Here is a 56,629-nt window from a genome sequence, read left to right on the forward strand (position 1 = left end):
ATCCGCAGCGCCCGCTCACGCATCTCCGGCGAGTACTTCCTGTTCATCGTCTTCCATCCTTGCTTGAAGAACGGAACGAAACCCAGGCCGATTCAGACCGTCGGTCATCCCGCCGCTGTGGCATCGCCACTCCGAACTCGTCTGGGAGCTGTCCGCGCTGCACCTGCATTGGCTGTGCGCCTACGACGAGGAGCAGCACGGCTCCGCTCCCTTCGGCTGGCACCGCGACTTCGCCGAGGCCCGCGAACGTCTGCACCAATGGGTCGCTGCCTGCGGCTCGCGCCTCGACCGCGACAGGGCGACACGTCAGACCGCGTGGCCGGGCGAGGAGCCGGCGCCAGCGGTCGAAGACGCGATGATCGAGGACCGGGCAGCCGACTTCCGCAGATTCGTTGTCGAAGACATCGCACGCCGTCGCGCTGTCGAGGAAGCGTTCATGGCCGAAGCCGCCGCCTCGAATCATCACCCTTGATCGACTCGGGTGAAGTCTGCGAATCCTGCCCGCATGGCCGGGGTTGACCGTGCAAGTCTGCGGGCGGGTCATGCGATCGAAGTTCTCTCGTTGGCCGCTGCCTGTGCGAACCCCGCCTGCCTGGTCCAGTTCAGCGTCAGGCTCGCGCGCCGATGGACCGGTATCCGTACGGAGACCGACCGGCGTCCGCCGTCATCGCCACGGGACGGCACGAGCTTCACACGCCGTACGGCTCGGCATTTGGCGCGTTCTCGATGGGCTAGTCCCGACCCACACGACCTTCGCGACCATCCATACCCAGCCCTCGCAACAGGTCAAGCCCGTTTCAGTTGAGCTCACCAGCGGCGCGGGTTCCGCAAGCTCGCATCATCCTGACGCTCCGACGCGATTCGGGCGGTTGCACGAGTCGCAACGTCGTCGTAGAACCGGCGCACGGCCGAGCCGGGGTCGAACTGAAGGGCAAGCAGTTCGGCACCGGTCTTAAGCTCGACTTCCTCCGGGTCGTCCGTGCCGATGGATCGCGAATGGCTTGCGTATTCCGCAGCGCCATGCAGCCCCAAGATCACGTCACGCTCGAGGGAGCCAGGCAGCGCGGATGCGGCTTCAATGGCTTCAGCGACGAAGGTCGGGGCGCGTAGAACAAAGTCACGTGGAGCGCCGTCCAGAACAGACCGGACCAGCGCGACGCGATCCGGCTGCTGCGTTTGGATCAACGCAAGTAGTACGGCGAGTTGGTCATCCTCGTAACCGACGAACATCCTCTGGAGAACATCAAGGCCGTCGTGCCCTCGCCGGTGGGGAGCATCGAGGAGCCAGTCGACATGGCCTGCTATCAGTGTGGGCAGATCCGGGGTTGCTCGGAAACTGAACTGCATAGATTCGAGATACGGCAGCGCGTCGTAGTCGTCGCTCGCGTCCTTCTGCCGATCTATGCGACGTTGCAGGAAGGCCAGCGCCGCGTGTGGATCGATGGCAATCTGCTGCGTCATCAGTTCACCGAAGTCATACGCGTCGAGACTTGGCGTCTGCGTGAAGCGATCCAAGAAGCGTGCACGCTCTTCCCGCGATAGAGAGGTCCATGGAACCGTGGCGCTTCCGACGAGCACGGTCGCGGCGGCCTCGGCAACCGCGGGGTTCGTCTCGATCGGCGCAGCATCCAGGATTGCCAGGACCAGTTCGGGGTCGAGTTCCTCGCGCCATCGAGCGGCAGAGAGCAGCGTCGAGTAGACCGCGGGGTTCGACGTTGTCAGCAGAGCGCGCACGACGCCGTCCTGTGCGACGGTAAGCGGGCCCTTTGCACGCCCGACGGCTGACGCAACCATCGAAGCGGGCCGCTCGCCCTGGGCGATCTTCTCCGTGGCGATGGACATGAGGTCCGGATAGTCCGAAGCGAAACAAATGCCGATGGCCGCCTCGACGATGCAATCGTCCGCCGGCGTGGCGATAGTGCGCGGCGTGAGCGCGGCGCGGGTCAGCTCCGCGTTCGACAGGAACAAGAGCTCCAGCAGCTGGTGTGGTGGCGTGAAGCGGTCTCGTTCCCTCAGCGCGTCGTCTACCGCTGCGCGAAGTCGTGTCAGGATCTGCTCGGGCGAGAGGGTTGAGCTCCACCGACGGGCAAGATGCTGAATAGCCTCCCCGAGCTGCGCGGCCGAGCGGTGGAACCGGGCCACTGCGGGTGACTCGGCAGCATCGCTGCTTCCTTCGACGCTGACCTGCTCGTCTTCGAAGTCCTCATCCGTATGGAAGCCACCGCGCGTCACGCGTGCAAGCAGAAGCTCGTCATCTTTGGCCAAATCCTCTCGTGCCGCGCGAGCTGCTGAGCGACGCGCACCTTCCCCATACGTCGCGTGCCAGCCAAGCGCGCGGTAGGCCGCAAGCCGAATGCCGGCGGGGCGCGATTGATCCGACAGCACGGCACGCAGTCCGGCAACGATCGTCGTGAATTCCTCAGTCACATCATCGCTGCGGTTGTTCGAGAACAGTCCTTTCTTGAGCACCTCGGTGGCTGCATAGGCTGTGCCGTCGTCGCGCCCGAGTGCATCGATCGCGATCGTGATTGCGGTTGCCCTCACGTCGGAGACGACTTCCAGGTCTATGTCATGGCGGGCCAAGGACAGATTCCATCCGCGAGATTCGGTGACGATGACGTCGTGAACCATGACCTCTCCCAGGAGTGAGATCAGTTGAGGAGCATGCGCCTCAAGGGCTGGATCGGCGAGCAGGTCAGCGACTGTCTCAACGTAGATGCGATTGAATCGAATGGTGCGGCGGGGGTGAAACTGACCCAGCTCGCGGAGCAATCTCATTCCCTGTTCAGGATTCTGGTTTTCCGAACGCGTGTCTGGGCCACCGATTTCGAGAAGCCTCCGCATCGACCGCGGGAGATAGTCGGCGTTGCTTCCCGCATTTGCGATGAGGGGTGCGAGCGCGCGAGCGACTTCGGTCGCGGTGATGGCACGCGGAGGACCCCAAATGCCGCTCAAAGGGTCCTCCTCGTCGGGCCCAGGATTCGTCAGCAGTAGATCAGCCAGATCGAGCGCACGTCCTGGGTAGATGGCCGCGATCGGCGCGACACGCTTCGCCAGGGCGATGCGATCAGAGTTCGCAAGCGTAAGCGCATGCTCAGCCAACGCAGACCAGAGCGTGTCTGCCAGCTCAGATGGCCCCTGTGTGCGTCTCTGCCAATCGATCACGCTGACATTTCTAAGCGCATGCGAAAGCGCGAGACCTCGTGCCTGATTGGCGAGTCGAATTGCGAAGCGCTTGTCGAACCCCGACTTTGAGACAAGCGCCCGTTCCAAGACGGCGTCGCCCAGGAGGTCGGGGACAACCCGAACCGTCTGTCCCCTGCGCAGCACCAGACCCAGGTCATCGAGCTCATCGAGGATGTCGAGAGCCCTGGCGTCGTCGACACCGCTGACACCGGCGACCACGTCTAGGAACTCTGACTCGCCGAGATTCGCCGGCTGGATCGCTGCAACGGCCTCCAGAACGGCGATCCGAGCGTCCGCATCTGAGCCGCGGATCACGATGTCAGCGAATCGGGTGAGGATTTGCTGGCGCAGCTCGGTCTGCGTCACGAGGTCGGTGTCTGTCAGGTCTCCCTCCCGAATCAGATGCGCGCCAAGCACGATCATGAACGGGCAGTCGTACCCCACGTGCGCGAGGCCCTCCACCCGAGAGTCCGTCGCTGACTCTCCGAGTGCCTCGCGGGCGAGCGATTCGGCCGCGTCGATGGAAAGATCATCGAGAGTAACCGAAATCTTCGCGGCTTCGATATCCGAAAGTTCGAGTGCGGCATACAGCGGGCCGAGCGCGCGGGGTCGCGTTGACATCACCAAGCTTGCATCCGGTCGAACGCGTCGGATTCCGAGCTCCAATGCGCGTACGTCAAACTCGGGATCCGTCGCATCGTCAACTACCACGACAGGCGCACCCTCAGGTAGAGCCTCGTAACTCTCGGGCGCGATAGCACCGCGCGATGCAAACACCACGGTTCGGCCGACATCGCTCCGCGCGAAGGCGCGCAGGAGACGTGACTTCCCGATACCACCCCGACCGATCAGGATGACTCGTTTCTCCAGGGCTGCGCTGAGCTCCATCATTCGACTCAGCTCCGTGTCGCGACCGACCAGTTCGAAGTTGCGGTCAACACCCAAACGGCCAGCGAGGGCAGAGTCATACTCGTCAGGCGTCAGCCACGGGCTGGGCTCTCGAACTCCCAGGAACGGCTCGCGCAGCCCTCTGAAGTAGGTGTCGACGAGGGCAAGGGCGTCCGAACGCGAAAGTCCTCGGACGAGCGCGGACAGGTCTTCCCCATCCCACAGTTTCCAGCCCGGGTGCTTGTGGATCTCCTGTCGGGCGGCGGGGGTTGCAGTCTTCCGGCTCAACGCGACGATGCCGGATGTGATCCGCGCCTCACCTGTGACCTCGTCGATTGCCCCGCGGATATCCTCCGGACCGAACGTCTTGTGCCGCTTGCACTGCACACCGATTCGCTCGCCGTCGCCGTCGATGAAGACGTCCACGCCGAACTGCTTATGGCCGGTCGAGCCATTGCGTGTTGCGGTCCGGCCAGGATAGATCCGTGCACCGAGGTCGCGGGTGAATGCTTCGAACGCCTCATCGGAGAGGTTCTCAAAAGGAAGGGCCAGGACGAGGTTCTGAGTGGCGACGGCCGGGTCGTTCTGGTATTGGCCCGCGATCGTCACCTCATCGAGCGAGAGGCGGAGAACCGAACACAACGTGGGGAGCTGAGCCTGTCGAGGCCGCGAACGACCGCGCTCCCAGGCACTTACGGTCTGCTGCCCTACCCCCATGGCGCGGGCAAGCGCTGCTTGGTCTAGCCCCACGGCATCCCTTGCAACACGGATCAATGTGCCAAGAACGGAGGTCACGCGAAAAATGTACACGCAGTAAACACGTATGGAGCATAACCACACGTACTAAACACGTACGCTTCTCGAACGACACGCCTGCCAACACTGGCCAAGGGCGTCGATCCACGCACGATGGGCAGGGCTGCTCGGACTTTCGTAGCGGCAGCGGTGGGGTTATCGAGGCTTGGGGCGTGGCCAGCGAGGTCGTCGGCCTCGTCTCACTCCCGGGCAAGGTCCACCTCGTTCACCCGCGCGCTGAGGGATCGTCGGACTATGTGAACGGGTCGTAGTCCTCCTGGTCCGGCAGCGCGAGGATGTGCTGCAGCTCCGAGGCAGGGTCGAGTGCGTTGCCGGCGAGAACGAGCATCAGCTGCTCCAGCGGCCAGGCTACGAGCGCCGGTACCTCGCGGCGTAGATGCCGACGTCGGTGACCCCTGCGCCGCTCGTCGTCGGCGCTGCTATTCCCCTCGGTCGGTGACACCGCCTGAGAGCGCCGGCTTGGCGAATACCGAAGAGATCCGACGACGGTTGGTGTCAGTCGTTTTCGAGAGTGATCACCATGTCGCTGCCGCGGTCGGGGTGATATGACCATTCAATAGTGATCCCGTCCCACGACTCGCTCTGACGGCCATCCATCGACGTTGTCTGTCCGATATGAGACTCGACGCTCGCCGGCACGTCGAGGGCGTTCAGCACGCACGCCTGCTCGTCGTACGAGGCACCATCGAAGTCGTCTTTGCCCTTCACGTCGATGATGAGGGTGCGGTCCTCATCGCCGAGCTCCATGCCGTTGCTGCCGCATTTCCTGACGGCGGTCGCGAGCCGCTCGTCCGCGGCGGCGGCTTCAGCGGCCGCGTCGACCTCGGCCTGCGACTCCGCAGCGGCCGCCTGAACGGATCCAACAACGTTCGTCACCCCAAGCGCCCCGACGACCCCGACGAGCAGCCCGCCGAGCGCGGCGAGACTGATCCACAGCGGAGTCCTAGACGACGGCCGAGACTCCGACCCGTTGCTAGACAACTCGCCTTGCGGCGGTGTGTAGTTACCCATGTTGGTGAGCATAGGGCCACGCGGCCCGGACCGAGGGTCACGTAACGATGTAGCGGCGGTGGAGCGCCACCCGCCTCCCGCCTCCCGCTTCCCGCTTCCCGCCTCCCGTCTCCCGCCTCCCGCCTCCCGCCTCCCGCCTCCCGCCTCCCGAGGATGTGACGGGTACGCCGTTGCACGCACAACCAGCCGATCGTTGCTTCGAGCTGCAGTGCGCTGGACGACCGATCATCGTGCAGCTCCGTCTGGGAGCAGTGCCACCGTTCGCACCGCCGCGAACATTCGGGAGAGACGGCGTGGTCCGTCCGGCGCACCTGCGCAAGCAAACCGATCATCGGCGTGGGACGATCGGCCTGATGGACAACGAAGCCGACGACGCCGAATACCGGTTCCAGCTTGCTGCGAACGCTGCGAGAAACCTCGCGCGTCAGTGCCGCCTGCATGTCGTCCAGGTGATGGAAAAGATCTCTGACCGCATCGAGAGAGCGCCGGCTACTTCGGCGTGCGGAGAGGACATGGCGCGAGCGCGCGCGGGAGATCACGCAACCTTGTTCGGACAGCGCCTCATCCACCTTGAGGCACAGAACAACGCGCTGATCGATCACCTCTCCGGACTGGAGACATTACTGTCTAGTGATCCGATCCATCCGCTAGCGGCGGTGTCGGTGGTCCGGTCAGTTGCAGAGATCAGTGCGTCAGTCGCGTGGGAAGTTGCCGTCGATGTCAGTTCGGATCAGCGCGCCGCACGCTCGTGCGCGACCGCGTTTCGGTCGCTGCAGACCACCATCGATCAACTGGAGGAACCCGCCTCGTCAGAGGTGAGAAAGAAACGGGAGGACTTCGTCGCGTTTCTGAATAGGCAGGGCTATGGAGTCGTGAGGAGGGAGCGCGGCGGCGTCACATACGAGGAGGTCGCGCAGGTGAAGATCGGCCGCGAGTACGCAAAGACGAGGTTCCAGATCTCAGCGCGGGTATCGGAACAAATCCCGACGATCGGGTCGATGTATGGCGCTCTTTCCAGCCTCGTTCACGGTGACACGTCGTTCCTTTCCGCGACCTACAGCCATCCCGACATGGCTCCGCGTACCACGGGCAACGTGGCACATCGGTCGGTTGAAGCATGGTCCAACGCGATACACCGCTGGACAGGTGCGACGAGTCCGCGCTTCGTCAACGACCGCGACCTCCTCGCTTTGCGGACGTCAATGCGACCGAGCAGCCCACGCGCGGCGACTTGAGAAGGCGCAGGAAACTGAACGTTGACAGACCGGATAACGGGCAGTGATTACTGTTGCGTACGCGAGGTCACGCCCTCTCGACGACAGCGGCGCCTTCACTCCCGACGGGTGGGACGCTGACGGTGGCTATTCGTTCATGCTGAAGGTGTTCAACAAGCACCCCAAGGCGAACCTCACGTCAGTGGGCATCGAGGACCCGTATACCCGCATCGCCCGTATGCGGACCGGCGGATTCAAGCGGTCATCGCAACAGGACCGATTTGATGATCTCATTCGGGGTTTGGAACTCGAGCCGTTTGCGGGGTCGGTCGTTGAGCTCGTGGGCGACGGCGTCGAGCTGGCCTTCGGTGAACCCGTCGAGGTCGGTGCCTTTCGGGAAGTACTGCCGGAGCAGCCCGTTCGTGTTCTCGTTGATGCCGCGTTGCCAGGGTGAGTGCGGGTCGCAGAAGAACACCTCGATGCCGGTATCGATACGAACCTTCTCCCAGTCGCGCATCTCCGGACCCTGATCCCAAGTCAGTGCGCCGCGCAGCTGCACCGGGAGCTGCTGGATCTTGCGGGTCAGTGCGGGAGCGACCTGGTCGGGCTTGTAGCCGTCGGGGAGGTGAACGAGCATCGTGAAGTTCGAATGCCGTTCCACGAGCGTGCCAATCGCCGACAAGTTCCCCGCGCCGATGATCAGGTCGCCTTCCCAACTTCCCGGGACGGCACGATCACTCGCCGTCGGCGGCCGCTCCGAGATGTTGACCATGTTCGGAATCCGGTTTTTGCGCTGCCCGACCTTCCGACTGGGATGGCGCAGCCCTCTCCCGGTGCGCAGATAGCGGGTCAGCTCCTGCTTCAACGCGCCCCGCGACTGCACGTAGAGCGACTGGTAGATCGTCTCCACGCTCACCTGCATCTCCGGATCATCGGGGAACTCTCGCCTCAGCCGGCCAGCGATCTGCTCCGGCGATCGACGCTTAGCCAGGTCCTGCTCCACTCTCGCACGCAGCCGCAGGTTGCTCGCCAGCTTCGCCGGCTTCGGCCGGCACGCCCGCCCCATCGCCGTCATCTGCGCCATCGACGCCCGATATCGGCCACGCACGGCGTTTCGGGACAGTTCCCGAGACACCGTCGACGGCGCGTCCTAGTCGCCTCGCGATCGCCCGCACCGACTCGCCCCTCGCGACGCCGACCGCGATCTCTTCCCGATCGGCGAACGACAGATACCGGCCCTGCAGGTCCCGTCCGCGTCGCGGCCGGACGCCGCCGGCAGCGACCAGCATCCGTTTCGCCGTCGTGCGGTTCACCCCGATCCGGTCGCCGACCTCACTCGCGAACAGCCCGGCCTGGAAACCGTCCCACGCCTGCTGCACGGCATCGAGCCGGAACCTCAACGCCAACTCCGCCACAACACTCTCCATTCAGTAAGTGTTGCGACCACCGCAAGAACCCAAGGATCGGCTTTCGTACACGGCGTCGGGTTGCCAGAACCCTCCGCACTCGTTGCGTTGGAACGTCATCTGCCCAATCAGATCTACTTCGACGTCGCGGTCTCCAAGTCCGCCATCCCCGTGATGGGCTCGCCGCGCACAAGCGCGTCCCACTGGCCAAGTTCGATCGAATCGACCCAATTCGATCCGTTGCGGGGCAGGTTGTCCTCGAATTGTCGTGTTGACAATGTGCCGCGAATCCAGAGCTCAATCGACGTAGCGAGCCACAGCATCGTTCGGTATGTGCGGTGCGGGCTGGACTCGTCATCCATCATGACGACCTCGCAGACGAACTTCGCGACGACAAGCTCACGCTTGCTCAAATGCGCGGCGAATGCATTGAGTTCCTGCTCGTACCGAGAGTGGGCGCCCTCGACACGATCCTCATCGCTTTCGAACGCATGGCGTCCAATGTCGTTGAGCGCGCGAATGAGCCTGATCGCTTGGGTGTTTCGCGCGTCCCTGCGGCCCGCTTTGCGTTCCCTGGACGCCAGCCAGACGGCTATGCCGGCGCTGACGAGGATCGCTGCCACTGGCACGAAGATCGATGACCACCAGTCGGGTGGCTGCTGGACAACGGCCGCGATGTCTTTGGGTTGCATGTTCCGCACTCTATCTGCGAGTGCCGCCCCGCCTTCGGGCATCGGAAGCGCCGAGCCCCCACATGCAGATCACGCAGATCACGGCGAGCTGGCACCTGGCAATCGTGATCAGCCCGCACCCGAAGAAGGGGGATGGGTGATGGCATTCGATGCCTACGCGTTCCCTGTCGCAATCTCGCGGTTCACCTAAAGGAGACCTCGCGTGAATCGCAAAACCATGCGGTCGATGAAGTGGCTAGTCGATCAGCCCGGTCGCTCGGTTGTGGTGGTCACGCCCCACAAGCGGTTCTACGGTGACGGAGCCTGAAGCGGGTGGTGGCGCAGCCCGGAGTGCTGCATCTCAACTGACGGGGGCTCTCGACTGGTTCGCTCTCGGGACGTCGGGTGCTCTGTTCCTGGCCGGATCGCCAGCACCTCAACGATCTCTGGGATGTCGACGCGGATGCGCTCGTGGTTATCGGGTGGAACGAGGGCGAGACTGCTGAGTGGATCGAGGGCGCGAACTCCGTGCAACTCCTGCGGGGCGAGACAGTACCTGCGGCCTGGGTGCCAGCGATGCAGAGGTTCGCGCCCGACGCGGGACGGGAGCCTTTCCGGCGTTGAGAGGCACCCCGCGAGTCCACGCCCTGCCGATGCGCTCGGGGTTGACCGCAACGAGCCCCCGCGGATCGTGTACTGCTTCACCCGATAGCTGTTCGCCGACTGTCGAGCGGCAGTGACGGCTAGTCGTGTCCAGCATCCACATCGTCGAATGGGTCTCGTCCCGAGGGCGGTAGTTCCGCCTCCAGGCGGCCCGACAACGACTCGCGATCGATGTCCTGGTCCGGTTCCCAATCGCTCTCCTCGATCGACCGGTCGATGGATTCTTGCGCGGCCTCCAGCTCAACGCGCCACCGACCATCTTCGGAAAATAGACGCAGGTATGCGTCGACTGTTTGGCGTGCCCGGTAGTAGCGATTATGCGCGGATATGTCATCCTCATACCCTTCGGTCGACCGGTCGATCTCTTCATTTAGGGCAGACAACGACTCTTGCTCGACACGCTCGATCAGAGCCTCGCGCTCCTCATCGCTAAACAGCGAGACGATCGGAGCTTCCAGCCAGTCGGAGTCAAAGTCATCGATGGCCATGGTTGCGATCTTGGATACAGCCTTTGCGCGAATTGCTTCGGGTAGCGCACCCGCCTCCGCAAGGCGACCGAGCACCTTCGGCTGCCAGTACACGCCCATGTAGGAGCCGAACAGAAGCAAGTCTTCGAGATGTGAATCGTTTGCTCGCGACCACACCTTTAGGAAGTCGTCAGAGCACCGGTACTGGAGGAAGAAGGGCAGCCAGCTGCCGGGCGAGGACGTCGGCTCGACACCAGCCAATGGCGATCTCGCAACTACCTCGGAGAACAGGGACGGCGGGATCCTAACCATCGTGCCTTCCTGGCTACCGCCGCAGTCGATCTGGCGGTGCAACTCCTCGTCGGTAAGCCCATGAAGGAGAATCCGTACCAAATTCGGATCGTCGGCGATGTGCGCTGCGAAGGCCTCACGAATGGTTGGGTGTCGGAACGCCCAGTAACTCGAGCCGTCAGGATCGATTGACACAGCCAGAAATGTGCCCTTGTGCGCCTGCATTGCCGGGATGACCTTGTTCTTCTCTGCTCCCAACAAGTCGAGGGCATCCGACTCGCGAGCGGTGAACACGACCGGCGCCTCCAGCTTGTCGCCGGCCATGTATACGCACGCCATTGCGCCGACGGAGTTCGAATCCAACTGGTTCAGGACGTCACGCAGAAAGTCAATGGGATTCTCTACGAAGCGCCTCAGCCGGTTGCCGCCATGGAGCGAGGCAGAATCTGTGAACGCGCGAAGACCTAGACGCCTGGCGACCTCGGGTTGGAAGCGCGAACTGGAGGCCACCTCGGCAAGATAGGGCTTCCACGAACGAAGCACCGACGCGGGTTGGTCGCCAGCCTTGAGGTGGTTGTAGAGAATCTGCTCCTTCTCGTCGGTCGTGAGACGAGCGACATCCACCACGACCGCCTGCTCCCGCAGTAGGGGGTACGCGTACTCCTTGAGGTGTGGCCGCGCGCTCCGATAGATGTAATCTCGGCTGGTCAGAATTACCTTGGCACCATTCGAAATAGCCGTCATTACCTGGTCCATCCGGCGTGCCCACTCGTCGGTAAGCCGCTCGTCGTGTCGGATGGCGCCGAACGCGTCGTCGACCCAGAACAATTGATCGGGCTCTTCTGGATTCCACGCCGCTAGGAGTTCAGCAGCCGAGTCCACACGACGCACGCCCGCTCCCCACTCATCAAGTGCGGCCATTGAGAGGGTTGCCGCAATCGTCGATTTCCCGACGGCGGGTGCGCCGAGCAGAAGCACGAACCCATGGGAGGCGATCGCGTCGGCCGCACGCTTGTAAACAGCCGTAGGGACGAAAGTGGCAAGGTCTTCGCCAAGCCGAGACATTAACGCGGACGCTTGCTGCAACCGCCTGTCGTCCAGTATCTGACCCAGGTCGCCGAGCCCGTATACCCGAGGAACGTAGCGTCGCAGGTCTGCTCGCCGGCTGATCTGCTGCGCGATCCACTCGCCATCGAGCACCAGTCCGTGGTCGACCCCCACCTTCTTCAACGCGGCGAGTAACCAACTCTCAGTCTTGCCGGATACCCGCAGGTTCGTCACGAGAATGTATGAATCACAGAGTCCGGCCACGTTGAGGCGCTTGACCTTCGCCAGTTCGCTCTCCAGCGTCGATGGCGTTAGCGTCCCCTGCGCTTTCACGCTGAACTTGCACTGTGCGACGGTCGCACGTGAGTCAGAGATCGCGGCGGGGATCAAGTTCGAATCCGCCTCTGATATCGACTTCCATGCGCCGAAGAACGCACCGTCGCGCCCGCCGTCGTTACTGTCAGCAAAAGTATGAAACGTCTGACCGAGCACGGTCTGGAGGATTACGGCGGTCAGATCCTGGAATGCTCTCCAGCCGAGCCTGTGCAAGTCGTACGTTATCGGCGAAACCACGCTTCACCATATTGGGCAGCGAGCGTCGGTGGCCATTCCACGCCCGGCTGTCGCGATTCCGAGGACCGCATGATCCTCGCCTTGGCCAGCTCGCCGGAGCGCGTATGCGGACTCAGCGGATCTCCTTGGACCGCTGTGCTATTTGGTGGCAGCCATCCGAACTGATCAGCCGCGAGGGTACGACCATGGCCCAACGCCCGTACAAGGATCGTCAGGTCATTCGCGGTCGGTGGCTGCGCTATGCGCCTTCCCCCTTGAGCTGCCATGATCGACCCGTGGATATCGCGGCTCTCATCATCTCTGGCCTGGCGGCCGTGATTGCCGGCCTCGGAACGCTCATGTCCAACAAGCGCTCCAAGGAAGCGCTGCAACAGTCCCGCAAGGCGGTGACGACTTCGCTTTGGTCTGCTGCCCAGGAAGCTGTACAGCGCCTCATCGGGTTCGACCCGACGATGGAGCCGGTTGGCGAACGCCTCGCGAACCTGCGCATCGCGACTATTGACCTCGCCGACGAGTACACGGACTGGGACGGCCTGGACGTTTGGCTCGAGGCTGAGCGCGTTCTCGGGGCGACCCTGGGGCGGCAGGTCATGGATGCTGCTGAGCCGGGTGTCACGGTTGAGCAGCGGCTTGAGCGTCTCGACCCACTGATGACATGGGCACAAGCCCTCAGCCAGAATCTCCGCCTGTTCCGAGCCAAGGGGTATGACGGACCTGCGCTACTCAAGCTGCGCGCGCACGCCGAAGAGCTCACCAAGGACATCCATGAGCGCCACGGGTGGCAATTGCCGCGGACGTCGAATCCTCGGCTCAAGACTCTCGACTAGAGCGTGGGTGTACCAATTCCCTGCACGAGGATGCTGTCACAAGTCCTTTGGCCGGCGCACGCGAAGTCCCGCTATCGGGCACCGCCCGCATGCAGCGCGGTAGATCACGGCGTGCTTGTCGTAGCGGGTGGCCAGCCCTCGCCACTGCTCTATGTGGCAGTAGCGGCGTTCGATGCCGTTCGGATTCTTGTAGTCGACGGCGTCAATTTGGACAGGCCGGCCCCCGCGTGATCCACTCGGCCATCTGAAGAAGCAGGTCGGACAACGTCGACTCGCCGCTTCCGTGTGCGTGACGTCGAGAGCGGCCACGAGGTCAGAGCGGGATGTCTGGCGATCGCTCTGCGTGATCCGACGTGAGCCACTGGAAGACGGCGAGAGATGACGTCGGCGAGGGAGCACTGTGGCGCAGGTAGCGGGTGCTCGCTACTTCGAGAGCGCGGCGGCGCGGCTCGGTGTACACGTCGAGTGGGAGGAGCCCTGCGCGGAAGCGCGTCCGCGAGATTTCGGCGACGCGCGCCCGGAGTTCGAGTTCGTGATCAGCGAAGTAGGCGTCCGCCATGGCCAGAACCTCGCGGACCGCGCGCCGGTCTTCTGATTGCCGCTGCATGGCGCACACCAGCTCGGGTGGCGTCGGCGCGTCCTCTTCACGGATCCGGGCAATCTCCTCCCGGCTGCGCTTGCGAGCGAAGAACGCGTCCGCCGCGGCGGCGTTGTGTCGCCGCTCCGCAGCGAGCACCCGGTGAAGGCGCCTGTCTGGCAGCCCGGCGCGCGCGCGACGACGCGACAAGCGCCGGGCTTCGTTCTCGCGCTGCCGGTAGGACTGCAGTTGGGAAGGGCTGGGCGACCAGCCGGACACACGGCCGGCGTCGCGTGCCCGGGCGACGGCACGACGCCGAGCCTCGTTCGCCTTCTGCGGGTCCGCGGCCTCTCGCGCGCGCCGACGCTCGGCGATCGCGTCACGATTCCGGTGGTAGTAATCGCGTTGAGCCTGCTTGTACGCCTCCGCGTGCTTCTGCTTGTATCGCTCCCGTGCCTGCTGCCGCTCTTCCGGATGCTCCTTGGCCCATGCCTTCGCCCGCTCAATCGACTTCTGTCGACGTTCCTTCTCCACTCGCTCGCGTTGCGCGTGCCGACGATGCCGCTCGCGGTTCGTCTTCCGGATGTGCTCACGGTTCCGCTCGCGATAGTCGGCGTAGTACGTCGGGTGAGCGTCGTTCCAGGCCTGCCGCTGTGCGGCCTGCCGTGCGGCGCGGTCGTCGTCGTTAAGTGCCTGGTCACTCATCGTGACCCACAGAAAGCTCGCCGTTGAGCTCGGCGAGCGCGGTGAACAGCTCTTCGCGCGTCGCGGTCGGGTCGATGATCGCTCGCGCGATGAGAGCCCGCATCCTCTCCGACTCGGTTTCAGACACGTCTCCGAGTCGGGCGAGACACCACTCGATGTCCTCGGCGAGACGGTACGTGGGGTCATCTCGCTGGATGCCTGGGTAGTAGAGGAACGCGAGCACCGCTACGTGTTGAAGGACGGCGTCGGCGTGGTCTCGATCGGTCATGACATCAAGGTGCGCGGATCGCTCCCTCCGGGCTCTCTGCGACTGCGTCGCCGGCACATGCTCGGTGCCGGGGAATCCGTCAACGCCGCAGCGGTCACGCCTCCTTCGCGAATGCCCGCTCCAGCAGCTCGGCCGTCACCGGCGTTGTCGTCGACGAACGTGCGCAGCAGCGGCTCGTAGTTGCTCACAATCATGCGTTGTCAGCTCTGCCTCTTCGCGGCCTTTCATGCGTCGATGCCCGCGAACACCTCGTCGAGCGCGTCGGCCGCGATTTCGACAATCAGGGCGGGGCGCTTCGCGTAGTGGCCTTCGGTGATCGCCGCGTCACTGTGCCCGAGCAGATCGCGTGCGACTTCGACGCCGGCCGTGTCCGATACCGCCGCGGCGACGGCCTTGCGGAGGCTGCGGAAGGTGAGGTGCTCGGCGTTGACCCCGATAGACAAGAGCTCCGGCTCGAACTCGCGGCGGAACATCCGTAGCAGCCCGCCGACTGCGCTGGGGTCGCGCGGACGGCCGCGCTCGGTGGTGAACAGCACGTCCTCGGGATTCCGTTCGGGATCGGGAACATGGCTGGCCACGAGTTCGCTCAGCACCTTGGCGGCGAACTTCGGAACGCGAAGCCAACGCTTCTGCCGCTCCGCCTTGGGCGAGTCCTGGCGGAACAGGCCGCGGGACTTCGTGCGAACCATCGTCCCCCCGACCCAGACGAGCGCCTCCATCGTGAGGCTTCCATCCAGCTGCTCCACCGCCTCGAACCGAACGTCCTGGAACCGGATCGCAATGGGCTCCGCGGTCCTCTCGGAGGTGCCGAGCGTGATCAGGATGTAGTCGGCGAGCAGCTTGTAGTTGGGCCGTCGGCCCACCGGATACCGCGCCCGGTGTCGCTCAGGCCACTCGTCACGGATGAGGTGGAGGATGTACTTGACCTGTACCGCGTCGAGTTCGAAGTACACCGTGTCCGGCTCATCCGCTCGCCGGGTCGCGCGGATGGGGTTCGCCACGACGACCGCTCCATGCCGTGTGTGCTGGATCGACCCGGCAGCCGAGAAGTGTCCCTGCTGGATCGCCCAATCGAACATGAGCGACATCACGTTCCGAACCTTGTTTGCGGTCGTCACCGATCTCTCCCGTGCGATGTCCATGAGTAGTCCGTCGGCGCGATCGGTGGTGATGTCGGCGATAGGGATGGCTCCGGCGCGCGGGGTGACATGCGCTCGGACCACCGATGCGTAGCCATCGACGGTCTGCTCGCGGCGTTGGCGCAACACTCGCGGGTCGTCGTCGTGATACGCCGTCTTGAGCCACGCCGTCGCCAACTCCGCTACGGTCATGACCTGCGTGCGTGGTGCCAGGACTCGACCGACGGCAACATCGGCCGCTTCCTGCAATGCGGCCAGCGCCTCGGCTTCGGTCGCTCCGCTGCCGGTCGGACGACGCTCGCGCCCGTTACCGTCGTAGACGCGTCCTCGCGCGATCACGAGACCGCTCGGCTCAACGGTGTAGGTCACCTTGCCGAGTTCGCCAAGCGCGCGTTTCGGCCGCGCCATCAGTCGGCCGCCCTGTCCATGGGAGCCACGATCCGCACTGCGATGAACGCCTCGATATCCTCATCGCGGTAGCGGACGTTGTGCGCCGAGAGTGCGACGAACGGCAATCCGAGACCTCGGCTGCGCGCGCGCTCCGTCCGCCAGTCAGCGAGCGTCCTGATGGGGATGCCCGTATAGTCGGCAAGCTCCTGCGGAGTCCAGAGGCGAGGGCGGTCGGCGCTCATATCAAACAGGTAGGCGGCACCTCCCGTAAACCCCCAGGAAGACCCGTAGGGCGGCCAAGAATCGGCAAAACGGACAGGTTCTCGGACAGCCGCAGCAGCGACCCACCCCATGCTCAGCATCGCACTCCCCTTAGTTCGCAGGGAGTACGATCCTGTGGAACACCCTCCGAATCTCAGATCCTGAAGCCGAGCTGTACTTCGGAGTCTGACGACCGATCGACCTGTGGCCCTCCGGATCCCGCTCACGCGGGGCCCGGAGGGCCACAGTCATTGCACCGACCGGTGGCTCGGCGCTGTCGCGCGGCTCAGCCGCCGGGCAGCAGTTCGGCCACGAGGGTCTCGACGCGCCGACGGATCTCGTCGCGGATCGGGCGCACGGCTTCGATCCCCTGTCCTGCGGGGTCGTCGAGGACCCAGTCCTCGTAGCGCTTCCCTGGGAAGATCGGGCAGGCGTCGCCGCACCCCATCGTGATCACGACGTCGGACTGCCGCACCGCGTCGGTGGTGAGCACCTGAGGAGTGTTCGCGGCGATGTCGATGCCCTGCTCGGCCATCGCCGCGACCGCGACCGGGTTGATCTCGTCCTTCGGCGCGGACCCCGCCGAAAGCACCTGGATGCGCGGTCCCGCCAGCTCTCGCAGGTAGCCGGCGGCCATCTGGGATCGACCCGCGTTGTGCACGCAGACGAACAGGACGGTGGGGGTGTCGGTCATGATGCTCTCCAGGTGTCAGTCGATGCCGTTGCGCGCACTGCGGCGCTCGATGAGGACGGTGTCGCGCCACGTGCCGGCGTGGGGGCCGACACCGGCGCGGGCGATGCGCTCGCGCCGCCCCACGACGCGGAACCCGGCCGCCTCGTGCAGCCGCAGGCTCGCGGTGTTCTCCGGGAAGACGCTGGACTGGATCGTCCAGACCCCCGCATCGTCCGCGGCATCGACGAACGCGCTCAGCAGCAGCCGGCCGATGCCGCGTCCGCGCGCGGCGCGGTCGATGTAGACCGAGTGCTCGATCACACCGCGATACACCTCGCGGGTGGAGACCGGCGACGCCGCCGCCCAGCCGTGTACGCGGGAGTCGCGGTCGTCGGCGGCCACCAGGCGCAGCCCGGGCAGCTTGGCGGCGTCGAAGGCGTCCCAACCGGGCGTGCGCGTCTCGAACGTCGCTTCGCCGTCGTCGATGCCCTGCCGGAAGATCTCCGCCACCGCGGGCCAGTCCCCCGCCGTCATCGGCCGCACCGAGATCACGAGCAGCAGCCGCCCGCCTCGTCGGTGGAGCAGACGCCGGTCGTGGGAAGGGTGAGCTCTACCCGGGATGCCGCGGCGGTGTCACCGGCCAGCCATGCCGTGACCGAGCGCACCTGTTCGTAGCCGGTGGCGAGGAGGAACGTGGGCGCCCGGCCGTAGGACTTCATACCCACGAGGAAGAACCCAGGCTCGGGATGAGTGAGCTCGTGGAACCCGTGCGGCTCCACCGTGCCGCAGGAATGCTCGTTGGGGTCGATCAGCGGCGCCAGCCGGCGCGGCGCCTCGACGATCTCATCCAGGTCGAGGCGGACCTCGCGCAGCATGGCGAGATCGGGGCGGAAACCCGTTGCGTTCACCACGACGTCGGTGACGTGCGCGGCCGCTTCGCCCCGCCGCAGACCGACCAGTTCCACTCGGCCGTCGACGCGGCGGGCGCGCAGGATCTCGAAGCCGTCGACGACCGAGATCTCGCCCTGAGACACCGCAGCGTCCACCCGGCTGCCGAGGTCCGCACGGCCCGCCAGCTCGTCGTCGGGCGACGATGACACCCGCACCGCCTGGGCGTTGCGGATCAGCCAGGTCACGGTGGTCCCCTCGTCCTCCCGGGCCAGCGAGACCAGGCCCAGCAGCGTGTTTGCGGCGGAGTGCCCGGCGCCGACGACCGTCACGTGTCGCCCGGTGAAGCGGCCGCGGTCGCCACCCAGCACATCCGGCAGCGCGCGCGTGACGCGGTCGGCGATGTCGTCCATCCCCAGCAGGTCGAGTCCGCTGGAAGAAAGCGGGTTGGGTGAGCGGTACGTGCCGGAGGCGTCGATGACGGCGCGCGCGCCGGTCTCGCTGACCGCGCCGGATGCCGAGCGCAGCCGCAGCACGAACGGGGTCGCTGCCCGTGCCCGGGTGCGCGTGCGGTCCATGCCCTGACGGGCGACGGCGAGCACTTCGACGCCGGTGCGCACATGCGCCGCGATCACGGGCACCTTCGCGAGTGGCCGGAGGTAGCGTTGCACGAACTCCGCCCCGGTGGGTGCACGCTTCGGCGCGGGCGATTCCCAGCCCTCCGCTTCGAGGAGCCGGCGCGAGGCCGGGTCCACGAGATGCCGCCACGGGGAGAACAGACGCGTGTGCCCCCACTCCTGGACGCTCGCCGCCACGTCATCGCCGGCTTCGTACACGACGAAGTCGATACCGCTTTCGGCGAGGTTCGCAGCCGCGGCCAGCCCGATCGGTCCCGCACCGATGATCGCCACCGGCAGCGCTTCGATCGCCCGGTCGGACGGGGTGCGCGGGATCAGGTCCACGAGGGTCATGGGGTCTCCAGGAGATATCGACGATGTTCGATGTCCAGTTCTACCCAGACTATCGATGCCTGTCAATATCGAGTACCATCGATGCATGGCGACCCCCGCGCTCCAACTCACGGACATCACCCCGCCCGCCGGCTCGTGCGGTGTTCCGCTCCTGCGCGAACCCCTCTCGGCCGCCGAGGCCGAGGCGCTCGCGACGACGATGAAGGCGCTGGCCGACCCGGCACGCCTGCGCCTGCTGTCGATCGTGGCGGCATCCGACAACGCCGAAGCGTGCGTCTGCGACCTGATCGAACCGCTCGGACTCAGCCAGCCCACCGTGTCCCATCACCTCAAGGTCCTCACCTCCGCCGGATTCCTCACCCGCAGCAAGCGCGGGACGTGGGCGTACTACGCGCTCGTGCCCGGCGCGATGGACCGCATCTCACAGCTGCTCTCGGCGCACAGCTGAGGTGGCGCCTCACGCGCGCCCGGCTCGGCTGGGGACGCTGGACCGCCTGCTGCCGGTGTGGATCCTGCTCGCGATGGCCGCCGGTCTCGGGCTGGCGGTGTTCGCGCCGGGGTTCGGGCACTTGCTGCACGCGGCATCCGTCGGCTCGATCAGCCTGCCCATCGCGCTCGGTCTGCTGGTGATGATGTACCCGGTGCTGGCGAAGGTGCGCTATTGGTCGGCGGCCGTCGTCGCAAAGGATCGGCGCCTGCTGGTGTCCTCACTGGTCCTCAACTGGCTCGTAGGCCCCGCGCTCATGTTCGCGCTCGCGTGGCTGCTGCTGCCCGACCTTCCGGAGTACCGCACCGGACTCATCATCGTGGGGCTCGCCCGCTGCATCGCGATGGTGCTCATCTGGAACGACCTCGCCTGCGGCGACCGTGATGCCGCGGCGTTCCTCGTCGCGGTGAACTCGGTCTTCCAGGTGATCGCGTTCGCCGCGCTGGGCTGGTTCTACCTGCAGGTGCTGCCCGCGTGGCTGGGCCTGCAGACCACCAGCGCCGATTTCTCGGTCTGGGCCATCGCGATCAGCGTGCTGGTCTTCCTCGGCATTCCGCTCGTGGCAGGCATGCTCTCCCGGACGCTCGGCGAACGACGGCGGGGACGCGACTGGTACGAGACCGTCTTCCTGCCCAGAGTCGGCCCGCTCGCCCTCGGCGGCCTGTTGTACACGATCGTCCTGCTGTTCGCGCTGCAGGGGCGGCAGGTCATCGAGCAGCCGCTCGATGTCGCGCGGATCGCGGTGCCGCTGCTGGCCTATTTCGCGGTGATGTTCGGGCTCGGCTTCCTCGCGGGCAAGGCGATCGGCCTGGGCTACGAGCGCACGACGACGCTCGCGTTCACCGCCGCGGGCAACAACTTCGAGCTGGCGATCGCGGTGGCGATCGGCACGTTCGGCGCCGCGAGCGGTCAGGCGCTCGCGGGCATCGTCGGCCCGCTCATCGAGGTGCCCGTGCTCGTGGGACTGGTCTACGTGGCGCTCTGGCTGCGTCCGCGAGTCTTCGTCGCCGAGCCGCGCGGGGCCGGGGCGCCGCGGGTTGACGCGAGCGAATCCCCGCGAGCGGTGGCCGCTCAGCCGTAGAAGAGCTTCTCGAACACCCGACGCGCGCGCCGTGTGGTGCCGAGGTAGTCCTCCTCGACGCGGGTCGCCGACCGCGGCGGGTACTCCAGCAGTCGGCCGATCCCGTCCAGGCGCCGCCGGTCGGTGGGCAGGATGTCGCTCGTCTGCCCCGACAGCAGCGTGTTGGCCGAGCGCAGGCGGCTCGACAGCCGCCACGCCTGGGCGAGCCGCTCCGCCGCGGAATCCGGAACAAGACCCGCCTCGACGGCGGCCTGCAGGGCGGCCATCGTCGAGGTGGTCCGCAGCCCAGGAAGGGCGTGGGCGTGCTGCAGTTGCAGCAGCTGCACGAGCCATTCCACGTCGCTGAGCGACCCCGGCCCGAGCTTCAGATGCCGGGAGCGGTCGGCGCCCTGTGGCAGCCGCTCGTTCTCGACACGCGCCTTGATGCGCTTGATCTCGCGCACCGCCTGCGGGTCGATGGATTCCGGATAGCGCACGACGTCCGCGACCCTCGTGAACGCGTCGATGAGCTTCACACTTCCCGCAACGCCCCGCGCGCGCAGGAGCGCCTGGGCCTCCCACGACACCGACCACCGGCGGTAGTACTCCTCGTAGGCGTCGAGCGAGCGCACGAGCGGCCCGTTGCGGCCCTCGGGCCGGAGGTCCGCGTCGAGGTCCAGCGGCACGCGGTTGTCCTCGGAGTGGGCGCGCAGGCCGGCGACGAGCTTGAGGGCGAGTTGGTGCGCACGCTGCGGGTCGACCCCGTTGGCGCGATAGACGTACAGCACGTCGGCGTCGGAGCCGAAACCGAGCTCCGCTCCCCCGAACCTGCCCATCGCGATCACCGAGAAGTCCAGCTCGGCATCCTCCGGCGGCACCACCTCGCGGCGGACCGCGCGCAGCGTCGCCTGGATCGTCACTTCGGTGACGGTGGTCAACGCGTGGGCGATCTGCTCGATCGTGAGGTCTTCGAGCATGGATGCCATCGCCAGCCGCAGTAGCTCGCGTCGCCGCAGCGCCCGGACGGCCCGCATCGCGTCCTCGATCGTGGTGTGGCGTGCCTGGATGGCCCGCGCCTCCTCCTCGAGCACGACACCGGCACGCGGGCGCAGCTGCTCGCCGGAGTCCAGCCAGGCGACCGACTCGGGGATCCACTCCATCAGCTCGCCGACGTATCGCGACCCCGACAGCACGTGGGTGAGGCGTTCGGCGGCGCCCGACGAGTCGCGCAGCATCCGCAGGAACCAGGGGGTGTCCCCCAGTCGCTCACTGATGCGCCGGAACGCCAGCAGGCCGTAATCGGGATCCACACCGTCGGCGAACCACCGCAGCATCACCGGCATGAGGTGCCGCTGGATCGACGCCTTGCGGCTCAGGCCGCTCGTGAGGGAGCCGATGTGGCGCAGCGCTCCTGCGGGGTCCTGGAAGCCGATCGCGGCGAGACGGTCGTGGGCCTGCGCCATCGACAGCGCCTGCTCCTCGGCGGGGAGGGCGGCGACGGCGGACAGCAGCGGCTTGTAGAACAGGCGCACGTGGATCTCGCGCACCTCGCGCTTGACCGACTCCCACAGCGTCCACACGCCCTCGCTGGTTTCGGCCAGGTGCGAGGCGCGGGCGAGTTCCCGCAGCCCTTCCGGCGTGCGGGGCATGAGGTGCGTGCGGCTGAGCCCGCGCAGCTGCAGGCGATGCTCCAGCACACGCAGCACGCGGTAATCGCGGGCGAAGACGGCGGCGTCGGCGCGCGCGATGTAGCCCTCCGCGACGAGGGCGTCGAGGGCGTCGAGGGTCCCCCGCTGCCGGATGGCCTCGTCGGCCAGTCCGTGCACGAGCTGCAGCAGCTGCACCGTGAACTCGATGTCCCGGATGCCGCCCGGCCCGAGCTTGAGCTGGTACGGGACGTCTTCGGCGGGGATGTGCTCGGTGACCCGCTCGCGCATGCGCTGCACACTGTCGACGAAGTTCTCGCGCGCCGCACTCGTCCAGATCTTCGGCTGCACCGCGGCGACGTAGCGCGCCCCGAGGTCGGGGTCGCCGGCGAGCGGGCGGGCCTTCAGTAGCGCCTGGAACTCCCAGCTCTTGGCCCACCGGTCGTAGTAGGCCAGGTGCGAGTCGAGGCTGCGCACGAGCGCACCCTGCGTGCCCTCGGGGCGCAGGTTCGCGTCGACCTCCCAGAGGGGAGGTTCGATCTCGACACTCGAGATGCCGCGCATCGTGAGCACCGCCAGGCGGGTGGCGATGTCGATGGCGCGGCTCTCACCGAGCTCGGTGAGCAGGGCGTCGTCGGCGCCGCCGACGAAGATGACGTCGACGTCGCTGACGTAGTTCAGCTCGCGTGCGCCCGCTTTGCCCATGCCGATGATCGCGAGCTGCGTCGCAGCGACGTGCTCCCGCGAGAACAGGCCGGGGCCGGTGGGGCCGCTCACCCGCGTGCGCGCGACGCACAGCGAGGCCTCCAGGGCCGCACCCGCGGCATCCGCCAGCGTCGCGGCGACCGCGGCCAGCACCTCTTCGGGATCGGGGCTCAGCAGGTCGAACACCGCGATGCGGGCGAGCATGCGCCGGTACCGCACGCGCAGGGCCACCCACGCCGCATCGTCCCCCTGCGCGGCGAAGCCCTCATCGGCGCCCACCGCCTGCAACAGGCTCGCGCGTAGCTCGTCCGCGGTCGGGAGGGTGCCGGGTCCGGAGGGCAGGTGCTCGAGCTCGGCGGGATGCCGCAGGAAGAACTCACCGAACCCGGTCGATGCGCCCAGCAGCGCCCACGCTGCACGCGCGGAGCCGGAGGGCTGGAACAGCGCCCGCACCGGCGCCGCATCGCGCCGCGCGACGCGAGTCAGGGCATCCAGCGCCCCGTTCGGATCGGCCGCGGCCTCCGCGTGCGCGACGAGCGTCGTCCGCTGCACCCCGAGGCAGTCCTCGAGCTCGGCGAACAGCGCATCGGCGTCGGCCAGTCGCGTGAATCCTCGGCGCGCCAGATCGGTCAGCGCGGACGAGCGTTCGTTCGTGGCCATGCGCGAGGGTTAGAGCATCTCCAGGTTGCTCTTCAGCTCGAACGGCGTGACCTGCGAGCGGTACTCCTGCCATTCGCGACGCTTGTTGAGCAGCACGTAGTTGAACACCTGCTCGCCGAGGGTCTCGGCGACCAGCTCCGACTCCTCCATGCGCTCCAGCGCCCTGTCGAGGCTCGCCGGCAGCGGCGAGTAGCCCAGTGCGCGGCGCTCGGCGTCGGTGAGCGACCACACGTTGTCCTCGGCCTCGGGAGGCAGCTCGTATCCCTCCTCGATGCCCTTGAGGCCCGCGGCCAGCATGAGCGCGTAGGCGAGGTAGGGGTTGGCCGCCGAATCGAGGCCGCGGTACTCCACCCGGGACGACTGGCCCTTGTGCGGCTTGTACATCGGCACGCGCACGAGCGCGGAGCGGTTGTTGTGACCCCAGCAGATGAAGCTGGGGGCCTCGTCGCCGCCCCACAGTCGCTTGTACGAGTTGACGAACTGGTTGGTCACCGCCGTGATCTCGGGTGCGTGGTGGAGCAGTCCCGCGATGAACTGGCGGCCCGTGCGGGAGAGCTGGTACTGCGCGCCCTCCTCGTAGAACGCGTTCATGTCGCCTTCGAACAGCGACATGTGCGTGTGCATCCCCGAGCCGGGCTTGCCGCTGAGCGGCTTCGGCATGAACGTGGCGTACACGCCCTGCTCGATGGCGACCTCTTTGACCACCGTGCGGAAGGTCATGATGTTGTCGGCGGTCGCGAGCGCGTCGGCGTACCGCAGGTCGATCTCGTTCTGGCCGGGACCGCCCTCGTGGTGGCTGTACTCCACCGAGATGCCGAGGTCTTCCAGCATCCGCACCGAGCGGCGACGGAAGTCGTGCGCGGTGCCGCCGGGGACGTTGTCGAAGTACCCGGCGGAATCCACCGGCTCCGGTCCCTCGGCGCCGTACGACGACGACTTCAGCAGGTAGAACTCGATCTCGGGATGCGTGTAGAACGTGAACCCCGCATCGGCGGCCTTCGCGAGCGTGCGCTTGAGCACGTGCCGCGGGTCGGCGACAGCCGGCTGGCCGTCGGGCGTCGTGATGTCGCAGAACATGCGCGCCGTCGGGTCGATCTCACCGCGCCACGGCAGGATCTGGAACGTCGTCGGGTCCGGGTGGGCGAGCAGATCGGATTCGTAGGAGCGGGTGAGCCCCTCGATGGCCGAACCGTCGAAGCCGAGGCCTTCGGTGAAGGCCCCTTCCACCTCGGCGGGTGCGATCGCGACCGACTTCAGGGTTCCGATCACATCGGTGAACCACAGGCGGACGAATTTGACGCCGCGCTCCTCGATCGTGCGCAGTACGAAGTCACGCTGCTTGTCCATCGCATCCCCTCCGGCGGGTGTCGCCTGGGGCCAGCCTACTGGTCGTCGGCACCCGTCCCGGTTCCCGGGGAGCCGCTTCCCCACGAGTCTTCACGCGACTCCTCCTCAGCCCACGCGCGCGAACGCTCCGCGAGCAGCTGCGGGGCGCGCGCTGCCTCCTCCTCGGTGTCGAACGGGCCGGCGCGATCGATCGCGGGCGATTCGAAACCGCGCTCCACCCTGCCGGTCGTGAGGTTGTACCAGTACTTCTCGGCATCGCTCGTCATGATCCACTCCCTCATCGGTTTGCACGGCCGATCCTACGAGGCCCCTCGGCAGGCTCGATAGGCTGGGACCATGGCGACCAACGCGACCCGTGCAGTCGGAGTGGACATCGGTGGAACCGGCATCAAGGGGGCTTTGGTCGACCTCGAGTCCGGTTCTCTGCTGAGCGACCGCGTGAAGGTGGCGACCCCCAAGGGGGCAGAGCCCGCCGACGTGCTGGCCGCCGTGCGCGTCGTGCTCGACACCCTCGGCGTCGCCGACGCGGACGTGCCGCTGGGCGTCGCCTTCCCCGCGATCGTGAAGCACGGGCGCACCCTGTCGGCCGCGAACGTCGCCGACACGTGGATCGGCTTCGAGGCGGAGAAGTTCTTCGAGGACGGCCTCGGCCGCGACATCCACTTCGCCAACGACGCCGATGTCGCCGGCGTCGCCGAGCTGCGCTTCGGCGCTGCCCGCGGCGTCTCGGGGCTCACGATCCTCACGACGCTCGGCACCGGCATCGGCTCGGCGATGATCCATGAGGGCGTGCTGATCCCCAACTCCGAGCTCGGCCACCTGCAGCGTGCGGGCGAGGCGACGGATGCCGAGGCGTTCGCCGCCTACTCGGCGATGGAGCGCGATCAGCTGGACTGGCCGGAGTGGGCCGCGCGCCTGCAGTGGTACTACAGCCACGTCGAGTTCCTCTTCAGCCCCGACCTGTTCATCGTCGGCGGCGGCGTGTCCAAGCACGCCGACCAGTTCCTGCCGCTGCTGGATCTCACGACGCCGATCGTCCCCGCCGTGCACCGCAACAACGCCGGCATCATCGGTGCCGCGGCCCTCGCCCTGGCAAGCGACGGGACGGATGCCGTGGCCGGCGTTGCCGACACGCTGGTGGACGCCACCGCGAACTGACGAGAGGGCGAATGGGCCGGCCTGTACGCCGGGTTCTGTTCGGGGGCCGAAGCCCCGTCGACGGTCATCTCTCTCGGCGACACGTTGCCGTGCCGCTCCAGCGGCCTACCCGGGGACTCGGCGGGCCGCGTCGTCATCCCCTGTCTGGCCTTGCTCCGGACGAGGTTTACCTTGCGGGTCGTGTCACCACGACCCCGGTGGTCTCTTACACCACCCTTTCACCCTTACCGGGACTCGCGTCCCGGCGGTCTGCTCTCTGTGGCACTGTCTCGCGGATCACTCCGGGTGGGTGTTACCCACCATCCTGCCCTGTGGAGCCCGGACGTTCCTCGGCGCGGTTTCCCGCTACGCGACCGTCCGGCCGACCCATTCGCGCTCCCGAGTCTAGCCGCGCTGCGGACCGCCTCCCGGCCGCGCACCATCCGACTCGTTGCCGCCCTCACCCGAGTGCGCTAGCCTCGCCCCATTGGGGAATGGGCACGGGGGTGCCCGCCATCAGCCTTTGGGGAGGCGTGATGACATGCGTGCATCATGTGCTGCGATCGCTCTAGCGACGCTCGTTGTTCTCGGTGTGCCGTCGGCGGCGTCGGCGGTCACGGTCGGCACCGCGGCGCCACCGGGTGTCGCCGCGATGTCGGCGGCGACGCCGGCGCCGGATCCGGGCGATGACGGCTATACGCCGCGACAGCCCGAGGAGCCGACGCTGGCGGGCTCGTTCGCGGTGGGCGAGTGCGCACGCGACGTGCCATGGATCGAGTACGCCGTCGAACTCACCGATCCCGACGCACAGGTCGCCACCCGCACCGTCACCCTGACGCTCAGCGACGGCGCGAACAGTACGACGCTGACCCTCGGCGAACTCGTCGACAACCGGCTGTCGGGGCGCGTGCTGTGGCCGGGTGCCACCGTGGACGCGAACGGCGACGCGGCGGGCTGGCCGGGCTGGGAGTACGTCGACGGCACGTGGGTGCCCACGAGCGACAACTTCGCCTGGACCCGCGGCGACATCACCGCGGTTCTCGACGTGAACCCGCAGCTGGCGGTGCCGTTGGCGTATCCACCCGCGAGCCCCGACTGCGTCTCGGGGGCGCAGGTCGCGGCCGCAGGTCTCGCCGTCACCGGCGGCGCGCTCGGCGCGCTCGTGCCCTTCGCCATCGGGGGCGGTGTGATCGTGCTCGGCGGCGCGGGTCTGCTGCTGCTGCGTCGCCGGCGAAGCTGACCAGACATGACCGGCAACGCGCGTGCGCGTCGCGGCGGGTCGGTGCGGGGCTGGGTGTGGGGCAGTGTGCTCATGCTGTGCCTGCTCCTGCTGGCCCTCGGCTGGCTCGCCACCCGCGTCGCGTCGGCGGCGCTCGGGTTGAGCCAGGTCGCCGAAGCCGTGCCGACGCTGTCGGCCGCGGCTCAAGTGGAAGATCTGGCGGGGCTCGGCGGTGCGCTGGACGGGTTGCGGGCCGACACGCATGCCGCCGCCGACGCCGTTGCCGACCCGTTGTGGGCGGTGGCCGAGACCATGCCGCTCATCGGCGGCGACTTCGCCGCGGTGGCCGCGGTCGCCCGCCAGACCGATGCCGTGGTCGGCGAGATGGTGCAGGTGGCGGATGCCGCCTTGTCGCTCGCCGCGCCCAACGAGGACGCTCTCGTTGACGTGTCCGCGCTGGCCGCCGCACACGCACCGATCGCGCGGGCCGCCGCTGCGCTGGTGACGGCGCACGGCACGCTCGGCGACATCGACGCGGCGGCACTGCTGCTGCCGCCGGTGACGCGGGGCGTGGCGGCGCTGCAGGACGCCGTGACAGCGGCGGAGCCGGTGATGACCGGTCTCGCGGATGCGACGGCGGTGCTCCCCGGCATCCTCGGCGCCGACGGACCGCGCACCGTTCTCGTGGTCATCCAGAACAATGCGGAACTGCGCAGCGGCGGCGGCATCACCGGGTCCTTCGCGCTGCTGACCGCGGACGGCGGGCGCGTGAGCCTGGTGGATCAGGCGGACTCCAGCGAGTTCGCGCACACGGCTGCCCCCGTCGCCGACGTGCCCGCCGGGACGACGGCGCTCTACGGCGACGTGGTCGGCCGATTCGTGCAGAACGCCTCGATGACCACCGACTTCACGCTCACCGCGACCCTCGCGTCCCGCTGGTGGCAGGACCGCGGTGGCGCCGCACCCGATGCCGTGCTGTCGATCGATCCCCTCGTCGTGCGGGCCCTGCTGGCCGTGACGGGGCCCGTCACCCTGCCCGACGGGTCGTCGCTCGCAGCCGACAACCTCGTGCAGCGGCTGCTCGTCGACCCGTATCTGACCCTGGACCCGGCCGCCCAGACGGTGTTCCTGCAGTCGGCGACACGGGCCCTGTTCCAGCGGCTGAGTGCGGGCGGAGTCGACGCGATGGCGTGGACGCGCGCCCTGGCCGGGCCGGTGGCCGAAGGCCGGGTGTCGCTGTGGAGCGCCCACGCGCAGGAGCAGGCGGTGCTCGCCGAGACGGTGCTCGCGGGCCCCGCAGCGCGCCATCGCGCCGCCGGCGGCGACGCATTCGCGGTGTACTTCAACGACGCGACCGGCGGCAAGATGGGCAGCTTCCTGCACGTGGACATCGCCACCGGCGCCGCCGTCTGCCGCGCCGACGGTCGCGCCGAGGTCGACGTGACCCTCACGATGAGCAGCAGCGCGCCCGGGGATGCCTTTCCCGGCCTGCCCCTCAGCATGACCGGCGGCGGCCTGTGGGGAACCGCGTGGGGTGACATCGGCACGAACGTGTCGGTGGCCGCGCCGGCCGGCTGGTTCGTCGGCGCCGTGCAGAAGAACGAGGTGGCCGAACCGGCGGTGGATGCCGTCGATGTCGGGTTCCCGACGGTCGTGGCCCAGGTGAACCTCTCCCCCGGCGAAGTCAACACGCTGTCGTTCCGCTTCACCGCCCCGGAGCCGGGCGATGCGTCCCCGACGCTGCTGCACACGCCGATGCTGAACGCCCCGGGCGTCACCACCGGTGCGCCCGTGGACTGCCGCTGACTCAGTCCTTCTGCGCGGTCGCGGCGATGCGCACGTCGAGCGGGAAATCGAGGGGGAACGCACCGAACAGCAGACGCGCGGCGGTCTGAGCGGCATCCGCGGCGGCGCGCGCCGCGGCATCCGCCTGCGCCGCCGGTGCGTGGATGATCACCTCGTCGTGCAGGAAGAACGCCAGGTGCGCGCGGCGACCGAACGCGGGGCCCGAACGCGGTGCGGCGTCGGCTTCGGGAACCGGCGGGAGCGCGGCGAGCCGGCCGCGGAGGTCGGCGAGCCACGCGAGCGCCCACTCGGCCGCGGTGCCCTGCACGACGAAGTTGCGGGTGAACCGCCCGCGATCACGTGCCCAGCGCCGGGCGCGCGTCTCGTCGGCCTCGGTCGCGTCCGGTTCGCCGGCGCGCGCCTGAGCGGCACGCCACTGCGGTGACGGCGGCGGTGAGGTGCGGCCGAGCCTGGTGGTGACGATGCCGCCGTCTTCGCCGATGCGGGCGGCCTCGTCGACGAGGGCCATCGCGCGCGGGAACGACCGTCGCAACGCCGGCACGAGGCGGCCGCTGTCACCCGTCGTGGCACCGTACATCGCGCCCAGCATGGCGATCTTCGCCTCGGCGCGGGTCTGCAGCGTCCCCCGGTCGACGATGCCGGCGTACAGGTCGCGGCCGCGGGCGGCGTCGGCCAGCGCCGTGTCGCCCGCCATCGCCGCGAGCACGCGAGGCTCCAGCTGTGCGACGTCGGCGACAACGAGCACCCACCCCGGGTCGGCGCGCACGGCGTCGCGCAGCTGACGCGGCAACTGCAGCGCGCCGCCGCCGGACGAGGCCCATCTGCCGGTCACGACCCCGCCGGGAACATAGACCGGGCGGAAGCGCCCGTCGTGGACCCACTCCCCCAGCCACCCCCAGCCGTTCGCACTCATGAGCCGCGCGAGGCGCTTGTACTCCAGCAACGGGGCGATGGCGGGGTGGTCGTACTCGGACAGCTCCCATTTGCTCGTGGACTGGGCGAGCACGCCGACCCGATGCAGCGCCCGCAGCAGCTTCGGCTGCGAGTCCAGCGACACGCCCGGGTCGCCGAGCGCGTCGCGTACCCGCGTCGCCGCGCGCTCGAGCTCGCGCGGCACCCCGCCGGGCGCGGGCTGCGGGCCCAGCATCTCGGTGAGCAGGGCGTCGTGGGCGGCTGCGTCCCACGGCAGGCCTGCGGCGCGCAGCTCGGCTGCGACGAGCGCGCCGGCGGACTCCGCTGCGATCAGCAGCCGCAGTCGGCCGCGGTCCTGCGCGCCCTCCAGCGCCGTGCGCTGGCGATGGAACTCCGCCAGCACGTCTTCGAGGGAGTCCGGAAGGGCGCTGCCCGGGGTCTTGTCGAGGTCGAAGAGGGTCGGCGCCACGTCGGTGACGTCGCTCGCCGCGGCATCCCACGCATGGGCCGCACGCAGTGCCGTGGCGTCGGTGACCGACGCGCTGTCGCGAAGGATCGCGTGACTCAGCCGCAGATCGTGGCAACGGGCGACACGCACGCCCGCGACCAGCAGTGAGTCGTACCAGGTCGGGGTGTCGTTCCAGACCCAGCGCGGCGCGGCGGTCGACTCGACTTCGGCGACCCAGGCGGTGAGATCGGCGATGGTGCGGCGATCGATCTCGGCGCCGGCGTCATCCAGCCGGACGGCGGTGGTGCCGTCGGCGGTGCGGCCGACGACGACCCACGTCGGCGTGCGGTCAGTCCCGGCCACCGGACACGGCGGTCACAGGCCGGACTCCTCCGTGCGCACCAGGATGGCACCGCATTCGGGGCACATGACGACGGCATCCGCCGCGGTCTCGCGCAGCTGCTGCAGGTCGGTGCCGGAGAGCACCATGCGGCAGGCCTCGCACGTGCCACGCCGCAGCAGAGCGGCGCCCGTCGAGCGCGCCGCGGTGCGGTCGTAGAGGGCGACGAGTTCGGCGGGGAGCGAGGCGACGATGGCGGCGCGGTCGCGCGTGGCCTCGTCGATGCGGGCGGTGGCCTCGGCGACGACGGCCTTGGCCTCACCGGACAGTCGGGCGCCCTCTTCGTTCGTCTGCGCGATCAGCGCCTCCTGCGCCGCCACGTCGGCGTCGCAGCGCTCCAGGCGCTCCATGATCTCCAGCTCGGCGTCCTCCAGCGCGCTCTTGCGCTTGGCCAGCGACGCGATCTCGCTCTCGAGGCCCTGCGCCTCCTTGGCATTGGCGCTGGTCGCAAGGCGCTGGGCGTCGCGATTGCTGCGGGCCTCGACGACGGCGACGTCGGATTCGATGCGGGAGAGCTCGGTGCGTGCGTCGTCGCGGACGCCCAGCATGCGCGAGAGCTCCTGCTGGTAGGCGTGACGCTGCGCCATCAGCTCTTTCACGCGCGCGGTCTGCGGCGGCTGGGCGCGCATGCGCTCGGCCTGGCCGATGCGGGCGTCGAGGTCGGCGATGTCGAGGAGTCGGCGCTGGTCGGCGGGGCTGGCGTTCACGTGTCCAACCTACCTCCCGTCGGTCGGCCCGGCCGAGGCCTAGGATGACTGGTGGCCGGTTGGCGCAGCGGTAGCGCAGCTCCTTTACACGGAGAAGGTCACCAGTTCGATCCTGGTACCGGCCACACACCTCCTCGCCTGCTCGGCGACGGTCCGACGTTGCACCGGTGGAGGCCACAGGAGCCTACCGAGTGGGTAGGCTGAACGATGGCGTGTTGTGAGGTGCTGACAAGGCCCGCACGAGCCGCGTCGTGAGTTCCTGGCACGATCTGCCATACGAGAAAGGTCTTCCGTGACTGTCAACGATCAGGATCCGTACTCGCAAGAGGCTCTCGACAGCGATCCCGAGGAGACCGCGGAGTGGCAGGAGTCGCTCTCGCAGCTCGTCGACTCCCGAGGCTCCGGCCGCGGCCGCGAGATCATGCTGAGCCTGCTGCAGAAGTCGCACGAACTGCAGCTGAATGTGCCGCAGGTCCCGACGACGGACTACATCAACACCATCGCGCCCGACAACGAGCCCGAGTTCCCCGGTGACGAGGAGCTCGAACGCCGCTACCGCCGCTGGATCCGTTGGAACGCCGCCATCACGGTGCACCGCGCGCAGCGACCCGGCATCGGCGTGGGTGGGCACATCTCGACGTACGCGTCGTCGGCCTCGCTCTACGAAGTCGGCTTCAACCACTTCTTCCGGGGCCTCGACGACCCGTCCGGCGGCGACCAGATCTTCATCCAGGGTCACGCCTCCCCCGGCATCTACGCCCGTTCGTTCCTCGAGGGCCGACTCAGCACCGAGCAGCTCGACGGGTTCCGTCAGGAAGCCTCGAAGGCGCCCCACGGCCTGCCGTCGTACCCTCACCCGCGCCTGATGCCGGACTACTGGCAGTTCCCGACCGTGTCGATGGGCCTCGGCCCGATCAACGCGATCTACCAGGCGATGACCAACAAGTACCTCACCAACCGCGGCATCAAGGACCTCTCGGACTCGCATGTCTGGGCCTTCCTCGGTGACGGCGAGATGGACGAGGTCGAAAGCCGCGGTCAGCTGCAGGTGGCGGCCAACGAAGGACTCGACAACCTCACCTTCGTCGTCAACTGCAACCTCCAGCGCCTCGACGGCCCGGTGCGCGGCAACGGCAAGATCATCCAGGAGCTCGAGAGCTTCTTCCGCGGCGCCGGCTGGAACGTCATCAAGGTCGTCTGGGGTCGTGGCTGGGACGAGCTGCTGCAGCAGGACGACGAGGGCGCCCTCGTGCGCCTCATGAACACCACCCCCGACGGCGACTTCCAGACGTACCGCGCCGAGGACGGCAAGTTCATCCGCGACCACTTCTTCGGTCGCGACGAGCGCACCGCCAAGATGGTCGAGGACTGGTCGGACGACGACATCTGGGGCAAGCTCCGCCGCGGCGGCCTGGACTACCAGAAGGTCTACGCGGCCTACAAGACCGCCAAGGCCCACAAGGGTCAGCCGACGGTCATCCTCGCGAAGACCATCAAGGGCTACGGTCTCGGTCACCACTTCGAGGGACGCAACGCGACCCACCAGATGAAGAAGATGACGCTCGAGGACCTCAAGCACTTCCGCGACTCGATGCGCATCCCGATCACCGACGCGCAGCTCGAAGAGAACCCCTACCTGCCGCCGTACTACCACCCCGGCATGGAGGACGACACGATCAAGTACATGGTCGAGCGTCGCCGGAGCCTCGGCGGGTTCCTGCCGGAGCGTCGTACGACGCACGTGCCGATCACCCTCCCCGACGACAAGGCCTACGCCCTGCCGAAGAAGGGCTCCGGCACGCAGGAGATCGCCACGACCATGGCCTTCGTGCGTCTGCTGAAGGACCTGCTGCGGGCGAAGGACTTCGGTCACCGCATCGTGCCGATCATCCCCGACGAGGCGCGCACGTTCGGCATGGACGCGTACTTCCCGACGGCGAAGATCTACAACCCGCACGGCCAGAACTACACCTCGGTCGACCGCGAACTGCTGCTGGCGTACAAGGAGAGCCCGCAGGGCCAGATCCTGCACGTCGGCATCAACGAGGCGGGCGCCGTGGCGGCGTTCACCAACGTGGGGACGTCGTACTCCACGCACGGCGAGCCGCTCATCCCGGTGTACATCTTCTACTCGATGTTCGGCTTCCAGCGCACCGGCGACGCCCAGTGGGCCGCCGGCGACCAGATGGCGCGCGGGTTCATCATCGGCGCGACCGCCGGGCGTACCACGCTCACCGGTGAAGGTCTGCAGCACGCCGACGGTCACTCGCTGCTGCTGGCATCTACCAACCCGGCGACGATCTCCTACGACCCGGCCTTCGGGTACGAGATCGCCCACATCGTGCGCACGGGTCTGGACCGCATGTACGGCGGGAACCACCCCGACCCGAACGTCATGTACTACCTGACGGTGTACAACGAGCCGTACGTGCAGCCCACCGAGCCCGAGGGTGTCGACGTCGACGGCATCGTCCGCGGCATCCACCGCATCTCGGTCGGCGAGGGTGAGGGTCCTCGCACCCAGCTGCTCGCGTCGGGTGTCGGCGTGCAGTGGGCGCTCGAGGCTCAGAACCTGCTCAAGGACGACTGGGGTGTGATCGCCGACGTCTGGTCGGTCACCTCGTGGTCGGAGTTGCGCCGCGACGGCCTCGCCGCCGACGAGCACAACTTCCTGCGTCCGACCGAGGAGCCGCGCACGGCGTACCTCACCGAGAAGCTGCGCGACGCGCAGGGTCCGGTTGTCGCCGTCAGCGACTTCATGCACGCCGTTCAGGACCAGATCCGTCCGTGGGTTCCGCAGCGTTTCGCCACGCTCGGCGCCGATGGCTTCGGCTTCTCCGACACGCGCCCCGCCGCGCGCCGCTTCTTCAAGATCGACGGCCCGTCGATCGTGGTGCGGACGCTGCAGGCGCTGGCCGAGGAAGGCGCCGTCGACCGCGGCCTGTCCGCGCAGGCGATCGACAAGTACCGCCTGTACGACGTCACCGCCGGCACCAGCGGCAACGCGGGCGGCGAAAGCTGATCGACCGCATGGCCCCCCGCCCGACCGCTGCAGAGAAAGCCGAGACGCTCGCCTGGCTGCGACGCATCTCCGGCGATCTCGCGACGGCGACCATCAAGCGCCTGGAGGACACGCTCCCCTGGTACGCGGAGATGCCGCCGGCGCGGCGGTCGGCGGTGGGCCTGGTGGCCCAGGCCGGCATCACGTCGTTCATCCAGTGGTACGACGACCCCACCTCGACCCCCTGGATCGCTGCGGACATCTTCGCCGCGGCTCCCCGCGAACTGCTGCGGAGTGTGAGTCTGACCCAGACGCTGCAGCTCATCCGGGTGACGGTCGCCGTCACCGAGGAGCGGGTCGCGGGCCGGGGCGAGGACGTCGGCGAGGCGATCCTGCTGTACTCGCGGGAGGTCGCGTTCGCCGCGGCCGACGTCTACGCGCGGGCTGCGGAGGCGCGCGGACTGTGGGACGCCCGCCTGGAAGCGCTGGTCGTGGACTCCATCCTCACCGGTGAGACCGACGAGGAACTGCCCAGTCGCATCGCCGCCCTCGGGTGGCACGGTCACGGCGAGGTGGCGGTGCTCGTGGGCACGACGCCGCCGCAGTTCGACGTCGACCAGGTGCGTCGCACCGCCCGCAAGCTCGACGTCGACGTGCTGATCGGTGTGCAGGGCTCGCGCCTCGTGCTCGTGATCGGCCGCTCCGAGCCGCCCGGCCGGGAGGAGGCGCCCGAGAACGAGCTGCCGTTCTCCGAGATCGCGCAGCGCCTGGAGCCGTGCTTCGGCCCCGGGTACCTCGTGCTCGGCCCGGCCGTTCCCGCGCTCGTCGAAGCGAGCCAGAGCGCCCGCGCCGCGCTGGCGGGCTTCGCCGTCGCTCGTGCATGGCGCAACGCGCCTCGGCCCGTCGAGGCCGATGACCTGCTGCCCGAGCGCGCCCTCGCCGGCGACCCCGTGGCGAAGCAGACGCTCGTCGAGCGCATCTACCGGCCGCTGCTGGCGCACAGCACCGATCTCGTTGCGACGCTGTGGAGCTACCTCGACAACGGTCGGTCGCTCGAGGCGACCGCGCGCGAGCTGTTCGTGCACCCGAACACCGTGCGCTATCGGCTCAAGCGGGTATCCGACGTCATCGGCTGGGACGCGACGGGCCCCCGCGAGGCGTTCATCCTGCAGACCGCACTGGTCCTCGGCGCGATCGGCACGGATGCCACCCGTCGGCGCCCGACTCCGCATCGCCGGCAGCACGCCTGAACCCCGCTGAGCTTGTATCGTTCGTACAAGGCTTTTTTCGTTTCTTGTGACGCGTTCGCCAGAGGGCGTCGCGTCGATGTTGGCAGGATGGGTTAAGTGATCATTGCCGTCTTCCCGGGCCAGGGCTCGCAGACCCCGGGGTTCCTCTCCCCCTGGCTCGAGCTCGACGGAGCCCGTGACCGTCTCGCGCAGGCGTCCGATGCCGCGGGGGTCGACCTCGTCGCCGCCGGCACCGAATGGGATGCCGACCGCATCCGCGACACGGCCGTTGCCCAGCCGCTCATCGTGGCCGCAGGTCTGCTGTCGTGGGCCGCGCTCCAGAATGCCGCTCCCGCCGCCCCCGGTGGCGTGGCGGGACACTCGGTGGGCGAGATCACCGCTCTCGTGGCATCCGGTGTGCTGACCGCCGATGACGGCATGCGCCTCGTGGGCATCCGCGGCCGCGCGATGGCCGACGCCGCCGCCCAGGAGCAGACCGGGATGAGTGCCGTGCTCGGCGGTGACCAGGATGCCGTCGTCGCGCGCCTGGGTGAACTCGACCTCACCGCAGCCAACTACAACGGCGGCGGACAGCTCGTCGCCGCCGGCGCCCTCCCGGCACTCGCGGAGCTCGCCGCCGACCCGCCGCGCGCCACCCGCGTGATTCCGTTGCAGGTCGCCGGCGCCTTCCACACGCGGTACATGGTGCCCGCCGTCGAGACGCTGCGCGTCGCCGCGGCCGACGTGCAGCCCCACGACCCGGCGCTGACGCTGTGGACGAACCACGACGGCTCGACCGTGACGGGCGGTCGCGAAGCGCTCGATCTGCTCGTCGCGCAGGTGGCGTCGCCGGTGCGCTGGGACCTGTGCATGGCGTCCTTCGCCGACCACGACGTGACCGGGATCATCGAACTCTCCCCCGCCGGTACGCTGACCGGGCTCGCCAAGCGCGCCCTGCGCGGTGTGCCGACGGTGGCAGTGAAGACACCGGACGACCTCGCCGCAGCTGCGGCGCTCTTGGGAGCATGATCATGAGCGCAACCCTCAACCAGTCCTCCGGCGCCGCGCACACCCGCATCTACGCCTACGGCGCAGCGCGCGGCGAGCTGTCGGTGCCCAACGACGACCTCGTCGGTCCCATCGACTCCAGTGACGAGTGGATCCGCCAGCGCACCGGCATCATCACGCGCACGCGCGCCGTCCCGGAGACCACCGCGGTGGAGCTCGCCACTGACGCCGCCGCCGAGGCCGTGGCACGCTCCGGCGTCGACCCGGCCGCGATCGACGCCGTCATCGTCGCCACCGTGTCGAACCCGAAGCAGACCCCGTCGGTGTCGGCCATCGTCGCCGACCGCATCGGGGCCAACCCCGCCGCGGCCTACGACGTCAACGCCGCGTGCGCCGGATTCGCCTACGCCGTCGCGCAGGCCGACGCCCTCATCCGCGCTGGCGCCGCGCATTACGCCGTCGTCGTCGGCGCCGAGAAGCTCAGCGACATCGTCGACCCCGCCGACCGCTCCATCTCGTTCCTGCTGGGTGACGGCGCGGGCGCGGTGGTCATCGGCCCCAGCGACACCCCCGGCATCGGTCCGACCGTCTGGGGCTCCGACGGCTCGAAGGCCGACGCGGTGGGCATGAACCACACGCTCGTCGACTTCCGCGACGGCAAGGCTCCCTGGCCGACCCTCCGTCAGGAAGGTCCGACGGTCTTCCGCTGGGCGGTGTGGGAGATGGTCAAGGTCGCCCGTCAGGCGTTGGAGGCCGCGGGCATCACCGCCGACGACCTCGCCGCCTTCGTCCCCCACCAGGCGAACATGCGCATCGTCGACGAGTTCGCCAAGCAGCTGAAGCTGCCCGAGTCGGTCGTGATCGCCCGCGACATCGAGACGACGGGCAACACCTCCGCGGCATCCATCCCCCTCGCCACGCATCGCCTGCTCGAGGAGCACCCGGAACTGTCGGGCGGTCTGTCTCTGCAGATCGGCTTCGGCGCCGGCTTGGTGTTCGGCGCGCAGGTGGTCGTGCTCCCCTGAGAGCCGCGACCGCGACTCTAAACTGATCAGCGGCCCGTCCGGGTCGAAGACCCCCGAAGAACAGGAGAAACCCATGGCATTCAGCAACGAAGAGGTCCTCGCCGGGCTCGCAGAGCTCATCACGGACGAGACCGGCATCTCGGCTGACGAGGTCGCGCTGGAGAAGTCGTTCACGGACGACCTCGACATCGACTCGATCTCGATGATGACCATCGTCGTGAACGCCGAGGAGAAGTTCGGCGTGACCATCCCCGACGAAGAGGTCAAGAACCTCAAGACCGTCGGCGATGCCGTCACCTACATCACGTCCAACCAGGCTTGAACGCGGTGGGGGCCTCGCGCCCCCACCGGCTCCGTCGGAGGAAGCACCACATGAGCAGTCCCCGCATCGTCGTGACCGGCATCGGCGCATCGTCGCCGATCGGCGCCACCGCGCCCGAAAGCTGGTCGGCCCTGCTGGCCGGCGCATCAGGCGCGCGCACGCTGGAGTACGACTGGGTCGAGAAGTACCAGTTGCCGGTCACCTTCGCCGCGCAGGCGGCGGTGCGCCCCGACACGGTGCTGGAGCGCCCCGTGTCCAAGCGACTGGACCCCGCGTCGCAGTTCGCGATGGTGGCGGCGATGGAGGCGTGGGCGGATGCCGGTGCGCCCGAGGTCGACCCCGAGCGTCTGGGAGTCGACTTCGCCACGGGTATCGGCGGGGTGTGGACCCTGCTCGACGCCTGGGACACGCTGCGCGAGAAGGGTCCGCGCCGCGTCATGCCGATGACGGTGCCGATGCTCATGCCCAACGCCGCGGCGGGCAACCTCTCCCTGCACTTCGGCGCCCGCGCGTATGCGCGCACGGTCGCCAGCGCCTGCGCCTCGAGCACGGAGTCGATCGTCAACGCGGTCGAGCACATCCGATCGGGCCTGGCAGACGTCGTGATCGCCGGCGGCACCGAGTCGGCGATCCACCCGATCACGATCGCGTCTTTCGCCTCGATGCAGGCGCTCTCGCGTCGCAACGACGACCCCGCGACCGCGTCGCGGCCGGCGAGCATCGACCGTGACGGCTTCGTCATGGGCGAGGGCGCCGGCGTGCTCATCCTCGAGACCGAGGAGCACGCGCGCGCCCGCGGCGCCAAGATCTACGCCGTCGTCGCCGGTGGCGGCGTCACGGCCGATTCGTACCACATCACCGCGAACGACCCCTCGGGTGCCGGCGCCGCCCGTGCCGTGGAGATGGCGCTGCAGCAGGCGGATGCCTCACCCGACGACGTCACGCACATCAACGCGCACGCCACCTCCACTCCCGTCGGCGACCCCAACGAGTACCAGGCGTTGCGCGCGGTGTTCGGGGAGCGCGTCGACGAGATCCCGGTGTCGGCGACGAAGGCCTCCACCGGACACCTGCTCGGCGGCACCGGCGCACTCGAGGCGATCTTCACGGTGCTGGCGCTGCGCGACCGCGTGGCCCCGCCGACGATCAACCTCACCGAGCAGGACCCGGCAGTGCCGTTCCGCCTGTCCGGTGAACCGATGCCCCTCGGCGACGGCGACCACCTCGCGATCAGCAACTCGTTCGGCTTCGGCGGGCACAACGCGGTCGCCGCGTTCCGCACGGCCTGACCCGCGCAGCCAGAAACCACGCCCCCGGGTGCCGATGGCATCCGGGGGCGTTTTCTCGCCAGACGGGGCGGACGCTGTCTCGGCCTCCGGGAGTGCCCACCGATGTCCGATACCCGCGCCGCGCGCCCGTCTGCGTCCGTCAGCCGACCTTGTGCAGCCACACCACCGGCACATCGTCGCCGGCGTGGCGGAACGGCTCGAGCTCTTCGTCCCATGCGGAGCCCAGGGCGACCTGCAGTTCCCGCTGCAGTTCGAACGCGTCGCCTGCGGCGACCTCCATGGCGTAGCGCAGGCGGTCCTCGCCGATCACGACGTTGCCGGCCGTGTCGGTCTGGGCATAGTGGATGCCGAGCCCCGGGGTGTGCAGCCAGCGGCCGCCGTCACTGCGAGGCGTGGGATCTTCACTGACCTCGAAACGCAGATGCTCCCAGCCGCGGATCGCCGTCGCGAGAGCGGCGCCCGTGCCGGCGGGCCCCTCCCAGTAGAACTCGGCGCGTCGACTGCCGGAGAGCACGGGCTGCTCGGCCCACTCGAAGCTGACGGCACGGCCGAGGGCTCGGCCCACCGCCCACTCGAGGTGGGGGCACAACGCGCGCGGCGCTGAGTGAATGAAGATCACTCCGCGCGCTTGTGGTGTCGCCATGATTTCTCCTTCGTCAGGTGCGTCTTCCCCTACGACCTGATGCGGAGTACCGGCGTGCTGTTCGGTTGTGCTGCGGCCATTATCGCCGACCCGCGCGCGGAATCACAAGTGTGTGATGCGGCGGATATCCGCGGGAGGCCGCGCGCACAGGGAGTTGCTCGTAGGGCGGGTGGGACTTGAACCCACGATCGTCGGGTTATGAGCCCGCTGCCTTCACCAGCTTGGCCACCGCCCCTCGCGTTCGAGCCTATCGCGAGGCTGCTCGCGTTCAGACGAGCGGGTCCTCCCCCGCGCCGGCGCCGGCTGCGCCGCTGCCCGCGGTGCCGGAGCTTCCGCGTGTGAACGGCAGTTCCTGGCTCTCGGACATGACCTGCGGGTGGAACCGCGCCAGCGTGGTGACGCCCCAGATGGCGATGGCCCCGGAGATGCCGAACATGACGAAGCCCCACGGCGGCACCGCGGCACCTTCGCCGAGGACCAGCAGGCCGATCATGACGGCGACCATCGGGTCGACCACGGTGAGGCCCGCGATGACGAGATCGGGCGGGCCGGACGAATAGGCGGTCTGCACGAAGTAGGCGCCGAGGGCCGTGCCGCCCAGCAGTGCGATGACGCACAGGACGGTGAGCCACTCGAAGTCACCGGCCTGGATGCGCTTGATCACGATCTTGGCGAGGGTCGCGACGAAGCCGTAGACGATGCCGGCCGCGAGGATGTAGAACAGCGCCCGGATGCCGTGACGCCGCCGCACGAGCAGCCAGAAGCCGACGAGCAGCAGCGCGATCACGGTCAGGACGATGAGCACGATGACGATCTGACGGCTCGTGACGGTCTGCTCGGTGGCGAACAGGGCAGCGACGATCACGAAGGAGAAGATGCCGCCGACGCACGCGACGATGGCCAGCATCGATCGCCTCGTCGGAGCGTGCCCGGAGACCCGTGCGTTCAGCAGCGTCGTGATCACGAGGGCGACGGCACCGAGCGGCTGCACCACGATCAGCGGCGCGACGGCCAGGGCGCCGAGCTGGCAGACGATGGCCAGGCCCAGCATCAGCGTGCCGATCACCCACGACGGGCGCGCCAGCAGCTGCCGGAGCTGACCGCCGGTGAGGCCGGTCGAACCGTCCTTGCCGCTCAGGCGCTCGACCTTCGCGACCCCGCGGTGCTGGTACTGCGCGCCGAAGGACATGAAGACGGCACCGGCCAGCGCGAGCGGGATCCCCAGCAGCAGGCCAGGGTTCTGGAACGCGCCGACGAGCTGATCGCCGACATCCTCGAGACTCCCCGCCCACATCACCACTCGACAATATCGCCACAGTCGCCTGGGTAGGCTCAAGGCGTGGCTGTTCTTCCGATTCGCATCATGGGCGATCCCGTCCTTCACTCCCCCGCCGCCCCTGTCGAGCAGATCACCGATGAGGTGCGCGAGCTCGTCCAGGACATGTTCGAGACGATGGATGCCGCGCCGGGCGTCGGCCTGGCGGCTCCGCAGGTGGGCGTGGCACTTCGCATCTTCACGTACTCGTACGAGGACGACGAGGGCCAGCCCTGGCGCGGGGTGATTCTCAACCCCGAGCTGTGGATGCGGCCGCTGGAGCCCGGCGCGCCCGACCCCGATGAGGAGTCCGAGGGATGCCTGTCGTTCCCCGGCGAGCGGTTCCCGCTGCGTCGCTCGGAGGAGGTGCTGGTCACCGGCATCGACCTCGATGGCGCGCCGGTGCGCATCGAGGTGGACGGCTGGCGTGCCCGCATCCTGCAGCACGAGTTCGATCACCTCGACGGCATCCTGTACGTCGACCGACTGGACGACGGAGACTGGAAGACCGTGCAGAAGATCGCCCGCAAGCGCGGCTGGGGTCGCGCCGGTGCGAGCTGGATGCCCGGAGTCGACGACCTCGAGGGTTGACCTTCCGCTTCCCTCGCGACGGAGTTATCGTTATTCGATAGATTCCGATCGATGCACGAGGGGGTGCGGTGATGGGCGCGGTGGTGATCTTCGCGCTGCGGGCTGTCTTGGCCGTGGCATTCGCAGGTTCCGTCTTCGTTGAGATCGTGATGGTGCCGTTGCTGTGGGCGGACCTCGGCGCGGCGCCGCCGGGGGCACGGCTGACCTTCGTGGTGATCGTCGTGCTCGGCATCGTCTGCCTGCAGGTGTGCGGCGTGTGCATCTGGCAGCTGCTGACGATGGTGCGGCGCGGATCCGTCTTCACTCCGCGGGCGTTCCGCTACGTCGACGTCGTCATCGGCGCGATCCTGTGCGCGGCGGTGCTCGTCTTCGCCGTGGCGGTACTGCTGGCCCCGGGTGAGGTGGCTCCGGGCGTGGTCGCGCTGCTCTGCGGGGCTGCACTCGTGGTGGGTGGTGTGGCGCTTGTGGTCTTCGTGCTGCGGATGCTGCTGGCACAGGCCGTCGAGCGCGAGGCCGAGGCGCGGCGCCTGCGGTCAGAGCTCAGCGAGGTGATCTGATGCCGATCGTCGTCGACATCGACGTGATGCTCGCGCGTCGCAAGATGTCGGTGGCCATGCTGGCCGAGCGCATCGGCATCACTCCGGCCAACCTCGCGGTGCTGAAGAACGGCCGCGCGAAGGCGGTGCGGTTCTCCACGCTCGACGCGCTGTGCGCGGTGCTGGAATGCCAGCCCGGCGACCTGCTGCGCTGGGAGCCGGGACTCGAGCAGGTCGTGTCGACGGATGCGGAGCCCGCTGACGCGAGCGCGTGACCTGCCTTATCCGGTCCGCCGTCGCAACCCCGCTCGCCGGCGGATGGGCCGTCAACGCCGACCTCCCCACGCCCGCGGGTTTCGCCGGTGCCACCCAGTTCGGGCGCCCGGAGGATGTGTCCGGGGTGATCGCCTGCGGCCCCGACCTGGACGAGTTGGCCGAGAGCGTGCGCCCGTACCTCGACGCGGGCTTCACCGATGTCGCCATCGTGCAGGTGGGCGACCAGCAGCAGGACCGTTTCGTGAGCGAGGTCGCCGAGCCGCTGCGGGAAAAGCTCCGCGCACTGTAGAGCACGGCTCGGCGCCACGCTCGCCGCCACACTCGCCGCGACTTTCGCCGCCACGCGGGGGCGAGGCCGGGCATGACGGGCGGTCGGCCGTGTCTGTTCAGAACGGCGCGGGTTCGAAGGCATCGGCGGCGGCGAGGGCGGTGAACTCCAGTACCCGTCGCGGGATGTCGGGGTAGACACGCCCGGTGGGGCTGGTCCATTCCAGGATGCCGTGGAGTTTCTGGAGCACGCACCAGGCGGTGGCGTGCTTCATCGGGTGGTGCCTGGTGCACAGATTCGCGAGGTTGCACAGTGCGGTCGGCCCGCCGTGGGCGGCGTCGTGGGTGTGATCGTGGTCGCAGTGGCGGGCTGGTCTTCGGCAGCCGATGAATCGGCAGTGTTCGTCGCGGGCGTCGAGATGTCGTCGTTGTGCGGCGCTCGGCCGGTAGGTGTCGACCAGTTGCACGGCTCCGGTGGTGGGTGAGGCGAAGATCCGTTCCCAGAGTTCGGCGGTCGCGGCGAGGCGGCGGGCGGTGTCGGGGTCGATGGGCCCGTGTCCGACGAGTTCGGCGGGTGCTGTTCCGGTGCCGGTGAGGGTGTCGAGGGGGATGATCACTTGCACGTGCGCGGTGATCGCTCCGCCGTCGGCAACGGCGCCGGTCTTGGCGGGGGCGGTGGCGCAGCCGGTGAGCAGCAGATCGGTGAGGACATCCGCGCGGACCTGGTCGGTGGTGCGGGTGTCGGTCGCGACGATCTCGGCGGGGTCGGGCGTGGTGGTGTCGGAAGCGTCCGGGCTCGTGGGCCCGGCGTCGGCACTTGCAGCGCCTGCGGGTGCGGTCTCGACCGTGCCGTCCTCGGGGTTCTCAGCGCCAGCGTCACCGTCACCGTCGCGGTCCGCCCGCCCCGCGGCGGCGGCCTCCACGGCGGCCTTGCGTCGCGCGGTGGTGATTTCCCGGGCGTACTCGGTCAACCGGTCCCGAATCGCGTAGGCCAGCACCGCCGGCAGCACCGCCGCGAGTTCGGCCATGCCGTCGTCGAGGTCACGCACCCACACCCGCCGCTGCGCGGTGGCATCGGCGTGGCGTTCCTCCAACGGGACCGGGTGGAGTTTCTGCGCGATCATCGCCACGATCGGTCGCGCCCGCCCGGGGGTCTCCCGCTCACAGACGACCAGCGCGGTCTGCTCGAACCGGGCCCTAGCCTCCGGGTCGTCGATCCGCGCGCCGGCATCCTGAATCAACCGCACATGCCCCATGTCGATCCGCCCGACCCGCAACGCCGCGATGGTCGCGGTGAACCCTGTCACGAGCACCGTGGCGTGGTGCAGGCGGTCCTGCATCACCCGGTCCGATCGCTGCAGCACCGCGCCCACTTCGGCAGCGATCGCCCGCAGCGGCATCTCCCGTTCCCGGCCCGCCGACGACGGCACCCGGGCGGTCTGCTCCGCGGCGATGGCATCCATCCGCGCCAGCAGCTGCAGTTCGTCGGCCTGCAGTGCGGCCATGCGCCGGCGCGTGGCCGCGAGGTCGGACAGCACCGCACCCGGCGACCGGGTGTCGCTGCGGGGGCTGACCGAGGAGGTGTTCATACCCCCAATTCTGCCGACCCCCTCCGACACTGAACCCATCCAAACCCCAGGCCACACGCAAAATGCGGCAAACCGGTGGAAAACTCGCAAAGCACCTGCCTGGGGAGGAAACGCTGCCGGCGAACTCACACCCCTGGTGCCTCGGCGGCATCGGAGACACCATGACAGCAGCGCGGCCAGACGCGACACGGACGGCAGGAGCGGATCATGGCGAAGAAGCAGACGGCGGGACACGAGCGGCTCGGGGAGTTCGCTCCGCAGTTCGCGGCGTTCAACGATGACGTGCTGTTCGGGCAGGTGTGGGCGCGGGAGGAGCAGCTCTCGGCGCACGATCGCAGCATGATCACGATCGCCGCACTCATGTCGTCGGGCGACTTCGCCCAGCTGCGCGCGCACCTCGCGATCGGCAAGGATCACGGCATCTCCCCGCAGGAGACCTCCGAGATCATCACCCACCTCGCGTTCTACTGCGGGTGGCCCAAGGCCTGGAGTGCGTTCCAGCTGGCTAAAGAGATCTACGGCGCCGAGCGCTGAGCACAAGCCAGGGCGCGAACGAAGAGGAGATCACGATGGACGAACCGATCACCACAGGACCGGAGGGCGTCGGCGTCTTCCCCGCCGGCCGGCCGAACGACGCCTTTGCGCAGTACTTCACCGGCCAGAGCTACCTCAGCATGCTGCTGCAGGAACCCATGGCGGTCGCGAACGTCACCTTCGAACCCGGCTGCATCAACCACTGGCACATCCACCACGCCACCTCGGGCGGCGGACAGATCCTGCTGGCCACCGGAGGTCGCGGCTTCTGCCAGATCTGGGGCGAGCCGCCCCGCGAGATGCGCCCCGGCGATGTCGTCTACACGCCCGCGGGCGTGAAGCACTGGCATGGCGCGGCATCCGACTCGTGGTTCTCGCACATCGCCATCGAAGTCCCCGGCGAAGGACTGTCGACCGAGTGGCTCGAACCTGTCGGTGACGCGGATGCCGCTGGCTGAATGCGCGACCACGCATGCCTGTGTTCATCGGAGCGCGACGGGTGGCTTAAGCTAGTCCTTGAGGATCCCGCGTGATCTGCGCGGACCTCAACCGAAGGCCAGGGCTTCCACCCCTGGCCTTCACCTTTTGTCCGGCGACCTTCGAGGATGTCGCCCTGCGCAGCGGGTCAGGGGCTGTCGGTGTCGTCCGGTACCCACACGTCCTCGCCATTGAGCAGCCTCCACTGCTGACGCGGCCCATTCCACTCGCGGGCGACGTCGGTGAGCCAGGCGGTGGAGTCCGGGCCCCAGCCGGCGATGACCGTCGCGTATTCGGCATCGACGTCGATCTGCCTCGTGGCGGCGGAAAGGTACCCCAGCGTCGTGAGGTGCACGGCATCCCAGCGCTGTGCGACTCGTTCCCAATCGGGGATGAGCCACCTGCCGTCTCGACCTGTGACGCGGAACCAATCGTGGCGACGGGACGCCGTCACCTCCATCGGGTACTCACGGCACAAGTCCGCCCAGTTCTCGTCCGAGCCGATCTCGAGGATGCGCCCCGCTCTTCGCACGGGGATGACGGTCGCAACCTCCCAGCCCAGGGTGTCCTCCACCAGTTGGAGTGCATCCAGGACGTGTGCACGGGTGGTGAGAAGCCCACCCGGCAACGACCACCATGTGCCGGAGAAGTTGGCTTGCGGGTCTCTCGGCCGCTCGCGAGCCGCCCTCTCCTCCTCTTCCCGCTGTCCCCTGCTCCACCGCGCGAGAACCGTCGCCGGCGAGCCTTCGATCGGCCCGCTTTCGGTGATGACGTGCCAGTCCACCGCCCACTGCGCCGGTGCCGATGGCGCCGTCAGATCGGAGATCATCGCGACGAGCCTGTCCGCGACCGGCGCCAAAGCGGCCATAACGGAAGGCAGCGCCGCCACGACATCGGCACCATCAGGCTCCTGCCAATATCGAGCGTTCCCCACTGTGCAGCGCATCGCCTCTCGGACCGCGTCCGCCGAGATCGACGTCAGGTCGGCGTTGCGGATCAGCAGGGCGACCTCAGCTTCGGTGAAGACGGGATCTTCGACGAACTCGGTATCGTCCTCGACGAAGCGGATGAGGGCGCCGGGGTGGGGATCGAGCTCGTGCGCGAGCCAGAACAATGCCGACCTCAACGCATCGTCTGTCTGACTGACGTAGTCGAGGCAGAGTCTGCGCCCACGGGGTCCCTGCAGCAGTTCGACGGCGAGCGGCGACGTCATGAGGCGGACTTCCGACGCGGCCTTCGCGGCCGAGCGTGAAGCCACCGGGTCCGAGGGATGCTCATGCACCCGAATCTGTCACAGATGTACGGACGAGAGGTGAGATCCCGCCCACCGACCCTCCCCCGGGCAAGCGAAAGGCCCCCACCCGTGAGGGTGAGGGCCGTTGGCTCCCCGGCTTGGACTCGAACCAAGAACCTATCGGTTTCAACCCGTTCGGGGACAAGAACATCGTACACGGAACCTTCGGTGCGCCTGACCGCGCCGACGTCACACCTCGACCCATCGTCGCGATCGGCGGACGCCGCTGATGCGAATCCCGGCGGACATCCTGGCAAAGCCCGAGTGAAATGGGCAAGGCCTATGCACGCGCATGCGAACTCTGGCATGCAGGAGCGATGGACAACGACGTCATCATCGCTTTTGAGGAATGGATGGGATCGACCAGCCGTGCCGACGGCACGATGCGGCTCCGTCTCCGACACCTGCGCGAACTCGCTTCCACCGTGGACCCGCTCACCGCGACCACCGGGGACCTGGAACGGCTGCTGTTCCGGCGCCGAGAGAACGCCCCCGAAACCCGGAAGTCAGTGCTCTCGTCCTGGCGTCTGTTCTACCGGTTCGCGGTCCGCAAAGGACTCCGCGTCGACGACCCCACCCTCGACATCGAGTCGGTGAAGATCCCCGTCCGGGTGCCGCGCATCGCCCCCGACGACGCGATCACCGCGGCGCTGGCCCGCGCGACCGTGCCGCAGCGCGCGATGATCCTCCTCGCCCGGTACGGATGCCTCCGCCTCACCGAACTCACCACCCTCCACACCCGCGCCCGCGAAGGCGACATGCTCCGCATCGTCGGCAAGGGCGACAAAGAGCGGATGGTCGGTGTGAACGACGAGCTGGCTCACGCGCTCCGCACGATCGAGCTGCAGCAGGGTCCCGGGTTCTACTTCCCCGGCCGTGCGTCACCCCACTTACACCCGCAGTCGGTGCACAAGATCATCTACCGGCTCACCGGCTGCAACCCCCACTCCCTCCGTCACGCCGGCGCGACGGCCGCATACAACGCCACCCGCGACCTCCGTGCCGTGCAAGCGATGCTCGGACACGCTTCGCTCGCCACGACCCAGCGCTACCTCCACCTGGACGCGGAGGCGCTGCGCCGGGTCGCCGCCGCCACGGTCATCCCACGCCGCCCCTTCGCGCTCCACGACGCGACACCGCCTGAGAACGTCGGTGCGGCCGCCTGACGCACGAAACCGCCCAGCGGTAGCCTCGGGCGCATGGACGAGTTCGACGACGTCGCGCAGCCTCGTTGCCCGGAGTGCGGCACAGTGCTGCGGCACGCGCCGAAGGGGTTCGTGTGCGCGACGTGCGGGCTCGCGTTCCTCCCGACCATGCCCTCGCCAGGTGACCCTCGGGCGCAGTGATGTCGGCGTAGGCTTGTAGCTTCTTCGGCCGGGGAAAGGGGACACCCAGCCGATGGGATCGACGCTCGTCACCGATGAGAAGCTGCAGCAGGTGCTGGTGCGGATCCCGCCGTGCACCCTCCCGATGCAGGCGTACGGGCCGCAGCCTGTCGAATGGGCGCGGCGACGCCCGCCGGTGTGGGCGTGGGTGTCGTGGCCGCACAAGCCCGCCGAGCGCGTCGAGGCGTGGGCTGAGGGGTGGAACGATCGCGTCGTGTCGGTCCGTTGGCAGACGCCCGCCGGCGATGTCAGCACCGTCGTGTGGCGCAACGCCGTGACGAAGCGCACCGCCTAGCCCCGCAACGACGAAACGCCCCCCGAGAGCCGACCAGATGGTCGACCCCCGAGGGGCGTTGTCGTTCAGGTGTTGAGTGGCGTCAGGCCGCCCGATGTGAGCAGGAACGGGAACAGCGGTGCGCCGCCGTGCGTGTAGAACCGCGACGTGGTCACCACTGGGGGTGCGTCGGACGGCTCGAGCCCGTACTCGTCGAGACTGTTCACTGCCTGCAGAGTTACGCCGGGCATCACGGTCGCGGGATCTGCACCGAGGTCGCGGAGAAGGTTCACCGTGAACTGCTGCGCTGCGAGCGACACCGTCGTGGATCCCCGGTCGTGGGTGCCGTCGAGCGTCCACGCCCACTGGCATGTGCCGAACCCGACCGTTACCCCGCCGCCGGCATACCGCTGAGCGACGATGCCCCAGGTGAGGTTGCCGTTGCCGGTGTAGTTCTGCCCGTTGTCGTCGGCGTACTTGCCGTTGATGTTGCGGGTGTACGCCGCGAGCACACGCACCGAGCTGGAGGGCTGCGTGGGGCGGATGCTGTCCGCCTCGAACCCGATCGCGTCGACGAGGGTGATGTCTCCGTCGACGAGCGACGAGCCGCCCCAGGTCTTGATCCCGGCGTACGGGTTGCGGACGATGACAGCGTCCTCGTCGTTGATCCCGTTCATCCGGAAGTCGGTGCCCGTGAGCAGCCATTCCGGTTCGCGGTCAGGCCAGCGGGTGTCCTTCCACGTGCCCGTCCACTCCACCGGATCCAGGACGGCGCCAGCCGATCGCGAGAACCCGTTCGGTCCCGGCATGGTGTCTTTGTAGCACCACAGGGTCGCCCGGTCACCGTCGTAGACGTAGCGCGCTTTCCAGAACACCTCGTTACCCGACATGAAGATCGAGCGGCCGGCGTGCTCGTCGCGGAACGACTCCACCGCACGCCGCATCGGCAGCGTCCAGTATTCGTCGTGCCCGGAGGAGATGAACACGTCACCCTTGCCCGCGAGGATCCCGACGCCCTCCTGGTCGAGGTCGACGCAGGAGATGTATTTCATCGAGTACCCGTTGCGCTCGAGGAACCGGATCAACGGCATCTCGCATGCGAACCAGTACGTCTGCGGGACGGTGCCGCGGGTGATGACGGGGCGGTGGTAGTCGACCGCGAACGACCGCTCCATGATGTTGCCGACGCCCGTGCCGGCCCCGTACACGTTGCGACCTGCCGTGTCGGAGGGCGTCCCGTAGTGGTTGTACGCCGCCGCCCACGTCGAGTCCGACGTCTTATAGATCACGTCGACCACGGCAGCGTCGTCCCGGACGACGAACGTCCCGACGTAGAACGCCGGAGCACCGTCGAGGAAGGCGACCGCCAGGTACATGCCCGAGCACGCGTCAGCAGGGATCGCCCACTCCGCGGTCACCGTCCAACCCGTGCAGGTCGTCGCCCCGTTCGAGTTCGGGATCGTGGCCGCTTCGACCTGACTGACGACCGTGTTCGTGATCGTGTCGACGAGCCGGAACCCGTCGCCGCCGTACCAGCCGCACCGGTAGATGCGGACCTCGGTCGACCAGGGTGTCGACATCGAGAACCGGGCCGTCTCCCCCACGTTGTACGAGACGCGGCGGACGAACCCCGCCGCCCACAGGTTCCCGTGCCCCGACAGCCGAATGTCCGCCCACGGGGTGCGCCCGTCGGTGCGTGCGTTCTCGGCGACGATGTCGGTGCTCACGCGTTCTCCCAGATCAGGTCGATCCCGTACCAGGCGCCGGAGTTCTGTCCACCGCCCGCGTTGTTCGCTCCACGAGGGAACCCCTGCTCTGCGAGGTAGACGTCGCCGCCGTTGTCCGCCGACTCCTCGGGCGCCGCGTTGCCGCTCGGAGTGAAGACGTACAGGTTGCCGGATGCCGACCGACAGGTGAGCAGGATGACGTCCGGGGAGTTCGCGCCCGCGGCGACCGCCGACATGGCGATCGGCGCATCGAACAGGACGTCGGTCCAGCTGCCAGCCGTGCGGGCTGTGCTCAGGGTCTTCGTCTGCAGCGCACTCCCCCACGACGCGACGCTGAACGGGAGGACCCCGCCGGTCCAGTCGCGACCGTACGCCTTGACGGTCAGCGCCTCCGTGAGGATCGCACCGCTCGCCCCTGCAGGGATGTAGATCCGAGCGCCCAGCACGCGGATGTTCTTGGTCGCGTAGAAGTGGTTGCCCGACTCCAGCGACCCGCCGCCGTCGGTGCCGACGGCCGCGCCGCTCGTGTGCCAGGTGCCGGAGTTGGGGATGACCTTGCCGCCCCCGCCGCCGCCGCTCGCGCTCACGCTGCCCGTGTAGGTGCGCGAGGTGGATCCTGCGGAGTTCGTGGCCGTGATCGTGAACGAGTACGAGCCCACCGTCGTCGGCGTGCCCGCGAGCGCACCCGTCGTACCGTTCAGGGTGATCCCGTCCGGGAGCGCCCCACCCGTCCGGGCGAACGTGATCGGCGTCGACCCCGTGCGGGCGAGGATCTGGCTGAATGCGACGCCGACCGTCATCGGGTTGAGCGTGGTCGTCGAGATCGCCGGCGCGGACGTCGGCGGCGCGGTCACCTCGCCCTCCGCGAACCAGATGTCCCCGATCGCCATGTTCGCAGGACGGGTGCTGCCACCCACCCAGAACACGCACGCCGCGCCAGCCGGTCGCGGCTCGTTACCGGTGATGACCTGGACGAACACGGCCACGCGACCGGCGAGCGTCGACTCGGCGGCCTCAGCGCGCGCCGCGGCCGCCTCCGCCGCGGCGACGTACTGAGCGATCGACGTCATCGGAGTGAGCAGCGTCCCCGAACGCACGACCACCTGCAGCTCGCCCGTCGTGACCCGGAACGGCGGGTAGATGCCCATCGGGGACGAGACGAGCTTCGCCATCGGCACGCCCTGCAGATCCGTCAGGGGCAGCGGGTTCGCGAAGGTGGTGTCTGCCATGGCGTACACCTGAGCCTCGGCGCCGCGCACGACGACGCCGTTCTCGGTTACCGCGAGCGTTGCAGGGAAGTGGTCGATGATCGCCACGGGGCGCTCCTCTCAGGAGGGTTCAGATATCGGTGCGAGCGGGATCGACCGCGCGGGTCGGGTCCGCCGGCAGGGTCGCGAGGATGAGTCGCAGCAGCGAAGTGAGAGAGGCGAGGACCGACGCCTGCAGCACGACGCTCCAGTCGACGTCGGTCAGCAGAGTCGCACCGACGAAACCGGACACGAGCGCCTGCGCGAACGTCTTCACGACGCGCTCGACCGCAGCGAGCCACCACGGCAGGTTCACGCCGGATGCCTCCGGGAGGCCGGCGAGGGACGTCGCGATCGACGCGACGAACCCGAGCGCGCCGGCGAGAGTGATCGTCGTCCACGGCACGTCGCTGATCAGCGCCCCACCGAGGTAGGGCAGAGCGATCGCGATCGCGGTGTACAGGGCGCGCAGTGCGGCGGCCTTCCACCATTCGATGCTGGTCAGATTGGTCACGGTTCCTCCTCGGGAACGGGTTGTGTGTCTTCTACGTCGCCCAGTGGCGACAGGTGTGTGAGGCCGAGTCGCTTCAGGACCGGCAACGGGAGTTCGGGCATCGGGCCCGAACGGTTACGGAAGTTCCACAGCCACAGCTGCGTCTCCCGTGCGCGGATCGCATCGTTCATCTCGTGCGATTCGTCCTTGACCTTTTTGAGCTCCGCGCGAAGGTCAGTCACCTGCTGCTGCAGGTCCGCGACGGCAGCCTTCGTCTCGTCAGCGACGACGCCGTTCACGTACTCCTGGAACGCCTTCTGCCCGTCGAGGAACGCGGACGTAGCGGCCGCCTCAACCTCGGTTTCTTTGGTGGCCGCGTCGACCTTCTTCCCGCGGAACGCGGCCCACGCAGTACCGAAACCGATGATCAGCGCGACCAACCCGGTGAAGATCTGGCCCCAAAGTTCCATCAGCTGTGCCCCTCCCGAGTGAGGGAATCGATCGCCTCCTGCGCCCGTGCCCGGGCGCGCCGCCGGGCGCGACGTTCACGGCCCAGGCGGAACAGGTTCCACACGGGCAGGACCAGCAACGCTGTGAACGCGAGCGCGACGATCCACCGCTCCCCGATCCCCCGGAGGTTCAGCACCCACATCGCCGCCGCGTATCCGCCGATCACGACGAGCATCAGCACCTTGCCGATCGCCTCCGCGACCCACAGCCGGGGGAACGCGATCCCAGCGAACGCGAGTACACCCGCGACGAACAGCACCGCGCCCGCGTAGGACGAGACGTCGGCGTCGAAGATCACCTCGAAGCTCGGCATCCCGAGCAGCATCCCGGCGAACCCGGCGCCGGCCATGAACGCGTCGAACGTCGGCAGCGCGTACCGCTTCAGCTCGCGATCGGTGGCGCTGTCCGAAGATGTGAAGGCGTCCTCACTCCAGATCGTCTGCGCCCACAGCGCACGCATCACCCGTTACCGAGGCGCGTACGCTGCCGGCGGTCGATCTCGTCGTTGACGGCCTTGGCGATCTTCACGAGGTCCTCGGCCGGGAGCGCGGTCAAGGTGACCGCGCCGCCGCCGCCCTTGCTCAGTGCGTCTCCGAGCTGGTCGAGCTTCTGGTTCGCGGCCTTCGCGTTATCGCGCGCGCTGACAGCCGACCCGAGGATGCCGATCTTCGGATCCTGGATCGCGTTGTCGATCTTCGTCACCGCTCCGGCGAGCTCGCTGACCCGACGGTTGACCTCCTCGCTCGCGTTGCGCGCGCGAATGATGCCGTCGTGAGCACCGATGGTCCCGTCGTTGAAGATGTTGAGGATCTTGGTGAGGTCGCTCTTGATCTGGTTGATGTCTTCCTGGCTCATTTCGTCCTCCTCGGGGAACGGGGTGTATCCGCCGCCCGCCGTGGTGGCGAGGGCTGCGCGGATGGTGTCGGTCGGGTCGTAGAAGTCCGTCAGCTTGCGCGTCGGGGGGTAGGTCCAGGCCGCGCCGGGAATGTCCGACTCGACGAGGTGCACGTGCTGTCCGCCCCACGACGTGCCGGGGAACTCGACGTGCGAGCGTGGGAGAGTCGCAGGGCCCTTGGCTACGCGGCCTACCCATCCACCGAACGCGATTTCCGCGCCGCGTGCCGGGGACGCTTTCGCGAGATGGCAGTAGGTGAGATACCGCTTGCGGGAGCGCCGCGTATCGATCTCGACACACCGCCCCATCAGGGGCGTATCGACCACCTGATTCACACGGCCCGAGGTGAGGCTCGGGATATCGCCGACCGCCGGGTTGTCATGGCCGATGTGCCGGCCGGGGACGATCAGATACCCACTCATCCGATACCCGAACTCGCGCCCTCGCGCGTAGCTACCCCAGAAACTAGCGATGCTCATGGGTCCCCTCCTCCTCAGATAGCGAGAGCCCCCACGGCGTGGAGGCTCGGGACTGCGTCGCCGTGGTTACGGGTAGGCGATCCAGTAGAAGATGATCGGGTTGTTCGCGAGCGCGCCCCCGGTCGTCGTGTTGAAGACAAGGAACTGAATCTGCGTCTCGTTGGCAACGACGAACGAGATCTTCCGCTGCCCCGGGATCGCGTACGAGTTCGTGTCCTGCGCGGAGACGAACGTCGGCACCACGCCGAGCCCGTGGTCGACGGTGACGGTCCCGGACGCGCTCGTCGGTCCCTCGTACCGGCCCCGCACGGGCTCCTTCGTCGGAGAGGAGCTCACCCATGCCGGGTTCCCCTGCGGGTCGATGATCCGCTTCCAGTCGATGCCGTTGATCCGCAGCGCCGTGCCGACACGGCTGAGGTACTGCATCACGAGCGCGTCGTGCGCGAAGGTGCCGCCGTCGCCGCCCCACACCCGCAGGTCGACGATCTCCGCGACCTGCGACTGCCCCGCCTGCACACGCACCAGCGCGACGGGCTGCTCGTCGAGCGTCCCCGGAGTCTGCGCACGGCCGCCGGGGAGAGCACGCGTGGCTGAGCCCGTGACGACCGCGAACGACGTCGTGTTGGTGCCCCAGTTGCGACGAGCGACGACCAGATCCCAGCGGGATCCCGACGCCACCGTCGCGAGCGACAGCACCGTCTCCGTCGACGAGTTGTCCAGGACACCATGCCCGAACCCGCGCCCCGCAGCGACCCGCACCTGACGGTCGGCGCCACCGACGGTCACCCGCCAGTCACCCGGCCCGGCTACGCCATACTGCCGGCCGCCGACGAGCGGCATCATCTCAGCCCACTGCGCCTCGTAGATCGTGCCTTCGTACCCGACACTCGTGATCGCCATGGCTACCTTCTCCCCTGATCTCTGACGCCCTCCGCGAGGCGGGCAATGCTCTGCGCGATGCGCACTTCCACGTCGGCGTCGACGTCGAGATCCCCGACGTGCGGGACCACCACGACGCCGTCCTCCGGGTCCTCCGTCACCGACACCGCTGTGATCTGCTGCAGCTCATCGACCGGCCCGAGCCTCGTGTGGATCAGGTCGCCCTCGACGTACCCGTCGCCGTACCGGAGGAGGTCCGACTCCATCAGGTCGACCGACAGCGCCGCGCGAGGCCCACCCTCCCGCAGTGCCTCAGCACCGTCGACGGTCAGGTCCGACCCCTCGTCGGTGTTCCTCGCGTCGACGAACGTCTCGATGATGTCGCCCCAGTCCGATTCGCGAACCGTGTCGATCACGCGCACCAGCTGCCGGGCCTCACCCTCACCGCGCCCGCCCACGATCACTCGTGTCGCCGTCGGCGCGGTGGGCTTGAACTTGTACCCGTCGGCCACGCCCGACTCGATCGTCAACACACCCGGGACCGTCGCGGCCTGACGGATGTCGACGACCACGCCGGAACCGGTGTGCGCCAGCGTGAGCACCATCCGGTTCGCCTCGAGGATCGGCATCAGCTTGTCCGCGAGCGGATGGAACCTGAACTCCGCCCGCGCCGGCAACCCACGACCGAGCGTCGGAGCGACCGTCCACGGCACCCCGAGCCGGGCGAAGTTCTCCGCCAGCGCGGCCTTCACGACCGTCTCGGCCGGCCCGGAGTAGTTCCGGTAGGCGACGTTCTGAGCGCCGATACCCGCAGTCGGGACCGGCCAGCCCTGCCAATCCCAAATCTTCCGCATATCGCTTTCCACGGTCGCTGAGACCTGACCGAACGGGCCCTCCCCCTGCGCCTCACGGATCCGACCCCGGAAACGTTCGTCACCGCGGAACCACACCCCGCACCGCGCGCCCTTCGCCGTCAACATCGGCAGAGCCGGATCGTCGTCGTCGAGCACGAACGATGCCGTCGAGATCCCGTTCGGCACGAGGTCCGCCTCCGCCTGCAGACCCGACAGCGTCAGCTCGTACTGGTTCGCCTTGTTGAACACCACGAACCGCAGACCGTCGTCGGTGCTCACGCGTACCTCCTTGATGTCAGAACGCGCGGAAGAACAACGGCACGAGGTCGAACGTCACCTGCCCCGCGCCGGTCGCTTCGAGGTGCAGGGGCACGCTCTGCCCGGGCGGGACCGCCGCGTACTCCTGCAGCCCGAGCTGCCGGGTCCAGTTCGCGCCGTCCAGCGTCGCCGTCGGCCGCCGCGGGTCGGTGTCGATGACGAGCACCTGACCCGCCGACAGCGAGAACGGCAGATGGATGAGCTTGTCGCCCACGCCGAGCACGACGTCGGAGAGCGGACCGGTGAGGGTCCACACCCCCCACGCCTCGACGTCGCCCTGGTTGGGGATGCTCGCCGACCCGAACGCCGACGACGACGAGATCGTGAGCGGCGGACCAGGGAAGAACGCCCGCGGATCCGGCGCCGCCCACGGGCCGCGTCGCACCACCTCACCAGCCCAGTACGGCTGCTCGGCTTCCAGCGCCACCGGGTACAGCGCCCACCCTCTCTGCAGCGGGTCAGCGCGCAGCGGGAGCGAGTCGGTGAACACGCCCGTGCACCGCAGCGTCCGCTCGATCCCCCGAGCTCGCACCCGCCAGGTGCCGGCACGGTCCGGGTGGATCGACGACAGGAACTCGTTCACCCGCTCGGACCACTCATTCGAGCCGTCCGCCCAGATGAACAGCGGCCAGAAGACGTCACGCGATTCCGCCCGCCACCCCCGCGCACGCTTGCCCGGGACCGCCCGCGACTTCGAGGAGAACTT

51 protein-coding genes, 2 tRNA genes, 1 other RNA gene and 3 pseudogenes (1 of these 57 cut by a window edge) are annotated in these 56,629 nt (G+C 68.3%); 24 read left to right on the forward strand and 33 right to left on the reverse strand.

The genetic code is table 11. The features are described from left to right. Nucleotides 1–100 precede the first annotated feature (100 nt). Nucleotides 101–472 (forward strand): annotated as a pseudogene (locus tag ACFVR6_RS03355) (hypothetical protein); the annotation flags it as partial. 335 nt (nt 473–807) lie between these two features. Here the strand turns inward: ACFVR6_RS03355 and ACFVR6_RS03360 are convergent. Then, nucleotides 808–4,869 carry a helix-turn-helix domain-containing protein gene (locus tag ACFVR6_RS03360; RefSeq protein WP_386958845.1) on the reverse strand — a complete coding sequence of 1,354 codons (4,062 nt, stop codon included), beginning with the start codon at nt 4,867–4,869 and terminating at the stop codon, nt 808–810. 516 nt (nt 4,870–5,385) lie between these two features. After that, the gene (locus ACFVR6_RS03365) at nt 5,386–5,913 is read right to left on the reverse strand and encodes a hypothetical protein (protein ID WP_386958847.1); all 528 of its coding nucleotides are present in this window, start codon (nt 5,911–5,913) and stop codon (nt 5,386–5,388) included. 341 nt (nt 5,914–6,254) lie between these two features. Between ACFVR6_RS03365 and ACFVR6_RS03370 the strand changes: the two genes are divergently transcribed. After that, nucleotides 6,255–7,136, forward strand: coding sequence for a hypothetical protein (locus ACFVR6_RS03370; protein WP_386958849.1), 882 nt, complete (start codon nt 6,255–6,257; stop codon nt 7,134–7,136). Nucleotides 7,137–7,377: 241 nt separating this feature from the next. Here the strand turns inward: ACFVR6_RS03370 and ACFVR6_RS03375 are convergent. The 3 genes and pseudogenes from ACFVR6_RS03375 to ACFVR6_RS03385 all read right to left on the reverse strand — a co-directional run bounded on the left by ACFVR6_RS03375 (nt 7,378) and on the right by ACFVR6_RS03385 (nt 12,152). Continuing rightward, nucleotides 7,378–8,404: pseudogene (locus ACFVR6_RS03375) on the reverse strand (IS30 family transposase). A gap of 251 nt (nt 8,405–8,655) precedes the next feature. Beyond that, nucleotides 8,656–9,213 carry a hypothetical protein gene (locus tag ACFVR6_RS03380; RefSeq protein WP_386958851.1) on the reverse strand — a complete coding sequence of 186 codons (558 nt, stop codon included), beginning with the start codon at nt 9,211–9,213 and terminating at the stop codon, nt 8,656–8,658. 722 nt (nt 9,214–9,935) lie between these two features. Further along, nucleotides 9,936–12,152, reverse strand: coding sequence for an nSTAND3 domain-containing NTPase (locus ACFVR6_RS03385; protein WP_386958853.1), 2,217 nt, complete (start codon nt 12,150–12,152; stop codon nt 9,936–9,938). 266 nt (nt 12,153–12,418) lie between these two features. On the opposite strand from ACFVR6_RS03385, the gene ACFVR6_RS03390 reads away from it, so the two are divergent. Continuing rightward, complete coding sequence (locus ACFVR6_RS03390) at nt 12,419–13,060, forward strand: hypothetical protein (protein WP_386958855.1); 642 nt, start codon at nt 12,419–12,421, stop codon at nt 13,058–13,060. 36 nt (nt 13,061–13,096) lie between these two features. Here ACFVR6_RS03390 and ACFVR6_RS03395 read toward each other — a convergent pair. The 8 genes and pseudogenes from ACFVR6_RS03395 to ACFVR6_RS03430 form a co-directional block, all read right to left on the reverse strand. Beyond that, nucleotides 13,097–13,294, reverse strand: a pseudogene (locus ACFVR6_RS03395) (IS5/IS1182 family transposase); the annotation flags it as partial. 79 nt (nt 13,295–13,373) lie between these two features. After that, entirely contained in the window at nt 13,374–14,342 is a 969-nt protein-coding gene (locus tag ACFVR6_RS03400; RefSeq protein ID WP_386958857.1) for a hypothetical protein, read from the reverse strand. Next, nucleotides 14,335–14,610 (reverse strand): hypothetical protein, encoded by a 276-nt coding sequence (locus tag ACFVR6_RS03405; protein ID WP_386958859.1) that lies wholly within the window; start codon nt 14,608–14,610, stop codon nt 14,335–14,337. Before ACFVR6_RS03405 ends, ACFVR6_RS03400 begins: the two co-directional genes overlap by 8 nt. A 224-nt stretch (nt 14,611–14,834) precedes the next feature. After that, nucleotides 14,835–16,157: a site-specific integrase gene (xerC, locus tag ACFVR6_RS03410; RefSeq protein ID WP_386958861.1), complete on the reverse strand. Its 1,323-nt coding sequence runs from the start codon at nt 16,155–16,157 to the stop codon at nt 14,835–14,837. Next, on the reverse strand, nt 16,157–16,381 hold the full coding sequence (locus ACFVR6_RS03415) for a helix-turn-helix transcriptional regulator (RefSeq protein WP_257506122.1): 225 nt from the start codon (nt 16,379–16,381) through the stop codon (nt 16,157–16,159). Before ACFVR6_RS03415 ends, xerC begins: the two co-directional genes overlap by 1 nt. Before the next feature lie 305 nt (nt 16,382–16,686). Next, a complete protein-coding gene (locus tag ACFVR6_RS03420) occupies nt 16,687–17,094 on the reverse strand; it encodes an arsenate reductase ArsC (protein ID WP_386958863.1) in 408 nt (135 codons plus the stop codon). 15 nt (nt 17,095–17,109) lie between these two features. Further along, nucleotides 17,110–17,607 (reverse strand): GNAT family N-acetyltransferase, encoded by a 498-nt coding sequence (locus tag ACFVR6_RS03425; RefSeq protein ID WP_386960224.1) that lies wholly within the window; start codon nt 17,605–17,607, stop codon nt 17,110–17,112. A 14-nt stretch (nt 17,608–17,621) separates the two neighbouring features. Further along, a complete protein-coding gene (locus tag ACFVR6_RS03430; RefSeq protein WP_386958865.1) occupies nt 17,622–18,932 on the reverse strand; it encodes an FAD-dependent oxidoreductase in 1,311 nt (436 codons plus the stop codon). 85 nt (nt 18,933–19,017) lie between these two features. On the opposite strand from ACFVR6_RS03430, the gene ACFVR6_RS03435 reads away from it, so the two are divergent. Further along, the gene (locus ACFVR6_RS03435) at nt 19,018–19,380 is read left to right on the forward strand and encodes an ArsR/SmtB family transcription factor (protein WP_386958867.1); all 363 of its coding nucleotides are present in this window, start codon (nt 19,018–19,020) and stop codon (nt 19,378–19,380) included. Nucleotide 19,381: 1 nt separating this feature from the next. Further along, the gene (gene arsB, locus ACFVR6_RS03440; RefSeq protein WP_386958869.1) at nt 19,382–20,500 is read left to right on the forward strand and encodes an ACR3 family arsenite efflux transporter; all 1,119 of its coding nucleotides are present in this window, start codon (nt 19,382–19,384) and stop codon (nt 20,498–20,500) included. Here the strand turns inward: arsB and ACFVR6_RS03445 are convergent. The 3 genes from ACFVR6_RS03445 to ACFVR6_RS03455 are packed head-to-tail and all read right to left on the reverse strand — an operon-like array spanning nt 20,491 to nt 25,103. Next, a complete protein-coding gene (locus ACFVR6_RS03445; RefSeq protein ID WP_386958871.1) occupies nt 20,491–23,490 on the reverse strand; it encodes a bifunctional [glutamine synthetase] adenylyltransferase/[glutamine synthetase]-adenylyl-L-tyrosine phosphorylase in 3,000 nt (999 codons plus the stop codon). The genes arsB and ACFVR6_RS03445 overlap by 10 nt on opposite strands. Nucleotides 23,491–23,499: 9 nt before the next feature. Then, nucleotides 23,500–24,837 carry a type I glutamate--ammonia ligase gene (gene glnA / locus ACFVR6_RS03450; RefSeq protein WP_386958873.1) on the reverse strand — a complete coding sequence of 446 codons (1,338 nt, stop codon included), beginning with the start codon at nt 24,835–24,837 and terminating at the stop codon, nt 23,500–23,502. Between the two features lie 35 nt (nt 24,838–24,872). Continuing rightward, the gene (locus ACFVR6_RS03455; protein WP_386958875.1) at nt 24,873–25,103 is read right to left on the reverse strand and encodes an SPOR domain-containing protein; all 231 of its coding nucleotides are present in this window, start codon (nt 25,101–25,103) and stop codon (nt 24,873–24,875) included. A 70-nt stretch (nt 25,104–25,173) separates the two neighbouring features. Here ACFVR6_RS03455 and ppgK point away from each other — a divergent pair, with 70 nt between their 5' ends. Beyond that, nucleotides 25,174–25,995, forward strand: coding sequence for a polyphosphate--glucose phosphotransferase (ppgK, locus tag ACFVR6_RS03460; protein WP_386958877.1), 822 nt, complete (start codon nt 25,174–25,176; stop codon nt 25,993–25,995). 8 nt (nt 25,996–26,003) lie between these two features. Here ppgK and rnpB read toward each other — a convergent pair. Then, nucleotides 26,004–26,364: RNase P RNA component class A (gene rnpB, locus ACFVR6_RS03465), an RNA gene on the reverse strand. Nucleotides 26,365–26,515: 151 nt separating this feature from the next. On the opposite strand from rnpB, the gene ACFVR6_RS03470 reads away from it, so the two are divergent. Together ACFVR6_RS03470 and ACFVR6_RS03475 are read left to right on the forward strand one after the other, a co-directional pair. Beyond that, complete coding sequence (locus tag ACFVR6_RS03470) at nt 26,516–27,214, forward strand: cell wall protein (RefSeq protein WP_386958879.1); 699 nt, start codon at nt 26,516–26,518, stop codon at nt 27,212–27,214. A gap of 6 nt (nt 27,215–27,220) precedes the next feature. Then, nucleotides 27,221–28,999, forward strand: coding sequence for a DUF4012 domain-containing protein (locus ACFVR6_RS03475; RefSeq protein ID WP_386958881.1), 1,779 nt, complete (start codon nt 27,221–27,223; stop codon nt 28,997–28,999). 1 nt (nt 29,000) lies between these two features. Here the strand turns inward: ACFVR6_RS03475 and ACFVR6_RS03480 are convergent, their stop codons facing one another. Both ACFVR6_RS03480 and ACFVR6_RS03485 read right to left on the reverse strand, forming a co-directional pair. Next, nucleotides 29,001–30,722, reverse strand: a complete 1,722-nt coding sequence (locus ACFVR6_RS03480; protein WP_386958883.1) for a bifunctional 3'-5' exonuclease/DNA polymerase — start codon at nt 30,720–30,722, stop codon at nt 29,001–29,003. Between the two features lie 12 nt (nt 30,723–30,734). Continuing rightward, a complete protein-coding gene (locus ACFVR6_RS03485; protein ID WP_386958885.1) occupies nt 30,735–31,466 on the reverse strand; it encodes a zinc ribbon domain-containing protein in 732 nt (243 codons plus the stop codon). Between the two features lie 53 nt (nt 31,467–31,519). On the opposite strand from ACFVR6_RS03485, the gene ACFVR6_RS03490 reads away from it, so the two are divergent. The 7 genes from ACFVR6_RS03490 (at nt 31,520) to ACFVR6_RS03520 (ending at nt 39,340) form a co-directional block, all read left to right on the forward strand. Next, a tRNA-Val gene (locus tag ACFVR6_RS03490) sits at nt 31,520–31,591 on the forward strand. Nucleotides 31,592–31,758: 167 nt separating this feature from the next. Beyond that, nucleotides 31,759–34,488 carry a pyruvate dehydrogenase (acetyl-transferring), homodimeric type gene (gene aceE / locus ACFVR6_RS03495; protein ID WP_386958887.1) on the forward strand — a complete coding sequence of 910 codons (2,730 nt, stop codon included), beginning with the start codon at nt 31,759–31,761 and terminating at the stop codon, nt 34,486–34,488. A gap of 8 nt (nt 34,489–34,496) precedes the next feature. Further along, nucleotides 34,497–35,717, forward strand: a complete 1,221-nt coding sequence (locus tag ACFVR6_RS03500; protein ID WP_386958889.1) for a PucR family transcriptional regulator — start codon at nt 34,497–34,499, stop codon at nt 35,715–35,717. A gap of 96 nt (nt 35,718–35,813) precedes the next feature. Then, nucleotides 35,814–36,725: an ACP S-malonyltransferase gene (locus tag ACFVR6_RS03505; protein WP_386958891.1), complete on the forward strand. Its 912-nt coding sequence runs from the start codon at nt 35,814–35,816 to the stop codon at nt 36,723–36,725. 2 nt (nt 36,726–36,727) lie between these two features. After that, nucleotides 36,728–37,729: a beta-ketoacyl-ACP synthase III gene (locus ACFVR6_RS03510; RefSeq protein ID WP_386958893.1), complete on the forward strand. Its 1,002-nt coding sequence runs from the start codon at nt 36,728–36,730 to the stop codon at nt 37,727–37,729. A 73-nt stretch (nt 37,730–37,802) separates the two neighbouring features. Further along, entirely contained in the window at nt 37,803–38,051 is a 249-nt protein-coding gene (locus ACFVR6_RS03515; protein WP_386958895.1) for an acyl carrier protein, read from the forward strand. 50 nt (nt 38,052–38,101) lie between these two features. Further along, nucleotides 38,102–39,340 carry a beta-ketoacyl-[acyl-carrier-protein] synthase family protein gene (locus ACFVR6_RS03520; RefSeq protein ID WP_386958897.1) on the forward strand — a complete coding sequence of 413 codons (1,239 nt, stop codon included), beginning with the start codon at nt 38,102–38,104 and terminating at the stop codon, nt 39,338–39,340. A gap of 139 nt (nt 39,341–39,479) precedes the next feature. Here the strand turns inward: ACFVR6_RS03520 and ACFVR6_RS03525 are convergent, their stop codons facing one another. From ACFVR6_RS03525 to ACFVR6_RS03535, 3 genes are all read right to left on the reverse strand, one after another. After that, entirely contained in the window at nt 39,480–39,983 is a 504-nt protein-coding gene (locus tag ACFVR6_RS03525) for a DUF3145 domain-containing protein (protein WP_386958899.1), read from the reverse strand. A gap of 161 nt (nt 39,984–40,144) precedes the next feature. Then, nucleotides 40,145–40,218 (reverse strand) — tRNA-Ile (locus tag ACFVR6_RS03530). A gap of 33 nt (nt 40,219–40,251) precedes the next feature. Then, nucleotides 40,252–41,277, reverse strand: coding sequence for a DMT family transporter (locus ACFVR6_RS03535; RefSeq protein WP_386960227.1), 1,026 nt, complete (start codon nt 41,275–41,277; stop codon nt 40,252–40,254). Nucleotides 41,278–41,322: 45 nt separating this feature from the next. Between ACFVR6_RS03535 and def the strand changes: the two genes are divergently transcribed. The 4 genes from def to ACFVR6_RS03555 all read left to right on the forward strand — a co-directional run bounded on the left by def (nt 41,323) and on the right by ACFVR6_RS03555 (nt 42,990). After that, nucleotides 41,323–41,889, forward strand: coding sequence for a peptide deformylase (gene def / locus ACFVR6_RS03540; RefSeq protein ID WP_386958901.1), 567 nt, complete (start codon nt 41,323–41,325; stop codon nt 41,887–41,889). Nucleotides 41,890–41,960: 71 nt separating this feature from the next. Then, entirely contained in the window at nt 41,961–42,446 is a 486-nt protein-coding gene (locus ACFVR6_RS03545) for a DUF2975 domain-containing protein (protein ID WP_386958903.1), read from the forward strand. Then, nucleotides 42,446–42,700 (forward strand): helix-turn-helix domain-containing protein, encoded by a 255-nt coding sequence (locus ACFVR6_RS03550; RefSeq protein WP_386958905.1) that lies wholly within the window; start codon nt 42,446–42,448, stop codon nt 42,698–42,700. Before ACFVR6_RS03545 ends, ACFVR6_RS03550 begins: the two co-directional genes overlap by 1 nt. Further along, nucleotides 42,697–42,990 carry a hypothetical protein gene (locus tag ACFVR6_RS03555; protein WP_386958907.1) on the forward strand — a complete coding sequence of 98 codons (294 nt, stop codon included), beginning with the start codon at nt 42,697–42,699 and terminating at the stop codon, nt 42,988–42,990. The genes ACFVR6_RS03550 and ACFVR6_RS03555 overlap by 4 nt, the downstream gene beginning before the upstream one ends. Nucleotides 42,991–43,087: 97 nt before the next feature. Here ACFVR6_RS03555 and ACFVR6_RS03560 read toward each other — a convergent pair whose 3' ends face one another. Beyond that, nucleotides 43,088–44,557: an HNH endonuclease signature motif containing protein gene (locus ACFVR6_RS03560; RefSeq protein ID WP_386958909.1), complete on the reverse strand. Its 1,470-nt coding sequence runs from the start codon at nt 44,555–44,557 to the stop codon at nt 43,088–43,090. 207 nt (nt 44,558–44,764) lie between these two features. Here ACFVR6_RS03560 and ACFVR6_RS03565 point away from each other — a divergent pair, with 207 nt between their 5' ends. After that, entirely contained in the window at nt 44,765–45,091 is a 327-nt protein-coding gene (locus ACFVR6_RS03565; RefSeq protein WP_386958911.1) for a carboxymuconolactone decarboxylase family protein, read from the forward strand. Nucleotides 45,092–45,126: 35 nt separating this feature from the next. Beyond that, entirely contained in the window at nt 45,127–45,549 is a 423-nt protein-coding gene (locus tag ACFVR6_RS03570) for a cupin domain-containing protein (RefSeq protein WP_386958913.1), read from the forward strand. A gap of 167 nt (nt 45,550–45,716) precedes the next feature. On the opposite strand, the gene ACFVR6_RS03575 is transcribed toward ACFVR6_RS03570, so the two are convergent. Beyond that, the gene (locus tag ACFVR6_RS03575; protein ID WP_386958915.1) at nt 45,717–46,781 is read right to left on the reverse strand and encodes a hypothetical protein; all 1,065 of its coding nucleotides are present in this window, start codon (nt 46,779–46,781) and stop codon (nt 45,717–45,719) included. Between the two features lie 398 nt (nt 46,782–47,179). On the opposite strand from ACFVR6_RS03575, the gene ACFVR6_RS03580 reads away from it, so the two are divergent. Genes ACFVR6_RS03580 through ACFVR6_RS03590 form a run of 3 tightly spaced genes read left to right on the forward strand, consistent with a single transcriptional unit; the run spans nt 47,180 to nt 48,542 of the window. Further along, complete coding sequence (locus ACFVR6_RS03580) at nt 47,180–48,028, forward strand: tyrosine-type recombinase/integrase (RefSeq protein ID WP_386958917.1); 849 nt, start codon at nt 47,180–47,182, stop codon at nt 48,026–48,028. Nucleotides 48,029–48,061: 33 nt separating this feature from the next. After that, nucleotides 48,062–48,208 (forward strand): hypothetical protein, encoded by a 147-nt coding sequence (locus ACFVR6_RS03585; RefSeq protein ID WP_386958919.1) that lies wholly within the window; start codon nt 48,062–48,064, stop codon nt 48,206–48,208. Between the two features lie 52 nt (nt 48,209–48,260). After that, nucleotides 48,261–48,542 carry a hypothetical protein gene (locus tag ACFVR6_RS03590; RefSeq protein WP_386958921.1) on the forward strand — a complete coding sequence of 94 codons (282 nt, stop codon included), beginning with the start codon at nt 48,261–48,263 and terminating at the stop codon, nt 48,540–48,542. A gap of 65 nt (nt 48,543–48,607) precedes the next feature. Here ACFVR6_RS03590 and ACFVR6_RS03595 read toward each other — a convergent pair whose 3' ends face one another. The 9 genes from ACFVR6_RS03595 to ACFVR6_RS03635 all read right to left on the reverse strand — a co-directional run. After that, entirely contained in the window at nt 48,608–50,248 is a 1,641-nt protein-coding gene (locus ACFVR6_RS03595; RefSeq protein ID WP_386958923.1) for a N,N-dimethylformamidase beta subunit family domain-containing protein, read from the reverse strand. Further along, nucleotides 50,245–51,564: an Ig domain-containing protein gene (locus ACFVR6_RS03600; protein ID WP_386958925.1), complete on the reverse strand. Its 1,320-nt coding sequence runs from the start codon at nt 51,562–51,564 to the stop codon at nt 50,245–50,247. The genes ACFVR6_RS03595 and ACFVR6_RS03600 overlap by 4 nt, the downstream gene beginning before the upstream one ends. A 22-nt stretch (nt 51,565–51,586) precedes the next feature. After that, nucleotides 51,587–52,009: a holin gene (locus ACFVR6_RS03605; RefSeq protein WP_386958927.1), complete on the reverse strand. Its 423-nt coding sequence runs from the start codon at nt 52,007–52,009 to the stop codon at nt 51,587–51,589. After that, nucleotides 52,006–52,458, reverse strand: a complete 453-nt coding sequence (locus ACFVR6_RS03610; protein WP_386958929.1) for a hypothetical protein — start codon at nt 52,456–52,458, stop codon at nt 52,006–52,008. The genes ACFVR6_RS03605 and ACFVR6_RS03610 overlap by 4 nt, the downstream gene beginning before the upstream one ends. Beyond that, complete coding sequence (locus tag ACFVR6_RS03615) at nt 52,458–52,958, reverse strand: hypothetical protein (protein ID WP_386958931.1); 501 nt, start codon at nt 52,956–52,958, stop codon at nt 52,458–52,460. The genes ACFVR6_RS03610 and ACFVR6_RS03615 overlap by 1 nt, the downstream gene beginning before the upstream one ends. After that, nucleotides 52,958–53,872 (reverse strand): hypothetical protein, encoded by a 915-nt coding sequence (locus ACFVR6_RS03620; RefSeq protein WP_386958933.1) that lies wholly within the window; start codon nt 53,870–53,872, stop codon nt 52,958–52,960. The genes ACFVR6_RS03615 and ACFVR6_RS03620 overlap by 1 nt, the downstream gene beginning before the upstream one ends. A 66-nt stretch (nt 53,873–53,938) precedes the next feature. After that, nucleotides 53,939–54,772 carry a hypothetical protein gene (locus ACFVR6_RS03625; RefSeq protein WP_386958935.1) on the reverse strand — a complete coding sequence of 278 codons (834 nt, stop codon included), beginning with the start codon at nt 54,770–54,772 and terminating at the stop codon, nt 53,939–53,941. A gap of 2 nt (nt 54,773–54,774) precedes the next feature. Further along, complete coding sequence (locus tag ACFVR6_RS03630) at nt 54,775–55,884, reverse strand: Gp37-like protein (protein WP_386958937.1); 1,110 nt, start codon at nt 55,882–55,884, stop codon at nt 54,775–54,777. 16 nt (nt 55,885–55,900) lie between these two features. Continuing rightward, nucleotides 55,901–56,629, reverse strand: the 3' portion of a protein-coding gene (locus ACFVR6_RS03635; protein ID WP_386958939.1) for a hypothetical protein. The gene runs 186 nt beyond the window's last position; only the last 729 of its 915 coding nucleotides appear in the window; its start codon lies off the right edge, out of view; the stop codon is at nt 55,901–55,903.

Source organism: Microbacterium sp. NPDC058021 (assembly GCF_042885955.1).
Lineage (GTDB): Bacteria > Actinomycetota > Actinomycetes > Actinomycetales > Microbacteriaceae > Microbacterium.

Coding starts and splice junctions, on each gene's coding strand:
- ACFVR6_RS03365 (WP_386958847.1), bottom strand. CDS start 5,913: ATGCTCACCAACATGGGTAACTACACACCGCCGCAAGGCGAGTTGTCT.
- ACFVR6_RS03370 (WP_386958849.1), top strand. CDS start 6,255: ATGGACAACGAAGCCGACGACGCCGAATACCGGTTCCAGCTTGCTGCG.
- ACFVR6_RS03380 (WP_386958851.1), bottom strand. CDS start 9,213: ATGCAACCCAAAGACATCGCGGCCGTTGTCCAGCAGCCACCCGACTGG.
- ACFVR6_RS03390 (WP_386958855.1), top strand. CDS start 12,419: ATGGCCCAACGCCCGTACAAGGATCGTCAGGTCATTCGCGGTCGGTGG.
- ACFVR6_RS03400 (WP_386958857.1), bottom strand. CDS start 14,342: ATGAGTGACCAGGCACTTAACGACGACGACCGCGCCGCACGGCAGGCC.
- ACFVR6_RS03405 (WP_386958859.1), bottom strand. CDS start 14,610: ATGACCGATCGAGACCACGCCGACGCCGTCCTTCAACACGTAGCGGTG.
- xerC (WP_386958861.1), bottom strand. CDS start 16,157: ATGGCGCGGCCGAAACGCGCGCTTGGCGAACTCGGCAAGGTGACCTAC.
- ACFVR6_RS03415 (WP_257506122.1), bottom strand. CDS start 16,381: ATGAGCGCCGACCGCCCTCGCCTCTGGACTCCGCAGGAGCTTGCCGAC.
- ACFVR6_RS03420 (WP_386958863.1), bottom strand. CDS start 17,094: ATGACCGACACCCCCACCGTCCTGTTCGTCTGCGTGCACAACGCGGGT.
- ACFVR6_RS03425 (WP_386960224.1), bottom strand. CDS start 17,607: ATGACGGCGGGGGACTGGCCCGCGGTGGCGGAGATCTTCCGGCAGGGC.
- ACFVR6_RS03430 (WP_386958865.1), bottom strand. CDS start 18,932: ATGACCCTCGTGGACCTGATCCCGCGCACCCCGTCCGACCGGGCGATC.
- ACFVR6_RS03435 (WP_386958867.1), top strand. CDS start 19,018: ATGGCGACCCCCGCGCTCCAACTCACGGACATCACCCCGCCCGCCGGC.
- ACFVR6_RS03445 (WP_386958871.1), bottom strand. CDS start 23,490: ATGGCCACGAACGAACGCTCGTCCGCGCTGACCGATCTGGCGCGCCGA.
- glnA (WP_386958873.1), bottom strand. CDS start 24,837: ATGGACAAGCAGCGTGACTTCGTACTGCGCACGATCGAGGAGCGCGGC.
- ACFVR6_RS03455 (WP_386958875.1), bottom strand. CDS start 25,103: ATGACGAGCGATGCCGAGAAGTACTGGTACAACCTCACGACCGGCAGG.
- ppgK (WP_386958877.1), top strand. CDS start 25,174: ATGGCGACCAACGCGACCCGTGCAGTCGGAGTGGACATCGGTGGAACC.
- ACFVR6_RS03470 (WP_386958879.1), top strand. CDS start 26,516: ATGCGTGCATCATGTGCTGCGATCGCTCTAGCGACGCTCGTTGTTCTC.
- ACFVR6_RS03475 (WP_386958881.1), top strand. CDS start 27,221: ATGACCGGCAACGCGCGTGCGCGTCGCGGCGGGTCGGTGCGGGGCTGG.
- ACFVR6_RS03500 (WP_386958889.1), top strand. CDS start 34,497: ATGGCCCCCCGCCCGACCGCTGCAGAGAAAGCCGAGACGCTCGCCTGG.
- ACFVR6_RS03510 (WP_386958893.1), top strand. CDS start 36,728: ATGAGCGCAACCCTCAACCAGTCCTCCGGCGCCGCGCACACCCGCATC.
- ACFVR6_RS03515 (WP_386958895.1), top strand. CDS start 37,803: ATGGCATTCAGCAACGAAGAGGTCCTCGCCGGGCTCGCAGAGCTCATC.
- ACFVR6_RS03520 (WP_386958897.1), top strand. CDS start 38,102: ATGAGCAGTCCCCGCATCGTCGTGACCGGCATCGGCGCATCGTCGCCG.
- ACFVR6_RS03525 (WP_386958899.1), bottom strand. CDS start 39,983: ATGGCGACACCACAAGCGCGCGGAGTGATCTTCATTCACTCAGCGCCG.
- ACFVR6_RS03535 (WP_386960227.1), bottom strand. CDS start 41,277: ATGTGGGCGGGGAGTCTCGAGGATGTCGGCGATCAGCTCGTCGGCGCG.
- ACFVR6_RS03545 (WP_386958903.1), top strand. CDS start 41,961: ATGGGCGCGGTGGTGATCTTCGCGCTGCGGGCTGTCTTGGCCGTGGCA.
- ACFVR6_RS03550 (WP_386958905.1), top strand. CDS start 42,446: ATGCCGATCGTCGTCGACATCGACGTGATGCTCGCGCGTCGCAAGATG.
- ACFVR6_RS03560 (WP_386958909.1), bottom strand. CDS start 44,557: ATGAACACCTCCTCGGTCAGCCCCCGCAGCGACACCCGGTCGCCGGGT.
- ACFVR6_RS03565 (WP_386958911.1), top strand. CDS start 44,765: ATGGCGAAGAAGCAGACGGCGGGACACGAGCGGCTCGGGGAGTTCGCT.
- ACFVR6_RS03570 (WP_386958913.1), top strand. CDS start 45,127: ATGGACGAACCGATCACCACAGGACCGGAGGGCGTCGGCGTCTTCCCC.
- ACFVR6_RS03575 (WP_386958915.1), bottom strand. CDS start 46,781: ATGACGTCGCCGCTCGCCGTCGAACTGCTGCAGGGACCCCGTGGGCGC.
- ACFVR6_RS03580 (WP_386958917.1), top strand. CDS start 47,180: ATGGACAACGACGTCATCATCGCTTTTGAGGAATGGATGGGATCGACC.
- ACFVR6_RS03585 (WP_386958919.1), top strand. CDS start 48,062: ATGGACGAGTTCGACGACGTCGCGCAGCCTCGTTGCCCGGAGTGCGGC.
- ACFVR6_RS03590 (WP_386958921.1), top strand. CDS start 48,261: ATGGGATCGACGCTCGTCACCGATGAGAAGCTGCAGCAGGTGCTGGTG.
- ACFVR6_RS03610 (WP_386958929.1), bottom strand. CDS start 52,458: ATGGAACTTTGGGGCCAGATCTTCACCGGGTTGGTCGCGCTGATCATC.
- ACFVR6_RS03615 (WP_386958931.1), bottom strand. CDS start 52,958: ATGCGTGCGCTGTGGGCGCAGACGATCTGGAGTGAGGACGCCTTCACA.
- ACFVR6_RS03620 (WP_386958933.1), bottom strand. CDS start 53,872: ATGAGCATCGCTAGTTTCTGGGGTAGCTACGCGCGAGGGCGCGAGTTC.
- ACFVR6_RS03625 (WP_386958935.1), bottom strand. CDS start 54,772: ATGGCGATCACGAGTGTCGGGTACGAAGGCACGATCTACGAGGCGCAG.